Source organism: Brevibacterium sp. LS14 (assembly GCF_012027885.1).
GTDB classification, from domain to species: domain Bacteria; phylum Actinomycetota; class Actinomycetes; order Actinomycetales; family Brevibacteriaceae; genus Brevibacterium; species Brevibacterium casei.
Genome location: NZ_SJXG01000008.1, coordinates 1 through 42,453, shown reverse-complemented (window position 1 = coordinate 42,453; position 42,453 = coordinate 1). Strand labels below are relative to the sequence as shown.

Below are 42,453 nucleotides of genomic sequence, written 5' to 3'. Positions count from 1 at the left end.
CCTCACCCACTACATCGCCCGATCTCTACTCGAGGCCGGCGGATTCAGACCCCGACTACACCCTCAACTGCGATGAGCCGCATATGGTCGCTGTAATGTTCCGAAAGAAGATGAGGCCATTGCGGCCGGGGAATGGTCTGACTGGTCAACTCGGGTACCGCCCCCAGGGTGTTGTCATGCTGTCAGGTGTCTGTGGAGAGTCTCGTGTCAGTGCGGTCGACTACCGTTGGTATCTGTACCCGCGACAGGCTGACTCGGAGGATGCGATGCAAGAGATCGAACCGTATGCGATCGAGGCGATCACGATCGACCGCGACTTCAAAGACATTGACCGTTTCACCGCCGATCAGGAGTATTGCGTGCATGTGAAAACGTCGCGTGCGTTTTACAATGTTGAGCAGCGCCAGCTTTGGGCGGCCTTCAATGGGTTGGCGAAAGACGGGGATCTGATGAACGGCCTACGGTTCACGTCGAAGGGCCTGCAGTTCTGGTCAACGGGTGACATGCGCACTGTGGAATTCGTCAAGCGAGTCCACGCCGCGGCTGACGAGCTCGCTGAGGCCACTGCTAAGGCTTTCTCCAACGCGGAGAGGCGCTTGGGGCGGCTGGAGGGCGACCTGCAACAGTATGTGACTGAGTGACTTCCCGCGGTCGCTTGGCAGGGCGATCCGCAAAGGACAGGCCGAGGGATGATCGCGGGAAAGGGGACTCAGCCCAATAGAGGCAATAGGTACGTTTCTAGAAATGATGACGTCGACATCATTTCTAAGTCCAGCCCCTCCGACTTCGTGTCCGGCAAGACCGAGTTAAGCAGCCCTCACGGCACTGGCATCTACGCGATCACCGACAACGTGACTGACGAGGAGTTCAACGACGCTCTCGACCAGGCGCGGGGAGAGGACAATGTTACGAACGGTGGACGGCCTACAATGCGACTCATGACATCAGTCGATTACGAGTTCATTGATCCGCGTGCGCAGGTCGCAATTATGCCCGGAGGAGGTTCAGCCCATCTAACTCCCGACGGTTTCACTCCGTGGACCTGGGAGGGCAAACTACGTGACCACCCTGAAAGAATCGTTCGGCTGTACTTCCGCGGAATACTCGTCTGTCTAGCCCATATTGAGCGCGAGATCATCTACGGTGACAATCATCCGGCCGCTCCAAAGATTGGGCCTGCGCTCGTCTTAGTGCAGATTGAAACCCACGCTGGGCATCGGCGAGAAGGGCATGCTGCTCGCATGTTTCAAGAGCTCCAGGCCGCATATCCGGGTAAGCCGATTGTCGGGTTCTCTGAGAACGACGAAGCGTGGGACCAATTTCGATTGACGGAACTCTACCCGGGAATCGACGATAATCATCGGAAGATGCTCATCTACACCCCATCATTCCCCAGGCCGGAAGATTCTATAGATACGGACATGCTCAACTAATACCTCTCACTCGAGCCGAGATCGAGTTCTCGAACACAATAGTTGGCGACGGGGTACTTGCCGTCCAGCGGGCGCGCTACCTTCGTCAATGCGACCGGCCGTCAAGCTTGTTACCACGGTGTTGCCTTCGAGTCTGATGCGCCAGCTTCTGATTCGATTGAGCGCCTCGCGACAAACGCGGCCAGGTTAGGGCTGCCCGTGGAGGTGTAGGCGCATCCGGCGGCGACGGGGATACCGCATTTGGACGGCGGTCCTCTGTAGCTAACGGTCGAAGGTCCGCTCTTTTTAGTCGGGAATGCCACTGATGGCAATCGTCTACTCTCCGCACGCGCGTGGCGTTCAAGTTCTACAGAGTCAAACTTGAAGCAGCGGAAGCCTGCGCCTATGGACCCCCGACTCACAAGGTCGGGGGTCTCCTCAGTCCGCAAACAGTCCGCAAAAAGTCCGATATAGGGTGGTTTTCGGCAACCATCGTCAACTGCCTGTCGACATGAGATCCGCGCCAATTCAAGGAGCTCAACAGTTTCCGTCATCTGCCGACCACCGATCAGCTGTTCACCAACTACCGCTGAACCACCGACACCCCACAGCGCCCGGCTCGCCCTCGTCGAGCCGGGCGCTGCCGTATATCCGGCCCACATCGGTCGACGCGGCAGATGACGGAATCCGTCGTCCCGTGACCTTCCGCGACCGACTGCGACCGGTGTGTGTCGGACCGTGACACCGATCATCGGCTTCCCCACCGCCTCGGCGAGGGGCTTGGCACGATGACGGCATGTCAACGACACTCACCCACGCCGACCCCACACTCGATTCGACCTTCCGGGACGTCGCCCAGCGACCCCCGATCGGTCCCTCCCTCACCGGCAGGCCACGGCTGCGCACATCCGCCTCGGCGCCGGAGAACGCCCTCGAGACCGACCTCGACGCCGAGCGCCCGCGCCGGCTCGCGCTCTCCTTCGAAGTCATCCCACCCCGCTCACAGGCCCAGGCGGCGACCCTGCCCGCGCTGCTCGCCGAACTCGACACCCTCGCACCCGACTATCTCGCGGTGACGAGCTCGGCGAAGAGCGGCTGGCTGCACGGCACCGCCGACTTCATCCGCCTCGTCACCGCCACCACGCACCTGCGCCCGCTCGCCCATCTCGCCTGCACCGCGGGCACCCGCGCCGAGCTGACCACGTGGATCCACCACCTCCTCGGCGTCGGGGTGCGCGGATTCCTCGCGATCCGCGGGGACTTCCCCGACGGTGCGACCGCGGTGCCCGACGGCCATCTCCCCCACGCCGACGCCCTCGTCCACCTGCTGCGCGAGATCGAATCCGCGAACACCGCCCGGCTCGCTGCGGGACGGCTCGGGATCGGGGTCGCCGCGTACCCGTCCGGGCATCCCGAATCCTCCGGTTCCGACGAGGACCTCGACGTGCTCGCGGCCAAGCAGCGCCTCGGCGCAGATTTCGCCATCACCCAGCTCTTCTTCGACCCGCGCGCGTACGCGGACCTGCGGCGCCGGGCGGAACTCGCGGGGATCACGATCCCCCTCATCCCCGGCGTCCTCCCCGTCACCGATCCGCGACGACTGCACACGATGAGCCGCCTCTCCGGTCTGGCCGTGCCCGATGACCTGCTCCGCCGCTTCGACGGCGCGGCGGATCCCGCGACCACTCGCCGCATCGGCCTCGAGATGACCGCCGAGCACATCGCCGCGATCCTCGCCGGCGGCGCCGACGGACTCCACATCTACACGTTCAACGACCAGGCGACCACGCTCGACCTCCTCGAGATGCTCGACCGCCTGGGCATCCGCCTCGACTCGGCACCCGCCCCGGTGCCCGCGTCCGCCCCGCAACCGTCCTGACCGCCGCACAACCACGTCACCACCACCGAAGGAGAGACATGACCACCCCGTTCCCTGCCGCCACGATCACCGGCTACCCGCGCATCGGACGCCGCCGCGAACTCAAGACCGCACTCGAATCCCTCTGGGCCGGGCGCATCGACACCGGCGAGTTCGCACAGACGACCCGCTCCCTGCGGGTGCAGACCTACCACCGGCTGCGCGAACTCGGCCTCACCGAGGACTACGCGATCCCCGCGACCCACAGCCACTACGACCACGTCCTCGACACCGCGCTCACCGTCGGGCTCATCCCCTCGGCGACGACGGGCACGGACTTCGACCTCGGTGAGTACTTCGCCCTGGCCCGTGGCACGGCCGACCGCTCCCCGCTGGAGATGACGAAGTGGTTCGACACGAACTACCACTACCTCGTGCCCGAGCTCGAGGACGCGACGACGTTCAAGGCCCACCCCCAGCACCTGCTCACCCTCGTCTCCGAGGCGCGGACCGCCGGGCATCGCGTCCGGCCCGTCCTCGTCGGCCCTCTCACCCTCCTCACCCTGGCGAAGACGGCGCCCGGGACGGCGACCTCGCCGCTCGAGCGCCTCGACGAGCTCACCGCGGTCTACCTCGACGTCCTCAGCATCCTCTCCGCCGCCGGCGTCGAGTGGATCCAGCTCGACGAACCCGCCCTCGTCACCGACTCCGGGGAGTACTCCGATGAAGAGCTCGCCGAGGCGGCCGCCCGGACCTATGCGACGCTGACCTCGGCCCTCCCCCACTCCCGGCTCCTCGTCACCGCCCCGTACGGATCGCTGCGGGCGGGCCTGCCCGCGCTGGCGGACTCCGGGATCGGGGCGCTCGGCGTCGACCTCTCCCCGGCCGCCCGCACGCTCGATCCCGGGTACGTCGATCGCCTCGCCGAGGCGGTGCCGTCGTCCGTGCGCCTCGTCGCCGGCATCGTCGACGGCCGCAACGTGTGGGCGAACGACCTCACGGCGAGCCTGGAGACCCTGCGGTCGCTGCCGCAGCCCGAGGTGAGCGTGTCGACGTCGACGTCGCTGCTCCATGTCCCCCATACCGTCGCCGACGAACCCGCGCTTCCGGTCGATGTCGCGACCTGGCTCTCATTCGCCGAGGAGAAGGTCACCGAGGTCGAGGCGCTGGCCGCGGCGCTGTCCGAGGGAAGGCAGAGCCGTGAGAGTGCGTTCGCCCGCGCCGACCGGGCGCAGCGCACGAGGGCCGAATCGACGACGGTGCACAACCCTGCGGTGGCAGACCGCACCGCGGCGCTGCGCGACCATGATGGCAGGCGCGGCGCGTACGCCGACCGGCTCGCCGCGCAGGCGAGCCTCGACCTGCCGGTGCTGCCGACGACGACGATCGGGTCGTTCCCGCAGACGCGTGAGGTCCGGCGTGCCCGCGCCGACCATCGTGCCGGACGGATCGACGACGCCGGGTACGAGGCGATCATGCGCGCCGAGATCGACCGCGTCGTCGCCCTCCAGGAGGGCATCGGCCTCGATGTCGTCGTCCACGGCGAACCCGAGCGCAACGACATGGTCCAGTACTTCGCCGAGCACCTCGACGGCTTCGCGACGACGGAGAACGGCTGGGTCCAGTCGTACGGATCCCGGTGCGTCCGGCCGCCGATCCTCTACGGCGACGTCTCGCGTCCCACCCCGATCACCGTCGGCTGGTCGACGTATGCCGCCTCGCGCACCGAACTCCCGGTCAAGGGCATGCTCACCGGCCCGGTGACGATCCTCGCGTGGTCGTTCGCCCGGGAGGACATCAGCCTCGCCGAGTCCGCCGATCAGATCGCCCTGGCACTCGCCGACGAGGTCGCCGACCTCGAGGAGGCGGGCATCGGGATCATCCAGATCGACGAACCCGCGCTGCGCGAGCTCCTCCCGCTGCGCCGCGTCGACCGGCCCGCCTACCTCGACTGGTCCGTGCGGGCGTTCCGCCTCGTCGCGGCGAATGCGGCACTGGCGACGCAGATCCACACGCACCTGTGCTATTCGGAGTTCGGAGAGATCATCGAGGCGATCGACGCCCTCGACGCCGACGTCACGAGCATCGAGGCGGCACGGTCCCGGATGGAGGTGCTCGCCGACATCTCCGAGGCGGACTTCGACCGCGGCATCGGTCCGGGCGTCTATGACATCCACTCGCCGCGGGTGCCGAGCGTCGCGGAGCTCACCGAACTCGTCGACTCGGCCCTGCAGAGCGTCGATGCGAGCCGCCTGTGGATCAATCCCGACTGCGGACTCAAGACCCGTGGCTACGCCGAGGTCGAGGCGGCCCTGGCGAACCTCGTCACCGCCCGGGATGCGGCGCTGGCGAGGATCGGTGCGGCTCAGCCGACTGCCGTGTAGGTCTGTTTCAGGGCGTGGGTCGCGATTCCGGCAGCTGCCAGCAGCCGGTCGCGGCCCACTCCCTGGTTCGACTGGGCTGAGAGACCGTGCCAGACGGCTTGGACGGCGTCGGCCAGCGCTGTCGGGGAGGAGCCGGCGACGAGCTCTCCGGCAGCCAGCCCCCGGGCGAATCGCTCTTCGAGCAGACGCGCGCCCTCTTCCTGCATGGCGGCGATGTGTCCGGCAGCCTCGATGGTCTCGGCCGAATCCGTCATGATCGCACTGGTGACCATGCACCCCGGATGCTCCGCGGGGTCCTGGGTGAATTCGATGACCGACTCGCGCAGCAGCTCGTCGACGACCTCGCCGATGGAATCGGCAGCGACGGCGCTGCGGTAGATCTCGGCGTACCGGTCCGCGTAGACCTCCACCGCCTCGGCGAAGAGACCCGCCTTGCTGCCGAACGCCGAGTAGAGGCTCGAGCTTGAGATCCCGATCGCCGCGGTCAGGGCCCGCGTCGACGTTCCGCTGTAGCCGCGCCGCCAGAACAGGCGAGCAGCCTCGAGCAGTGCGTGCTCTCGATCGAATTCAGGTGGCCGTCCGCGGATCATCCTTGAATTCTAGAGCAGATGCTTCATAATCAATTTATGGAGCAGATGATTCAGAAAGAGATGCGGCTGCCTGACGGCGGACGCATCGTCGTCGACGTCTACGCCGATCGGCCCCACACACGGGCGTCGGCGAGGACGCTCGTCGTCCTCCCCGGGGTGATGAGCGATTCCCATGCGTGGCGGAGGTTCGCCGCGGCGCTGCGGTCGTGGCCGGTCGTCGCGGTGATCAATCGTCGCGGGCGACCGCCGTCGACGCCTCTGCCCTCGCCGCATTCGATCGCCGCTGAGGTGGCCGACCTCGACGCGGTCCTCGATGAGTTCGGGGCCCGGCGGGTCTTCGCGTGGAGCTTCGGCGGACTCGTCGCCCTCCACAGCGCGAACGAGCGCAGCCTCGACCACCTCATCGCCTACGAGCCCGTGATGGCACCGTTCGGTGCCCCGGCCCTGCCGTCACTCGAGCGCGCCCACGCTGCCGCCGACTGGGATGCATCCGTCGAGATCGTCAACCGCGACATCTCGGGATTCGACGATGAGCACATCGCCCGACTGCGCGCTGATCCTCGCGCATGGGAGAGACTCCGCACCCTTGCTCGCCCCCTCTCCCCCGAAGTCCTCGCAATCGGCACCGCCCCAGTGCCGGAGGAATTCGCCCAGCGGGCCGAGAGGATCGATCTCATCGTCGGCGGGGACAACCTCGGCGAGGCACCCTACGGGACGACGGTGAACGATGTGCTCGCCCGCACGCCGCGTTCTCGAGTCCATGCCCTGCCCAGTCAGGGGCACATGGCCCATCTCGAGAACCCGGACGGGCTCGCAGCCCTCGTCGACCGGCTCGCCTGAGCCTCAGCCGGCCTGGGATTCTCCCGTGTCCCCGGCGAGGGCGATGGGGATGTAGTAGAGGCCCTTGGAGTCCTCTTCGACGGTGGCGCGGAGGCGATCGTCGACGGCGACGAAGTCGCTGACCTTGATCGTGCCCTTCTCACCGCTGAGCTCCCGGACGGCGAACGCGGGGATGAGTCCCTGGCGGCCGGCGGCATCGACGGCGAGGGCGTACTTCGGTCCGGTCGCGCGGACGCGGACATCGATGGCCGCACGCTCGACGACTGCGGCGATGAGGTCCGGCTCCGGTTCGGGATTCGTCAGGGCCGAGAGTTCAACGGCCAGGGTGTCGGCCATCTCGTCGACGGTGGCGAGCATATTCGCCATCGCGCGGGCGAACTCGCCGTGGAGCTCACTGGGCTTCATCGCCGCGCCGGGCTTGTACATGTCCTCATGCGTGAGCTCGCCCCACGCGTCCTGGAGTCGGGTCTTCACCTGGATCTCGGCGAACACCGGCTCGCCGTGATCGCCGGGGATGCGCAGCGTGACATGGCAGGCCCGGTAGCCGCTGGGCTTGGGCCGGTCGACGTAGTTCTTCTCCTCGATGAGGACGAACGACCCCAGCTGTTCGGGGTCCCGCAGGGAGTCGAACATCATCTTCTGATCACGCGGGGATTTGCAGAGGACCTTGACGCCGACGATGTCCCTGATCTGGTCCTCGACGTCTTCCGCCGAGGTGACCGTGATGTCCGGTTCGGCGGCGACCTTCTCAGCGAGCTTGGCCAGGGTCCGTGCCGGATCCTTGATCCGGTGACCGTCGACGTCGAGGCGGGAGATGTCCTTGTCCTTGAGCAGGCCCCGCTGCTGCTCCTTGAGCCAGGCCTTGATCCGCGTCGCCGTCGCTTCCCACACGTCGTACCGCTGGGCGTAGGCGGCATCGACGTGTCGACGGAGGTCGGAATCGGCGTTCACGATGAGAGGTTCGGTGACAACGGTTCAGTGCCCGGAGACCGGCGCCGAGGCGGTCGCGGCGTGGTCGCGGGCGGCGGCGAGCATCCGCTCACGGGTGGCGATCTTCACCCGTTCACGGCCCTCGAGCGCTCCGGCGGCCCGTTCGGCGGCATCGAGGCGGTGGTAGCCCTGCCAGTCGACGAACTCGACGCCCTTGGACTCCAGCAGTTCGACGATCGAGTCCTCGGCGGGAGCGACCGGCTCGGCCAGCACACCGGCGGCGCGGTCGGCGAGGATGTGAGTGATCGTCTCGAGGGCATCGCCCTTCGTGTGACCGATCAGGCCGACCGGGCCCCGCTTGATCCACCCGGTGCTGTAGACGCCGGCAACGACATCGGACTCGGCCGCCTCGCTCTGATCCACGGCGTCGACGACGCGACCCTCATGGTTCGGGATCACCCCGCGGCGGGGATCGAAGGGCAGCTGCGGCAGTGCTGAGCCGGCATAGCCGACGGCGCGGTAGACCGCCTGTACCGGCCAGTCCACGAACTCGCCCGTACCCCGGACGTTGCCCGTCCCGTCGAGCTCCTGACGCTCGGTGCGCAGACCTTCGACCTTCCCATCGCCGAGGATCTCTGCGGGGGCATGGAGGAAGTGCAGATGCAGCCGACGCTTGGCTCCGGTGGGCTCGCGCATCGTGAAATCGGTCAGCGTCTTCGCCACCTGCTTGACCTGATTCGATGACTCGATCGCCTCCATCGACCCTTCATCGAACTCGAAGTCCTCCGGGTAGACGATGACATCGACGTCGGCGACATGGCCCAGCTCCCGCAGCTCGAGCGGGGTGAACTTCGCCTGCGCCGGCCCCCTGCGACCGAAGACATGGACGTCGGTGACCTTCGAGGACTTCAGACCCTCATACACATGATCCGGGATCTCCGTGACATGCATGTCATCGGCCTGCTTGGCAAGCACGCGAGCGACGTCGAGTGCGACGTTGCCGTTGCCGATGACCGCGACCTGCTCAGCCTCGAGCGGCCAGTCCTGGCTCACATCGGGGTGCGCGTCGTACCAGTTGACGAAGTCCGCGGCACCGTAGGAACCGGGGAGGTCGACGCCGGGGATGTCCAGCGAGGCATCGACGAAGCAGCCGGTGGAGAAGATCACGGCATCGTAGCGATCGGTGAGCTCGTCCAGGGTGATGTCGACTCCGTAGTCGACGTTGGAGAACATCCGGATGTCTCCCCGGTCGAGGACCTTGATCAGGGCGTTGATGATGCCCTTGATCCTGGGGTGATCCGGAGCCACCCCGTACCGGACCAGACCGAACGGGGTCGGGAGTCGCTCGAAGAGATCGATGCTGACCTCGAAATCACGCTCAGCCTTCGTCAACAGATCAGCCGCATAGATCCCAGCGGGACCGGCACCGACTATAGCCACACGGAAAGGACGGGTCATTCTCACACCTCTCTAGACAATCGAGGTCAATTCTATCGCCGATGTAGGTATCCCTAACACAGACGTGACGAAACTCGCACCGGCCCGTCAGTCCCAATGAGCGCTCTGCGTCCCGCGTGGCAGACCACTCCCACAGTTTGCTGGGAGAACCCTAGACTCTCCTTGTGAACACTGTTGCCGCCCCTGACGAGAGCGCGTTCCGTCGCCTCGGCCTCATCTACGGAACGTCCGCCTACCTGCTCTGGGGTCTCCTCCCCCTGCTCTTCGCCGCGGCGGCACCGACCGGCGCTCTCGAACTCGTCGCGCACCGCGTGATCTGGGCGCTCGTGTTCTGCACGATCCTCCTCGTATTCGCCCGCGGCTTCGCGCGCACCTGGCAGGTCGTGCGGTCAGGTCGGACGTTCTGGCTGCTCGCCCTGGCGGCCGTGCTCATCGCAATCAACTGGACGACGTTCATCTACGGCATCGACACCGGCCACCTCGTCGAGATCTCCCTCGGCTACTACCTCAACCCGCTCATCTCGATCGGCCTCGGCGTCGTCTTCCTGGGTGAGCGGCTGCGGCCCCTGCAGTGGGCTGCCGTGGGCTTCGGTCTCGTCGCCGTCATCGTCGTCGGCCTCGGACTCGGCCGCTTCCCCTACCTCGCGTTCTCCGTGGCGCTCTCGTTCGGGTTCTACGGGCTGGTGAAGAACAAGGTCGGCGCGAAGGTCGGGGCGCTCGAGGGGATGACGGTCGAGACCGCGATCCTCGCGGTGCCCAGCCTCGCCTGGCTGGCTTGGCTGGGCTCGCAGGGGGCGCAGACGTTCACCGGGTTCGGACCGCTCCACGTCATCATCGTCCTCGCGACTGGACCGGTGACGGCCATTCCGCTCATCCTCTTCGGCGCTGCCGCCAGGCGGATCCCCCTGTCGTGGATCGGGATGCTCCAGTACATCGCCCCGACGCTCCAGTTCATCATCGGCGTCACCGTCCTCGGCGAGGCGATGTCGACGACCCGGTGGATCGGGTTCCTCATCATCTGGATCGCCGTCATCCTCCTGTGCACGGACATGGTCCGCCACAGCCGAAGGCCGCTGACGTCGGAGTGATCAGCGCGAGCGCGAGACCACGGAATCGGCGAACTCGAACAGGGACTCCTTGACGATGCCCTCCGGCAGCGGCGCGAGAGCCTCCTTCGCCGATTCCGCCCAGCGCACCGCCTCGGCGCGGGCGGCCTCGGTGACCGGATGCGCGGCCAGCGCGGCCCGTGCCTTCTCGAGGGCGGCATCCGAGCTGAGGTCGGCGTCGAGGAGTTCGACGACCCGAGCCGCCTCGGCGTCCCCACCGGCAGCCGCGGCACGGACGTAGAGCACGGGCAGAGTGGGCACGCGTTCGCGCAGGTCGGTGCCCGGGGTCTTCCCGGACTGGCTGCCCGTCGTCGTGAGGTCGATGATGTCATCGGCGAGCTGGAAGGCCACACCGACGCGCTCACCGAAGATCCGCACGGGATCGACGAGCGCCGGATCGGCGCCGGAGAACATCGCCCCGAACTGCGCCGAGGCGGCGATGAGCGACCCCGTCTTGTCGGCGAGGACGTCGATGTAGTGCCCGATCGGATCCTCATCGGGAGTGGGCCCGGCGAACTCGGCGAGCTGGCCGAGGACGAGGCGCTCGAACGTCTCCGACTCGATCTTCACAGCCTCCGGACCGAGGCCCGCGGTGACGAGCGAGGCCTTCGAGAAGAGGAGGTCTCCGGTGAGGATGGCCACGGAGTTGCCCCACACCTCGTGAGCGGCGGGTGCGCCCCGGCGCACGGGAGCGTCGTCCATGACGTCGTCGTGGTAGAGGGAGGCGAGGTGGATGAGCTCGACGGCGACCGCTGCCTCGATGACCTCGTCGCAGTGAGGTTCGCCGAGGCGGGCGGTGAGCAGCACGAGATTCGGACGGGCCCGTTTCCCGCCGGCGGCGAGCAGGTGCTTCGACGCGGTGTCGGGAAGCTTCCTGGTCTGATCCGTGACCTCGTAGAGGCGGCGTTCGACGGTTTCGAGCTGAGTCGAGATGTCGGCCGCGAGCTGGGCGTCGGCGCCGATGAACGTCACCGGGGAGGCTAGGTGGCTCATGTCCTCGTCATTCATAGTCACTGGGTCAGGCATTGCTCGTGGCCGGGACGATCCGGGTGAGTCTTGCGATCACCCGATCGATGAGATCGGCCTCGGACATCGTGGGGTCGCGGTAGAGGTTCGCCAGCAGTCGAACGACGAACTCCATCACAACATCAACACCCATACCGTACTTGATTCCGAAGTGCATCAGCGACGGGTGGCCGATGATCGCAGAGAATACTCGGCCCAGGGTGAAGTAACGCCCGAGCGAATCCCCGACGAGCGCAGGGTATTCGGCGAGCCTCTCCCGTATGATCGACTCCGGATACCGGGCGTAGGTGGAGATCACCTCGGCGGCCAGGCGGGCGGACTCGAGGGCGTAGTCGATGCCCTCACCGTTGAACGGGTTGACCATGCCCCCGGAGTCGCCGATGAGGAGGAGGCCGCGATGGAAGTGCGGGGTGCGGTTGAACGCCATCGGCAGTGCCGCGGACTTGATCGGACCGATCTCCGTCGACGCGTCGATCCCCCACTCCTCGCCCATGTCGGCGATCCACTCCCGCATCACGGCCCGCAGGTCGACGGAGCCGAACTGGGGTGAGGAGTCGAGGAGTCCGGCGCCGATGTTGATCGTCCCGTCGCCCATGGGGAAGAGCCAGCCGTAGCCGGGCAGCACCTCGGACTCGCCGGCCGGGTTCGTCGAGCGCATCTCGACCCAACTCTCGATGTACTCGTCGGCATGCCTCGGCGAGGAATGGTAGGCGCGCACGGCCACCCCCATCGGGCGGTCGTCGCGCTTCTCCAGACCCATGGCCACGGCGAGACGGGAGGAGACGCCATCGGCGGCGACGACGATCGGGGCGCGGAAGTGCGCGTCGGGGCCGACCCGGCGACCCCGGTGGTCGGTGCCGGTGGCGTGGACTCCGCGGACCCAGCCGTCCTCGCCGATGTCGGGACCCAGCGCTTTGACCTGTTCGAAGAGTCTGGCCCCGCTGCGCTGCGCATGCCGGGCGAAGGCTTCGTCCATGCCCATCCGGGGTCGGGTCAGACCGTAGTTCGGGGTGCCGTCGATGTCGGGCCAGTCGATCTCGAGGCGGTGGCCGCCGCCGATGAGGCGCAGTCCCCGATTGCGATGCCAGCCCTCGGATTCGGGAGTCTCGAGACCGAGGTACCCGACCTCCTTGACCGCGCGCGGGGTGAGGGCGTCGCCGCAGATCTTGTCGCGCGGGAAACCGGACTTCTCGAGGATGACGACGTCATGGCCGGCCTGGGCGAGGTACGCTCCGAGCGCCGATCCGGCGGGACCGGCCCCGACGATGACGACGTCGGCGTCGAACTCGTTCACGGCTTGAGCGCGTGGTGGACCGCGACGATGCCGCCGGAGAGGTTCCGGTACTTCACCTGGTCGAATCCGGCGTCCCGGATCTGGACGGCGAACGCGTCCTGGTCGGGCCATGCGCGGATCGACTCGGCGAGGTAGACGTAGGCCTCGGGGTTCGAGGACACGGCGGTCGCGACGGCGGGCAGGGCCCGCATGAGGTACTCCTTGTACACAACGCTGAAGGGCGCAAACGTCGGCGTCGAGAACTCGCAGACGACGAGGCGGCCCCCGGGCTTGAGGACCCGGCGCATCTCGTCAAGGGCACGGTCGACGTCGTGGACGTTGCGGATGCCGAAGGAGATCGTCACGACGTCGAAGGTCTCGTCATCGAAGGGCAGATCGAGGGCGTCGGCATAGACGAAGTCGATCTTCGGGTGCCGGCGGCGGCCCTCGGCGAGCATGCCCTCGGAGATGTCACCGGCGACTACCTCGGCGCCGTGATGGGTGAACGCCATCGACGACGTGCCGGTGCCTGCGGCGAGGTCGAGGACCTTCTCTCCGGGGCCGGCGGCCACGGCATAGGCGACGGTGCGACGCCAGGACCGCGCCTGCCCGAGGGAGAGGATGTCGTTGGTGAGGTCGTATCGGGAGGCGACATCGTCGAACATCGAGGCGACGTCAGCAGGCTGCTTGTCCAGCTGGGCACGGTTCATGGCCTCATTGTCTCAACACGATGTGGCTGCGGGCGAATCCGCGGTCACACTCGGCCGTGTGCGACTCGACACAGCCGACGACGGGGCCGGCGGACAGGGCGGGGACCCCCAGGGTCCCCTGATGCCGCCTCGGTTAGAGTGAGCGTGACATGACTACGACGCTCTCCTCCTCCGACATCACCGCGGACACCCCCCGGCTCACCGTCCGCTCCCGCTTCGTCGACGACGTCGACCCCGGTCCCGGATTCCCCTTCGAATCCGGACTGCCCACCACCGTCGAGCAGACGCTGGCGCTGCTGCCCACCTCGGCGTTCTCCTGCTGGGTCCGCGACACCTCGGGGCTCATCGGATTCGGACGGACCCTGCGCATCCGCGCCCGCGGCCGGAACCGGTTCACCGAGCTCTCGGACGCGTGGAAGGCGATCACCGCGGCCGCCGTCATCGAAGACGAGGTCGACCACCTCGGGTCGGGGCTGATGTGCTTCGCGACCGTCACCTACTCCCAGGACTCCGAGGTCGACTCCCTCCTCCACATCCCCGAATTCGTCCTCGGCCGCCGAGGCGGTCGCGTGTGGATGACGACGATCGCCGCGGAGGGCGCGACCCCGGTTCCCCCGGTGCTCAGGGAGGAGGCGCTGCGTCCCGTCACCTCGGCGAGCGAGTCCCCCGGTGACCTCGACGAGGACACGTGGGCGGACCTTGTGGCCACCGTCTCGGCGATGCTCACCCCCGTCGGCTCCCCCGCCGAGGTGGATCCCGCCTCCGATGATGCGACCCTGCGCAAGGTCGTCCTCGCCCGCGACGAGGTCGTCACCACGGATGACGAGATCGACGTCCGGTCGGTCCTCGGCGCGCTCAACCGCAGCTACCCGAGCTGCTGGACCTTCGATATCGCCGGTCTCATCGGTGCGACCCCCGAACTGCTCATCGGCGTCGAGCACGGGCGGGTGACCTCACGCGTGCTCGCGGGCACGTACCGGGTGGAGGAGGATCCGACCGCGGAGATGGCGCAGGCCCGCAAGCTGCTCAGCGCGCACAAGGACAGCACCGAGCACGCGTTCGCGATCGCCTCCCTCCAGCGCAGCCTCGGGTCTGTGGCCGCCGACGTCTCCGTCGACGACCGCCCCCACCTCCTGCCCTTGGCCAACGTCATCCACTCCGCCTCCGACGCGACCGGCCACCTGCCCGAGGACTCCGGCCTCAACGCCCTCGACGTCGCCGCCGCCGTCCACCCGACGGCCGCGGTCGGCGGGTACCCGCAGGCGAGCGCCGTGGCCCTCGTCGACGAGCTCGAACCCCTCGACCGGGGCCGCTACTCGGGTCCCGTGGGCTGGATGGACGACCGCGGCAACGGTCAGTTCGGCATCGCCCTGCGGTGCGGACAGCTCGAGGACCGCAACCGGATCCGACTCTTCGCCGGTGCCGGGATCATGCCCGATTCCGATCCCGTCGCCGAGGTGGCCGAGACCGAGGCGAAGTTCGCCCCCATGCGGAGGGCGCTCGGTCTCATCTGAGGCGGACTTCGATGATGCGCCTCGCCTCGTCGCCGGCGCTGCGCGCACCGGAGAGGGCCGCCTCGAAAGCGCTGAGGTCGCTCACCTGAGTGTGCTCCCACCCGTAGGCCGCGGCGAGGTCGCCGAATCCCCTGCCGTGGGGCACGGTGAAGTACCGCTCGAGGTAGGGCGCGACATGCGGCTGGGAATGCTCGAGCCCGGAGAAGATCGCGCCGCCGTCGTCGTTGAGGACGACGATCGTCACCGCACCAGCCTCCTCCGCGCTGGGGGTGAGCAGGCCGCCGACGTCGTGGAGCATCGCGACGTCCCCGATGAGGAGGACGACGGGCTCCCCGAGTCCGAGGGAGAGCCCGGTCGCGGTTGAGACGAGACCGTCGATGCCGGCCAGACCGCGCGAGGCGTGGACGCGGGCGCGGACGTCGACGGCCTCACTGAGGTAGCGGATGGTGTTCGAGCTCGCGGCGAAGAGGGTGATGTCCTGTGCGGCGAGGTGTTCGGTGATCGCGCGTGCGGTCTGCGCGGACTGCGCGTCCCGGACGGCCCCGACGGCGGCGTTGCCCGCCTCGACCCAGTCGCGCACCCAAGCACCGCCGTCGCGCTGCTCGCCGGTGACGGTGAGGAGGTGCGCATCGATGTCGTCGGGGACGCGCTTGACGGACACCGAGGTGTCGGCGAGCAGTGCTGCCACGGGCCTTGTCAGGGTCGGTTTGCCGTGGACGATGACGGTGCGGATCGCGCCTGCCAGCTCCGGGTGGTCGGTGAGCACCCGGGCATGGGCGGGGACGAAGGTCGCCGAGTCCCGGGCGCCGAACGCGAGCGGGCTCGAGGGTTCGGCGAGCACCGGAAGCGAGTGCTCTTCGGCGAGCGCCCGCAGCGTATCGGCTGCGTGCCCACCGGCGTCACCGGCGACGATGACGGTGCCCTCGGTGAGGGTGACATCGACGGTCGGGCTCCCGGCCGACGGGTCCGCCTGCGACAGGGCGTCCGCGCGCGCGACGCTTGAGTCCCCGTGTCCGGGATCAGCACCGGCGAATCCAGCGATCTCGGAGGTCCACGCCTCGAGTTCGTCGGCGGTGGGCACGAGCGGGGTGTCGAACTGGACGTTGAGCTGGACGGGACCCGGGAGGGACGGTGTGGACCCACCCTCTGCGGTGCCCATCGATCGGGCGACCGCCTCGGCGACGGCATCCTCCACATCAGCGGTGGTGACCGCGTCACCGGCGGGGACGTCGAACCGGGCGCGGACGTCGCTGAGGACGTGGGCCTGATCGTCGATCGTCTGGTTCGCCCCGGTCCCGCGCAGGCGGGACGGACGGTCGGCGGTGAGCGCGATGAGCGGCAGATGACCGTAGGCGGCTTCGAGCACAGCGGGGTGGAGGTTCGCAACCGCCGAACCCGAGGTCGTCACGAGCGCGACCGGGGACTCGCTGCCGCGCACCCGCAGACCGCGGGCGAGACCGAGGGCGAGGAACCCGGCATCACGCTCATCGAGGCGGATGTGCGTGCGGATCACCCCCGCCTCGGCGAGGGGGGCGAGCGCGTAGACGAGGGGCGCCGACCGCGATCCGGGCGCGAGGACGACCTCCCTGACTCCGGAGGCGACCAGACTGCGGGCGATCTGCTGCGCCACTGCGGAAGAATTCGACATCACCCGATATTCAACCACTTGCCCACCTGAGGTTCACATTGGCCCACTACGCTCGACCTATGCGCCGATCGATCCTCATCGCGGTTGGAGCACGCGCCGTCCGATCCCTCACGGCGGCCCGCTCGTACCGCGGCCGCTTCCCCGCCCGTGACCAGAACAGCGCATTCCTCGGCCCCGAACCGCGGGGCAAGGACGCACGCAAGTGGCATATCCGCGACAAACGCAAGCTCTCGCCGAGGCTGAGGGAGTTCTTCCTCTACTCCCCCGCCCTCGGCCGCACCGTCGGGGTCCGCGTCCTCCTGCCCGGGATCCCCGCCGAGGTCAGCCCCGTCATCCACCTCTTCCACGGCGGCGGGGACGACTTCCGGTCGTGGACGGACTTCGGGGGCGCCGAAGAGCTCACCGCCGACTCCCCCTACCTCGTCGTCATGCCCGACGGGGGCGCCGGGACGTATTCGCGGGTCGCGGTCGGCAGCGAGGTCCACGACTGGCCGACCTTCCACACCAAGGAGATCCCCGAGTTCCTCGCCAAGACCTATTCGGTCGAGACCGACCGACACTCCCAGCTGCTCGCGGGGCTGTCGATGGGCGGGTACGGGGCGATGAAGTACGCGGCCTGGCATCCCGACCGCTATGGGGCGGCCGCGGCGTTCTCCTCCCCGCTCGACCCGCTCTCCGCGGTTCCCGCCTTCGACATCATCGCGATGCGCGAGGGCGCCCGGTCGATGACGCTCTTCGGCGACCGGGAGGCCGACCGCAGCGAATGGATCGCGAACTCGCCGTACGGTCTCGCCGAGAACCTCCGCGACATCGACCTGTGGTTCTCCGCAGGCTCCGGCAGCCTCGAGGAGTCGAAGGACCGCGACCTCCTCGAGACCATGGTCAACCAGCAGGGTGAACGGTTCTCCGCCCGGCTCAACGCGCTCGGCATCCGACACTCGTGGTTCCCGCGGACGACGGGCCTGCACAACTGGACGAGCTGGCAGCGGGAGCTCGGGGCGTGGCTGACGACGCTCGAGAGGCACCGCAACTACGAGAGCTCGCGACCGTCCCGGCGCCGGGAGGACTCCCGCATCGCCGACGGCGGCGAATTCTCCTACCTCACCGGCCATGCGCTCTTCGACATCCACGGCTGGCGGGTCGAGATCTCCCGGCGGCGAGCGCAGATCATCCGCTTCGGGTCCGTGAGCGCCGCCGGCTTCTCCCTCACCGGGACCGGAAGCTTCCGCGTGCGCACCCCCGGCCTGTTCCAGCCGGGCGGGAAGTACGACATCACCGTGACCGGTCCCACCGGGGTCAACGAGTACCCCCAGCGGGCCGACAAGAAGGGGCGGCTGACGTTCACCGGGCGGCTCGCCGCAGCCATGCACGACCCCATCATCCCTGGTCGGCGCACACAGCACTTCACGACGCTCGGTCAGGAGGAGGTGACGACCGTGCGTATCGCCTCCGCGGAGGAACCGGAGACGCCGATCCGAGAGGAGCACGACCACACGACAGGGCACCCTGCAGAAGGTGTGTCGGATGTGCACGACGATGTGCCCGAATCGGCACACCCGCGCGGAACGGACCCGTCAGCACTCGATTACAGTTGATCCCAGCCGCCACCCAGCGGACTACCAGGCACCCGCCTGAAAGCCGGGCGTGACGCCCCGCCGCTCCCCCGATCCAGCCGCACCTGACGGCTGTACCCAGACTCGAGAGGTCGACCAATGAAACGCCTTCTGCCCGCCATCACCCTCACCGCCGTCCTCGCCCTGGCCGGATGCACCGGCGGCGGCTCCTCGGACTCCGCCGACTCCGGCCAGGACTCCGGCTCGCAGCCTGCGGCCGAGGAGACCCAGGCCGCGAAGCAGCTCGACGAGGCAGCCCTGACGAACATCATCGAGACCACCGATTTCGACGGCAAGACCTTCAAGCCGATGGACGCCTCCGCCGTCTCCAGCGGCGAGGCCGCGAAGGCCCTCGAACAGGCCGAATTCGAGCCCGCCGAGTGCAAGGACCTCGCCATGGCCGGCCTCAACGCCGCGCAGGCGAGTGCGGGGACCACCGTCGTCGGCGTCGCCTCCGACAACACGATGAGCGTCGGCCTCTCGAGCTTCCCCGACGAGAAGGCCACGACCGATCAGTTCTCGACTTCGAGCAAGATGGCCGAGACCTGCGGGGATGTGACGATGACGATGCAGGGCATGGAGATGCAGATGACCTCGGAGACCTTCGACGCGAAGGTCGCCGGAGCCGACGAGGCCGTGGGCACCCGCACCTCGATGGAGACCGGCGGAGCTCCGGCGATGTCGACGCAGAGTGTCGTCGCCCGTGTCGGCAACACGGTCGTCACCGCCGCCAACCTCTCGCCGCAGGGCGACGAGCAGGACGCGGTCAAGGTCGCCGAGGCCGCCGTCGAGGCCGTCAAGAACGCCGGCTGAGTTCAGCCCTCACTCGGTGGGCGAGCGCAGGACGTCCCAGCACGCCTGAGCCCGCCGCAGCCACCACTCCGATCGCCCCGGACCCGCATCCAGTGCCCTCAGGCGCTGCGGGTCCGGGGCGATCCGCGTCACGGGGATCCGACCGTCCGTGGGCACGAGGCCATCGGCGACGACATCCTCGGCGAAGAGACGAGCCGTGCCGAGACCGCACGCGGGCATCTCACCGAGGACCTCCCTGCTCGCCGCGGTGACCGGCAGGCTCGCGGCCAGCTGCGCACCGGCGGCCAGACCCACGGAGGATTCGAGCGCCGAGGACACCACCGCCGGCAGCCCACTCTCCGCGACGATCCTCCGGGCCGCAGCCACCCCACCCAGCGGTTGGACCTTGACGATGACGACCTCGGCGGCACCGAGCCCGGCCACCCGCAGGGGGTCCTCGGCCTTACGGATCGACTCGTCGGCGGCCAGGCGCACCGGCAGGCCCCGGGCGGCCAACTCCTCCCGCAGCCGCGCGAGGTCCTCGACCCCGGGCACGGGCTGTTCGAAGTACTGGAGACCGAACCCGGCGAAGGCCTCGGCGGCGTCGAGCGCCTCGGCGAGGGTGTACTTCGCGTTCGCATCGAGGCGCAGCTCGACGTCGGGGCGGAGTCGGCGCAGCTCGCGCAGGCGGGCGAGGTCCTCCGGCAGGGAGGCGATCCCGTTCTCCGCGACCTTCGCCTTGACCGTGCCCACCGCACCGAAGCGGGCGAGGATCGACTCGACCTCGGCGACGGGACGGGCGGGAAGGGTCGCGTTGACAGGGACGGACGTACGGGCGGTGGGACGGCCGGGTTCGGTCGAGGCCGGAGTCGGGGCCGTCGAGGTGGAACCCGGGCGCGCCTGCCCCGGGAGGGGGCGGTCCTGCCCTGACTCCGGTGGGAGGAGACCCGCGAACTCGAGTGCCGCCTGCAGCCACCGGGAGGACTCGAGGGGCCCGTACTCGAGGAACGGGGAGAACTCCGCCCAGCCTGCGGGGCCTTCGAGGAGCATGACCTCACGCTCGGTGATGCCCCGGAACCGCGTGATCATGGGCAGCCGGAGGACGTGGACGCGGGGCAGGAGGTCGGCGATGGAGGCGGGGAGATCCCGGGCGGTGGCGGTCATGGGGCCACCCTACCCATAGGGTGCGGGACCGCCCCATAGGACCCGTGACCGGCATGCACACCCTGACCTCGGCGCCACCTCGGCGCGCGTTAGGCTGGGGACCATGACCGTCTCCGAGATCTTCGATCCGACCCGCTGGCGCGAGGTCGCAGGCTTCGACTTCACCGACATCACCTACCACCGGGCGATCGACGCCGACGGTGACGACGTCGGTGCCGTGCGCATCGCCTTCGACCGTCCCGAGGTCCGCAACGCCTTCCGCCCGCACACCGTCGACGAGCTCTACCGCGCTCTCGACCACGCCCGCCAGACCTCCGACGTCGGGGCGGTGCTGCTCACCGGCAACGGACCGAGTGAAAAGGACGGCGGGTGGGCGTTCTGCTCCGGCGGTGACCAGCGCATCCGCGGCCGCTCCGGCTACCAGTACGCTTCGGGCGAGACCCGCGAGAGCGTCGATCCGGCACGGGCCGGTCGCCTCCACATCCTCGAGGTCCAGCGCCTCATCCGCACGATGCCCAAGGTCGTCATCGCCGTCGTCCCCGGCTGGGCGGCCGGCGGCGGACACAGCCTCCACGTCGTCTGCGATATGACGATCGCCTCGCGGCAGCACGCGAAGTTCAAGCAGACCGACGCCGATGTCGGCTCCTACGACGCCGGGTACGGCTCGGCGTACCTGGCGAAGATGGTCGGCCAGAAGAAGGCGCGCGAGATCTTCTTCCTCGGCCGCACGTACTCCGCGCAGGAGATGGCCGACATGGGCGCCGTCAACGAAGTCGTCGACCACGCCGAGCTCGAAGACGCGGCCCTGACGATGGCCGAAGAGATCCTCGGCAAGTCCCCGAACGCCCAGCGCATGCTCAAGTTCGCCTTCAACCTCGTCGACGACGGCCTCATGGGCCAGCAGGTCTTCGCCGGGGAGGCGACCCGACTCGGCTACATGACCGACGAGGCCGTCGAAGGCCGTGACGCATTCCTCGAGAAGCGCGACCCCGACTGGTCGCCGTACCCCTGGTACTACTGAGGACAGGTCAAAGGCCCTGGTCAGAGATGATTTAGTGCGACTGAGTCCGCCCACAGTCCGCACAATCGATCCTGGCGGACTCCATGAGAGATTCAGCGGCCGTTCGCGTGCGATCCTCGCCCTGCGGCCAAAGATGTGCATAGGTGTCCAGTGTGACGCTGGCCGACTCGTGGCCAAGCGCACGCTGCACAGTGACCACATCGCATCCGGAGGCAATTAGCCCCGACGCATAGAAATGACGGAGGTCACGGATACTGAACTGAGTTAGTCGCGCAGACGTTCGAGTTGCCTTCCATCTCCAATTGACGCCATTGTCGTATAGCGGGCCGTCACGGTAGGGGAACAGCCATCTAGCTGGCCCTTCTCCAGCCGCATGACTGGCTACGTGCTGAGCCAGTTCAGTCATCAGCGCGCCAGGCAGATAGACGGTCCTCTCGGAGCCATACTTCGGCGGGCACACCTTGAATGTTGACCCGTCGCGTTGGATTTGCCGCTCAACACGAAGCGTGCGGCGCAGGAAGTCAATGTCTCCCACTTGGACGCCCGAAGCCTCACCTTTGCGGAGCCCTGCGAAGGCACACAGCTGAACGTAGGCTCGAAATCCCTTCCGCGTAGATACTCGTCCGCTATCCGCGTGGGCAATCAACAGCCCCACTTCCTCAGGCGTAGGTATCCCCATGCTGGCTTCGGGCCGACGTGTCCGCGGTAGCGCAACCCCCTCACAGGGGTCTTCAGCAATGAACCGGTCGGCTATGGCAGCGCGAAAAACTGAACGAACGACAATGAAACGTGTCCTTATAGTGGTCGCAGCCAACTTGCTGTCCATTTTCTTCACCCACGCTTCGACGTGTGACCGTCGAATCGATTTGAGCGGGAGGTCTTTGAAACCCGTAGACCCCACGGCCAGGTCCGCATTTTCTCTCGTGGACTCTACCCATACTTGCCGCTTCGACCACTCGGCATAAAACCGGTCAAGGCTCACTCTCCCAGCACGCGGGTCAACGTAGACGCCCGTAATGACTGACGCCGTGACCTCGTCCAGCCATCGCTGCGCCTCAATCTTTCGCTCGAAGTGCCGCGCGTGCTCTCGTCCACCCTCGTCGCGATAGCGTGCTCGCCACTTCCCGTTCGGTCGCCTCTTGATGCTGGCCACGGCTTAGTGCCCAATCGTGAGGTTAGGGAGCAGCTTCGCAATACGGAAGCCAGCCGCGAAGGCCACCCAGTCCCAACGTCCACCACGCACCACGGGCTCTTCGTTCTCGATCTGGTCGAGAATTTCTGGCTGCATTCCGAGCGACTGCAAGCCAGCACGAGCAGCAGACCGTTCGTTTCCGAACGCGACCTCCAGGAGATCCGCTAGACCCCGAGGCCAAGAAGCAGGCTCAGTCCTTGCGCGACTGAGGACTTCAAGGGCCGTAGCTTGCCTTTGCCGCCGCTCGGCTTCCGCTGTGGCTTCCGAGGCCGCACGAGCGGCTGTCGCGGCTTCTGCGGAGGCTCGTGACATTAATGCCGTCAGTTCGTCGCCGGAATCAGTCAGTTCGAGTAAGTCCAGATGCAAGGAAAGGACGCGTGCAAGCGCAACAGCCTCGGCGATCTTTACCGAGCGAGTTCCCACTTCCGCCTTCGCCAGGCTCGTGCTTGAGAGGGAGAGACCCTCGGCGGCCATGGCTGTAGCTACTTCTTCCTGGGTTAGACCAATCGCTTCACGTCGTCGGCGGATTACTTCGCCGAAGCGCTGGTCAGTGGTCTGATCGCCATTTCTTATTGCCATGCACTCACAGTAATACACTGCCGCATTGTTTCGCAAGTCGCTGGTTGCGATTTTCGATTGATGTGCTTATTGTGTTGATATGAGCCGAACAGTTTCGACACCACACGTAAACGTTGAGTGCGCCACTCGCTTCGCACCTGGATTCAACCAGCCCGAACGTCAGATCCTTACTCTCCAAGATGGCCCAGCCTTCCTGACAGTCACTGAGGTATCTGAACTTCTTCGAATTCCGCAGGGAACACTCCGCTATTGGCGTCACGCCGGGATTGGTCCACGCTCCGTGCGATTCGGACGCCGAGTCGTGTATAGGAGCGACGACATTCGAATGTACATCGAGTCAGAAAGTTCACGAACGAGTCGCGGCGAAGATCCCACCGAGACAGCATGAGGGGCGCGTCGAAAGATAGACGCGCCCCTCAGAAACTCGCACACGGCAGTCGTTGCAGCGGCTGCCGAAGTTGCCAGAACTCTTATCCAGTGCCTTAGCGTGAAAGAGACTTCAATGCATAGTCTACCGACGGCGACCAGCGGAGCCAAGGACCGAGTTGCACCAGCTCGCCAGCTCGACTGGAAACGCGCCGTCACCAATCTCAAAGCAGAAAAGCTCCATATCGTAACTCGGTCGCACCACAGCAGTCCAGCAATGATGAAGTTAGTCGGACTACTCATGGCCACCTACGCCGACCCAGACGGTAGTAGCGTGCGCCCCGGAAGCGCGCGGCTGCAGAGTCACACTGGCTGTAAGCCCGAGGCAATTCGCAGAGCAATCCGAGCCCTGGAGGAATTCGGACTACTTGTCTGCGTTTCGCCGGGTCGCCCTGGATGGAACGCCGTCTATTGGTTGTCGCTACCGGCAGATCTCTCCGAGGAGCTTTTCTCGCGGTGGGGCAATCTGCTCCTGGAACGAGCAAAGGATCGTGAAATCTCTAATCCGGGCCGCCCCCTCCCAGAGGATGGGTCCCCTCTCACAGGAGGGGAAGCGCCCCTCCGCGGGGAGGGCTCCAGACCTCCCACAGGAGTGGCGTACACCCTCCCGCAGGAGGGTCCACCAGACCAAGACCAGATCAATGACCAGACCACCCACCACAGTGCGCGCAAACACGCGGGCAGCGCGAGCAGGGACGTGGCTGAGGTTGCATCCGCCGCTAGCTGCACACAGGCCGAAGCTACCGGGATGATTGACATTGCCACCGCAGACCCAAAGACGACTCGCTCTGCAAGCGGCAGACTCCTGAGCGACCCCGCCTACAGGGCGCTTGTCCTTCGCGAAGTCCGAGACAGGGCTGGACAACAAGCACGGGAAGAGCGCGGAGAGATCACGCGACTCATTAACGCACTCCCCCGCGAGGTTGCTGAATGCCCGCACGGCCAACACGACGGCTTGGCTCCCAACCGGAACGACGAACCGTTGTGCCCCCATTGCCGACGTACACCCGGGGTCGAAGCTCTCACTCTGGCCGGTGCAATGCAACTGGGGAGGGGGGCAGGTGCTGCATAGCCATCACCTTATCCGGACCCTTCACCATCTTTTCGCTACTCATGGCTATTGTGGTGTCGTTACCTTGTGGCCACGGAAGTGACGATCAGAGGTAACAGCTGCTCGCTGGCACCGTCGTCGACATCGGATCAGACAGCGGTGGCAGTTCTCGGCCCCGAATCTCGTCGGCCTGCCCCCAGGGACCGTTTCCCGAACCCGAAGTTGGACCGTCACTCTCCGGCAACGGCTACCAGCTATCGTTGACAATGAGGCCGACCCGGTCCACGCGCTCTTCGGGTCGGCCTCCCCGCATCTCCTCCGCCAAGACATTGTCAAGGCCATTTTCAAAGAACTCACTACAAGTTTTTGGTGCCCCACTGTCTCCAAGTTTCAACTGGCCAAGCAGAGTGTTCTTTCCGCTTGTGATTCAAACTGTTATAGTACATCTCATCTTTTTGCTTATATTTCTGGCACTAGCATGATCTTCGACGGTCACGTTCAAACAGAAACAGGAGTACATGTGCCAGACAAGCGATCGAAGGAGACGCGGCTTCGCCAAGCGAAGCTCGCAGCGGCGGCACGATACCGCCCGAACGAAGTGCATGACCGTCAGGTGGCTCTACGAGTCAGCGGAGCAGTAGACGAAATCGACCGCATTCCGGCCCGACCCTCCGAGTCCGACATGGTTTGGCTGGAAAAGAGAATTCGCAAGCTCAAGGAAATGAAGTCATGAGAATCGGCCTCTTTCATGAGGAATCTGGTGGGCACAAGTGGCAGGTCGCAGCAGTCATTCTGCTGGGCGGCGCTCTTTTCGCGCTGGGCTGGGCGTTGTCCCAGTCCGGGCTCCTGGAGATTGCAGCTACGGGCCTGGCCTTCTTTGCCACATCCTTTGCTAGGAGTATGTGGGCGACCTCGTCGTGGGCGCCCAAGGAGTTTGCCAAGTCCGCAGGACTGATCTCACAACTCCGCGCAGACTGGAATGAGTGGATCAGTACGCGAGGCACACTAGCGAAGGCGCTCATGGCACTGGCCATGACCGTCGTGTTCATGGTCATCCGAGCAGTCGTCAGCGGAGCCCTGCAAGTGATTGCGAGCCCCTGGATCGCTTTGGCCATCGGTCTGGCGGGTGCTGCGGTGATAGCGTCCCCCAGCCTGATACGAGGGGCAATCACCGCGTTCAGAGAGAGACGTGAAGGAGACCAAGTCTCGGACGAGGTTGTCGACCATGACCGCCCGTGAAAGACGCGCACAGACCGCCGTAGAGGCTCACGTATGGCCTCCAATGCTCGCAGTAGACCCCGGGGGGACGAACACTGGCTTGTGCCTCCGAGTAGGGACGGACGCAATCGAGGCCGTCACCGTCGAGCGCGGCGAGGACACCGGGACACACACGCTCCAAACGGACTACACACGAACCGTGCTAATGATCATGGGCGAACTTCTAGACCGGAATCGGGATCGGCTCAACGAAGAAGCGGAACTGCGCAGAGTCCACCCCACGGCCATTCGGCGCTCAGTCGAAACCCTTGTGCCACCCACAGCACGCTCGGTGAAGGGGAGACAGAAGGCCGTTTCGCCCTCCGTCTTGGCTGACCTGCCGGGTGCCGGAACTGTCCTCGGCTCAGTGATAGGGAAATGGCCGAACGCCGTGGTTGTCGCCCCATTGGGTAAGCCCGGATGGGATGCGGTGGGTGCGGAGCACGCACCCAGCGTGCTCAAACACAAGACACCAAAGGCCTGGATGGCGGGGGGCCAACACCGGGAGCACCAGCGCTCTGCGTGGGCTATCGCGGGAGCGGCCCATGCCGAGTCCATGCCGGAACTTAAGACACAGGTGGATGCGGTCGTTGCGTGGTCGGTCAAACAATCACCAGCCCGCGACGCGGAAGGCCTGGTGGCCCTCCTGCGCGAAGGAATCCAACAGACAGGGAGCTGGGACCTCCTCGACCGGCTCCCGGGCATGGCGTACGCCGTGGTGGCCACAGCCACGAGGAACCCACGCACCGGGGAGGACGCCAAACAGGACGTGGAAGCCCTCCTTGACGAGACGAAGGATGCAGCATGAACACGAAGGACAAGCCGCGCGCCCGTCCGATCATCGGTCGGATCGTCGCGACCCGTGGCGAGAAGTACTGGGACTGGGACGCGGAGCCTCACATCACAGTGCGCGGACAAGGGATCGGCAAAACCAACCTGGCACGCGGCCTCGCACGGCAGTGGGCGGGGAAAGCTTTCGTTCTGGGACAAACTTACGAGTGGGATGTCGATGAGCACCACGTCGAACCGCGCTTTGACCGCGCGCTCTCGATCCTGGAGGCCATGATGGACGGGGCCACGGAGCCGACGCTGGTTGTGGTGGACGGTCTCGATGGGCAGGTAGTGGAGGACGCCTCCACGGAGGACGTTGAGCGTCTCCATGAAGTGCTCGATCGGCTGTCCGTCGCAAAGAATGTCCACCTCCTCCTCATCACTCAGAGCGAGCGAATCAAGTTGGCTGAGGCCATCCAGATGATTGCGGACGACTGGCTCAGACCGTTCGCCGGTCACCTCCGTCTGCGGCAGGACGAAGACGAGTGCGAGGTCAGCGTCCCGTTCGTTGCTCCACCAGGGTGGGGAATCCGGCGCAACCCGGTGCGACGGCTATGAGACGTCGTGGCAAAGGTCTGGGCCGTGCGGTGGCGACGGGGGCTGCCATCGCGGCAGGACCCAAGGGTCTCCGACGTCTCCTGGGGATTCTCTCCGTCGTCGTCCTCCTGGGGATCCTCGCCGTCGTCGTCCTGGTGATGATCGCGGGGAAAACCGGGTCAAGTGGGAACGGTGCGCTCCCTTGTGCCCCCGAGGAGGTGAAAGTTCGTTATAGCCCCGATGACGCGCCCAAATGGGCGCATGAAGCTGTGGAGACCGCTCTGGAGGACTCGGGCAGGAAGCCGCGCACCATCACAGAGACCGGGGAGAGGCGCGATCTGATGGTTGTGGTGTGGCCCACGAGCGAGGGAGCCTCACCGAAGCTCTCTGGGAAAACTCTGCGCTTGGAGAAACGCTCCAGCGCGGACGAGGTGCAGTCCTCGCTGGAGTCGAAGCTCACGCAGTGTAACGACGCTGGCCAGGCGGGCGAGAACAAGAATGCGCAGGAAGCGGAGGACGCGATAGAGGCTCCGGAGAAGCCGATAGTCAGGTGGTATTCCCCAATCGTCGGGATCGGCGCTCTGGTAGCCCTGTGGTGGACGTGCGGACCTGTCCTCGTTCGTCTCTTAGGCAAGGGAACCAGGTGTCAACCGGGCAAGGAGGGCGACGATGAAGAAAATGACCAGGCGGGTGTATCGCTAGACCCGGTGCCGGCGCCGGTCAAGGAGGCGGGGCACCAAAAATGAAGCACGAAAACCCGGAAGAACTCCACGAGGGAGCTGCTGAATGATGACTGGAAGTGCGCTGGTCGGACCGATGTTGGCATCAGTTCTCCTGATCAGCGGGTGGTTTGTGGCCGGGTCGAGAGATGAGCACAAACTGCCCCGTCGTGGTCTTGTCGGCCTCGGACAGTGGATGAGCATGGCAGGCTTCGTGCTGGGTCTCATGGCCATCCCAACAGCGCTTGGTGCGACACGGTACGCCATCGCTCTTACCCTTCTCCTAATGGTCGGTGTTGCACTCGTGCGTGGTGCTGGCAGGAACTCGGTGGGTTGGACCTCAACCGGCGAGGTCGTCACCTCGGCGGTACTGCTTTCCTGGAGGACTCCCCGACGCATCTTGTCGAGCCTCTTATCCGTACTCGTGGGAGTCGGCGTGGCCGTATGGCTCGCTGGGAACAGTTGGCCGCTAGCGGGGCTCCTCGGTGGCCTCATAGCCCTCGCTCCAGCGAGATGGTGGATGAGGGCCGGGTATGCCCGAGAGAAGGCTCGCACAGGCATGGAGAAAGCTATGGCAGGGGTTCTGTCCGGGGGCAAGGAGTGGGACGGACGCTCGGCGGCCTTGCGTGGCGCACCTGCCAAGGTCAGCTTCCGCAATGACACTGAACCGGGCTCCGTGACGTACCCATTGCCACCCTCGTGGCGCGAGAATGAGACAGAAGCCCTGGAGGAAGACATGCGGGCGCGGCTCGCGACCTGGGGCTATTGGCTGACGAAAGTGGATGCTTCGAAGCGTGAGGCGACCGCAGAGAACGTCGAACCCCTACCGAACATGATCGCCTACAAGGGCGAGACAGCGTCGGACCGCGGCGAGGTCATATTGGGCTTAGCACGTTTGAGCCGTAGGGCATCTCGTGCACTCGGCGGAACGTACGGACAGGTCGTGAAATTCTTGTGGGATGCTCGCATCGCACCTCACGGCATGGTCGTCGGTACGACGGGCGGCGGGAAGTCCTCCACGTTCCGGGTCATCATCTCTTCATGGTGCCGCCACCCAAAAAAGCGCGTAATCCTCCTCGACCCGAAGGATGTCGAGTTTGAGCTGTTCCGAGGGCGACGAAACGTCCTCACTGTCGCGCAAACAGTGGAGGAGATGACTAACGCGCTTCGACAGATCAACGCCGAATACGACCGAAGGAAAGCACTTTGTAAGGAATATGGTGTGACAGCCGTGTGGAAGCTGCCAAAGGAAATGCAGCCAACGTCATGGCTCGTCATTATTGACGAAGTTATGGATTTCCTCGATAAGAGCCCTGTGAACTCGGATGAAGCGAAGGCATTGAATGACCTTCGTGCGGAGGCTAGCGATATCATCAACCGCGTTTTCATGAAGGCACGCGTCATGGATATCCACGGTCTGCTGGCAGGGCAACGTCTCGACAAGAGCGTGTTGACCGGGCGCATCCAGAACAACGCACCATTGCGTGTCTTGACGAGTGTGACTGAAGCCGGATCATCGGAACGGTACATGATCGGCCTGCAGGAGATCGAACCAGAATCTGCGGTGGCTGGGCGCGGAGTTCTGAAGAGCGTGCGGTTCCCCGAGTCGGAGGTGCAGCTGACGTTCCTTGACGAGGACGAACTGGACCGCTGGTTGCCAATGGATGATTGTGCGGAAAGAGAGTGGGAGATGATGACGAAAGGCCCCTCGCCGGCTTCAACTGAAGAATCCATCCAAACAGCTGAACTGTCGTGTCCCGGCCCATCAGAGCCGCGCACAGGGACTGTAACTTCGAGTACGGAGCCCACCTCCATTACGTGCGTTGCATCTTCCAGTGAAGAGTCTCCAACTTCCCCCGGCGAAGCATCCCCCTCCCGGGACCCGCATCCTAGCGATGAGCTGCCCCCTGGCGGCAACAGCATTGATCCGATGAAGTACCTGTAAGTGGATGGTTGTGGGTGCCCCCCACCCCCTCCTTTCACGGGAATGGCATACCCTCTGTAGACATACCCCTTGAAGGTACTTTCCGTCTGATGGAGCGCGCTACTCCAAGGGAGTGTATTCCTGCGATGGGGTACCTCTGTGGTGCGTGCGAAGGATTCTTTGTGTTCAATGTGAGCAGTGCATCCATTGGATCCATCGGGTGCTTGCGGGGAGTGCGTTTCCGCTTGATGTACGTACTCCGGATTCCATGCCAGAATACTTCCCAGAATGAGGTCGTTAGCCTAAGAAACTTCCCTCTCGGCAAGCCTCGCTGTTGCTTCTTAGGCTAACGCCTCTGTCAAGTACCCGCAATATTCCGGGTATCCGCATCTCGGAAGAGGCTCACCCGAATCCCCTGGATCCCAAGGACGCAATGCATCCGTCGAGTACAAAGAATCCTCATGACCACAATGGATCCCACGAGTACACACCCCGGAAGACACTCCATCGCAGGAACCGCCTCCGGGAAGTAATTCCGAGGTACGCGTTCCGCACCGGGGGTGGGGATGATGTCGAAGTAGCGGCGTCGTTTTCCTCCCCCTCCCCCACGAATGGATGCCTCAAGACCGTGCTCCTGGATATGCTGACACCTAACAGCAGGACAGGAGGAGAGTGATATGCCCCAGTTTGGTCCGCTGCAGCCTGGTACGCGCCCAGCATGGTCCGCAATATTCGCCGCCCCGGCCCGCGCAGCCTCCCACCGCGGGTGCCCCCACTCGAGACCCTGTCGAATCGCGTGTCCCTTACCGTGACTTCACAGTCAGCCCTTCCGACACCCCCACTGCTGTCGCCCGCATCGAGATGATGAACCAGGACCGCGCGAAGGTCGGCCTTCTGCCCATCCAGGTGGACGTCAACCGTCAGCGCCAGCAGGACCCCTCGGACCCGATCTTCGTGCACGAGACCGCGACCGTTCGCGTCCAAGGAGCCTCGCAGGAGGAACTCGACCGCATCAACATCGGAAACGTCCGCTCGGAACCGGAACGCAAGGCCAAGGCTGGGGACGTCATGGCGGCGGCAGTCGTCGCCCACCGCCTCAACGGGAAGGTCTACGTCGGACGCGGGCAGGGCGAGAACTCCGTCCCCGACCAGGTGAACCGCTATGTCGCAGAAGGCCCCAACGGCCCTCTCCGAGAGCGCCTCGCTCCCACGCAGGCGGACAAGGACGAAGCGGGTCGCGTTCGCATTTGGGTCCGCTCGCAACAGCCCACCGACGACTACCAGGCCGCTCTCCGACATGCGCTGACCACCGAGTACATGTCCGTACGCGAGGCTGGCACTGCCGCGAGCGCCATGAACGGCTTCACTCGCTACCAGAACCGCCTCGAAGAGGCCCGACAGAAGGCTCTGGCCAAAAACGCCGCCCAGCAGTCGCCTGATGGGCCTGCCGTGCATTCCCCGCGCCCCGCAGGATCGCGCTGGCTGGGGCAGAAAGATCAGAAAGTCTCGATCACGGCTCGTGTCGAGGTAGCCCACGAGGTTTACAACGACTACGCGGACCTTCCCCGTGTTCTCTACATCATCAGGACGCCGCAGGGTGATCTCGTGCGCTGGTTCGCCTCTGAGGATCAGGGTATGGAGCCAGGGGATGCCGTGACCGTGCAGGGCACCATCAAGAATCACTCCACCTTCAACGGCGAGCGGCAGACCGAGATGTGGTACTGCCTAGCTCCGGTGATCCATCCTCCGGTGACTCACCCGCCTCCCCCACAACCAGGCCACAAGTAGACCTCGCCCTAAGGGCACAAGCGAGGTCTCAGGCCCAACCACCAATGCCACTAATGGAGTCGTCTGTCGCAAATCTAGTGCCCCGTCGTTACTGAGGTTGCGAGCCTGGGGAGCTAGGCACCCACATGAACACTGCTCTAAAGAATGGACTCGAATCTCGTGACCATAGAGTCAAACACTGCCCAGTTTGATAACCATGTGACAACGCACCCACTGGCAGTTCGTCACGCAGTTCCCGCATTACTCCCCAAGAGCCAGTGAAGCCCGAAGCACGGGCTCCTTTTCCGGCCACCGTTTAGGGGCATTGAATGGTCTCGATTCTCAAGACCTTCCAGACAACTCCAATACCTCTGTTACCAGCAATGGAGATAACGTCACCAATGGAGCCCTGTGCTGCAAATTTGCCGCCCTTCCCCTCCCCGTCGCCACTGGGAGCAAGACGTTTACCATGGGTCTCAGTGCCCACATATGGTCTCGAATCCCGTGACCATATCTATGCAGCCATCCGTTCGCACCCAATACCGGCAATGGTTGCAATGCAGACATTGGCGTCGCGTGTCTCATTTTTAGTGCCCCCACTATCTGGACTACTCACCATACGATCTCGGCCGGCCGAACGCCCGGCCCTCCCCACTGGGCCGACCATCCATGCCCGGCGTCCTCCACCGATGACAGTAATTCGTCAACTTCCCCTGATTCGTTGAATCCGCTCATGCAAGCATGTTGATTCCGATTAGATAAGTTCTTCACACCAGACACCTCTATTAGAGGTAATAGCCCCATTGGGGGTAACACCACCGTTAGAGACATTAATCAACTCCAATCCCTTCCCTTGACAATTCATGACTACACGCTGAATACTGGACAGCGCGAAGGCCTCTTGAGGCGGTTCCCCCGGCGATCCGGGCGAACCGAACTCCCGAGGCCTTCGTCGCATTCACGACCTTCAAAGTTTTGAACACACAAAACCGTCGCCATTCCTCTCCCCACGCGAACCTGTCAAGGGTTTTCAACCACGAATTTTGGTGCCCTAAGGCCCAGTGATTCTCTCGGGAAAACCCACTTGCCCCCTTTTATTGCTACAGTGCCGAAATCGTCTTTCTGAGAAAAACAACGCTTATGGTTGCTCCATCACCGAGCATCAGCAGAGACGGAGAGTGGAACATAGCATGTGCCGAGGACACGACACCCACGACCATCAAATCCGTTGCACATGCTGCGATCCTGCTCATCGCCGCGAGAGTCGTCACACGCGCCAGATGCGCCAACGCGGCATGCCAGACGACGCGAAAGTCGACACGGAGTGGGCAAGAGGCACGATCCAGCAGCGTAAGCCTTCGGCCCGACACCGCTCTGAAGCCATCTACGACCCTGCCCCGGCAGTGCGTGCCGAGCGCGCACAGTACGGGAATCTGTGCGAGGAAGAGCAAGGAATCCTGGCAGCAGATGAGTCCCCCAGTGTGAGGCAAGCGCTCGCGCGGAACCCGCGGCTCACGCCACGAGTACGGGAAGCCCTCGCCTCAGACGAACATCCAAGAGTGCGCGCCGCCGCCAGAGGACGCTGGTGGGTCCCCGCTGGGCGGATGTCTGCCGCCCGAAGCGCGCTCCGCCGCCGCGCACTAGCGCTGGCGGAGAGCGGCGCGGATGCGGTCCTGGACGGGTCGGAGGCCGCCGCGACAAGAGTCGAGACAGCCCTCGCAGCGGTACCCGATGTCCTGGACGAGGCTGTCGGCCTCACGCCGACCGAATACAAGGTCACGAATCTCGTGACCACCCGTGAACACATACAAGGATGAAACATGGCATATCTGATTGATCCGGCCCAGCCCGAAGTACAGGAAGTCGCTGAGGAAGTTGGCGGCTACCCCTACGTAGCAAAAGTGAAGTCAACCACGCCCGATGGAATCTGCGAGGTCGAAGTCACGGTCGTCGGCCCCGGAGACCGCGATAACGGTTTTCCAATCCGCGGACGAAAACTCATCTACATCAGCGCAGAAATAGCAGAAGCGCATCAAGTTGACCGTGAAGAGTCCCACGTCCGGGCGAGTGCGCTCATGCCGAGAGCTGAAGAGGAGTGAGCACCGAGCACTACGCCTACCGCGTTCAGTGGTCCCAGAAGGATCAGGAGCACGTCGGGACCGTCACCGAGTTCCCGTCGCTCTCCTGGCTGGATCCAGACCCTTGCGCCGCCTTCGACGGCGTCCGCAACCTGGTGGGCGAGGTCCTGGAAGACATGGATCAAGCAGGAGACGAGCAGCCCCCTAAACGTGTCCGCTAGACGTCCGTTCACCGGACACTTGGCAGACCCACCGCCAGATTCCACAGAAGGCGTCCGGAAGACCCGTCCGCTAAAACGTCCGGTGAGGGCACGTTAAACGGACTGATGAACAAGAGAGTAGATGATGAAGATCGGGTACGCACGATGCTCAACCATTCAGCAAGATCAAGATCTCACTGCCCAAAGGACGGCGCTTGCCAAACTCGGCGTCGAAGCTGACCGGGTCTACACGGACGTAGGGAAGACAGGCACGAACCGGGACCGCCCAGGGCTCCGCGAAGCATTGGCGGCACTCCGGGAGGGCGACATCCTCGTGGTGACCAAGCTGGACAGGTTGGCCAGGTCAGTGCGGGACGCCGCGGACATCGCAGCCGAGGTGGAGACCCGCGGCGCGAAGCTTTCGCTCGGAGGCTCTGTCCACGACCCGAGCAACCCCATGGGAAAGCTCCTTTTCACTGTCCTCAGCATGGTGTCCGAGTTCGAGGCCGACCTCATACGACAGCGGACCAGGGAAGGTATGGCCGTCGCCCGGGCCCGGGGACACCTCCGCGGTAAGACGCCGAAGCTCTCCCCCGCACAGGACCGACACGTGGCAGCGCTCGTAGCCGCGGGTGAGCCGGTAGGAGAAGTGGCACGCTTAATGAACATCGGTCGCGCCACCGTTTACCGTGCCGTGGAGCGCGCGAAGGCGAAGGAGTCGGCAGGGTGATCGACCAGGAGTTCAACGACCTAATGTTCAAACGAGCAGAGACCCTGGACACACTACTTGCGGTCTCCCGTGGGGTAGCCGACGCCGAGGACTACGGCGACATGGTGGGAGCCGTCCGACTGGTGGAAATCGCCGCCGAGCAAGCTCGACGTGCGATCATCGCGGAAGCCCGGGCCGCGGGGTATCAGTGGGAGGACGTCGCCACCGCGCTCGGGGTGACAGCGCAGGAAGCTCGGGTCAAGTTCGAATAACACGGCACCGCCTGTTCCGGACGCTCACTAGGTGGGAGCCTCGCGAAAGATGGCAGCGTCCATAGGTCGCCGCATGGCGGTCTGGCGCCGGCAATTCGTGGCCAGGATACGATCCAAAAGCGCAGGGCATTGGAAGAGACGTCGCGGACGTCGATAGCGGACATGTGATCTGAGGCTCACGATTACGGCTTCCCGCTTCTCGACATGAGTGCTTCACTACCGATCATCTTCGGGCATAATGTTGATGTAGTTCCCGTTTGCAGCACGCGGGCCGTCAACGAGGAGGTGCCCGTGTTCGTATCGCGTATTCGTCTGAAACGGTTCCGTGGCTTCGAAGCAGCCGAACTGCGCTTCGATAGTCACGTTGCCATCGTTGGCGAACCGAGGGCAGGCAGGTCCGATCTACTCCTGGCATTACGGCGCGTACTGCATCCGAGAAGCACCAGTGCGCGACTCGATCCGCTCGATATTCACCAGCCCGCGACAGATGAGCTGACCGAAGTCGAAGTCTCCCTCACAGATCTCGGGAACGATCTTGAGCAACTATTTGACGCGCGACTGGAATTGCTGAACTCGGATACGGGCCTCCCCGCAACCAAAGGTGAAGAATTTCAGGCCAAGTTGGGTGTCCGACTGTGCTATCGCGCCCGGTATGACAATGAAACTGACACCGGTGAGCATTGGGTGGACTGGGCACGAGACAGCGACCCTGACATCGACTCATATTCTCGTGCACGTCGTATTGAGCGTGAGGCACTTCCAGTCGCCTGGATTCAGAGCGACTCGCCTCTTCAGGTTCGAGCAGAGGGCGCCTTCCGCGCGTTAATGGAGGGCGCACGCCCAGATGCCGTACGGTCGGCCCTTGACGGGCTAGTCCACGATGTCGCCGACGCCACGGCGACCTTCAGCCAGAGTGAAGCTGTCGCTGAGACCGTCACGGATGTCCTCGATGCCGGGGGAACAGCGCTCCTTGGCGTTGATGACCCGAATAGCGTTCGCTTCGTCGCTGAGGACGGATCGCTGGCCGGACTGCTGCGTGCACTACGCCCGGCCCTTGAACTCGACGATGCCGGGACATTGCCTTTGACCAGTCACGGATCGACAGCTTCCGCAATTCTAGCCAGCGCGGAAGCGATAGCTGCAGCCAAGCGACTGGGAGAAGAGGGTTTGGTGGTGTTTGCCGATGACTTCGGCGACACGCTTGATGCCTCAGGCGCGGAACACGTAGCGATACAGCTGAGAAGTGCGTCAAGGCAAACCTGGATCAGCACCCGACGCGCGGACCCGCTCAGGGCGTTCATGCCCGAAGAAGTGATCCGGTTCACTCGCAGCCACGGCTTGCGCCAGCACCATCGCTTATCTCCATCCACCGATAAGAAGGCCCGGCGCGCTCATCGTGACCTTCTGCCCCATCTGTTGGCAGGTTGCACGAGTAAGACTGTAGTCCTCGTTGAGGGTCCGCACGATGTCGAAGGATTGCAAGCGGTCGCGCGCCGCATCGTATGGCTGGGCCGCGCCGAAGGCGACCTTTCGAGCCGCGGTATGCGGCTGCTAAGCGCTCCGGGCGAGACGGGAGGCAAGGATAGGCTTGCAGACTTGGCCCGTCTCGCAATCGAACTCGGCTTCCACGTTCGAGCCATAGTGGATAATGACTCTCCAGGATCAGATGGCGATCTTTACGACGAACTAGAAGCCTTGACCGAACAGCTCGTCGTTCTACCAGATCGAACCGCTATCGAGCGCGCGCTCGTGTACGGGTTGAGCGCACCCGCCCTACGAGAAGCGATTCGAGGCCTAGTGACTGGGTACGATCTAGTGCCAGCCGATTGGGGATTGCCGGACCTGGGAAATCTGGAACGCATCGACGAAAGTGCTCTAGTCGACGCTGTCCTGAGAAAGAAACTGCTGAAAAAGAGCCCCGGACTCCATGCGCCGTGGGTTCAGTCTCTCCCCAGCGGTGAACTACCGCCGATTGCCGAAGCGGTGCTCTGCACACTGCACAGCGGTTTGCCTGGCCGAATTGAGCTGCGTGATCCATGATGACGTTCGAGCCGGGACCTGAACAGCGGGGAGTCATCGAGTCCACCTTGCCCTTACTGGTTGTTCTAGGTGGAGCCGGTACAGGCAAGACCACGACCGCGTGCGCCGCCGCTCGTGCTCACCTGGAGCGACAAGAGACACCAGACCGTGTGTTGTTCTTGTCTTTCTCACGGGCTTCAGTGAGTCGCGTACTTCAGCGGGCTCGTGGACTTGTCGGGTCGTGGAGCTCTCACATAGAGGTGACCACCTTCCATGCCCTCGCGTGGTCCATCGTTCGCCGTTTCGGTCCGATCCTGGGGCACGAGAACCCTGTGCTAAGACCACCTGCCTACCACCGGTTGGTGCACGAACCAGGGTCACTTGAATACGACCATTTGATCCCCATGGCTCTAAGAGCGTTAGGAAACTCCGCCGCCGTGCGTCAGCACGTCGAGAACCGCTGGGGATTGGTCATAGTCGATGAATTCCAAGATACAGACAGGCTTCAATCTCGCCTAGTCGATGCCGTCAGTCCTCGATCACGACGTATTCTCCTTGGCGACCCAAATCAGTGCATCTATACATTCCGGAGTGCTGAAGGAGTGCGCCCTGAGCGGATTGACGAAGCTGCTCGTGAAGCAGGTCCCGAGGGAGTTATTCGTTTGCCGTCGACATCTCATCGGGACACGACCGGTCTGATTCCTGCTATCGCCGAGGCAATCATGCGACGTGAATTCGATAGCGAGGCGATCCAAAACGGGTTAGACACCGATCGTCTCATAGTTGAAAGTCAGATCGACCAAGAAGACGAAGCGGAAGTTGTAGCCGAGCGCGTGCGCGCCCTGACAGACGATGGCCTAAGCATTGGGATCTATTGCCACCACAATGACATGCTGGCTTCCCTGTCAGACGGGCTCAACGTACGGGGGATCGACCACGACATCGCCGGACTCTCGGATGCCGTGAGCCTCGCACTCCTAGCCCAAATGGAAATGTGCAGGTATGCCCAGGGACAGGGCCAATGGAATGATGTTCTTCAGGCTCTCGCTGTATTCATTGCAAGTGCGCAGAAGGGCTCGAATGTTCCGCCCCTAGCCCAAGACATCTTGGAAGGGAGAGGCTCGCAGACTCTTCAAGCACGACTCACAGAGATCGAGCGCTCCCTACGAGCCATGCCCCTGGACGAGGCCACCCTGATCGCTGGGCGTGCTCACACGGTCATCGGGCTCCCGAGCAAAGCTCGCGCTTGGCACTATGCCAGTCGACTTCTGGGCCCGATGGTCGCCAGGGCGAAACGGACACGAGGGGCAAGTGGTATTGCGCACGCTCTGGCTCGCGAGGTCGAGCAAACGGCATCTGGTCTGTTAACCGATGTGACGGACGCCCCAGGCGACGTCCAGTTAATGAACCTGCATCAAACCAAGGGCCGGGAGGCGGACGCAACCATCGTAATTCTCCGCTCCACAGACTTTTTCGGCAATCGCGAGCAGAGCCCATTCATAAACACGAGTCGTCTACTCTATGTCGTCTTCTCCCGCGCCCGGCACCGAATCATACTGCTTCTCGTCGGTCAAGGTCTTCCACCCCAGGTTGCTCCCTTGACCGGGCTCGCTAGCGCCTAACACTTGCCCTACCCTCATCCAATGGATGGATGGTTCAAGGCATAGACCACGGAATCCAGAATCATTACTTCCAGGAATTCCTCATCGATGGTTGCTCGATTGACGACGGAAAAGTGAGGCTGCTGGTACTACTAAGGCAACCTTGAGCTTGAGCTGGGTCAGTCCGCTTCCAGGGAAGGCAAGGAATCGACGATGCGCATCGTCTCCAAGCTCACAGTTGTAATCTTCCCGATCAAATCGATGATGTACCGAGGTTGGTTGTGTTCGCGAGCCCAGTCGTTGGGATCGTTCACGATGCCTGATGCCTTATCGGTCTTCACCTGGTAGCGCTCGAGAATCCAGTCTAGGCCCGATCTGGAACCCAGCATGTACCGTTGCGCTTCCTCGGGAATTCCTTCGATAGTGATGTACGGGTTGTACTTGATGATCGTCTTATCCCAAGCACCGGACCTGCCTCCGTACTTCATTTTCGACACAGCAAACCGTTCAAACTCTTCGGTTGGTGCAACCGTTGTAACATTCTCTGACAACGGGTAGGGCTCCATCTCCTCATAACTGAGGTGCAACGCCGAGAGTTCACGACCGGCCTGCACGAATACCTCAAAATTTGCACGGCCTTTGACTTGTGGGATGCGGGGCAGTGTCTTCTTCAGCTCGGCGGCATAGGTGATTCGGTAATCCGAGGAGTGCAACAGGCCATAAACGTAAAAGAATATATCGTCCTTTGACACCTGGTCACCATAGGCCCGCCTGTATTCACTGAGTGCCCAATCTGTGATGTTGTCTTCGCGAGTCGGTGTGGTCAGCAGCGCATCCCCAGCAGGAGCGATATACCGGTAGCGAGCGAAAAACTGCCCCCCGCTTCCAGCTCCAGTTAAGTGCAAATTGGGAACTATATCTGTCATCAGGACCGAAAACGGAACTGCTGAGCTTGCACCAACGTTATAAAAGCCGAAATTTTCATATTCGCGATTAGGGAATACTTCCTTCAGACGGTAGCGACGCTCGTTAAGATCTGCCGAAAAGTATACGTGCTCTGCCTGAAACGGCCGGTACATTGATGGACGTATATTTTCGACGTCAAACTCTGCCGTCTTACCCCTCTGCAGTCTTTGCTTGAGACCATCTGCCCACGAAATCTTTCTAGAATCCGAATCAATAAAATTCCCGACTGGCGAAGGTTTACCTGAGACCTTCCACCGCTCAACTTCGCTATTGTAAAACTCGATCATCGCGTTCGCGTTGGTTGCCAGCTCTTCCATCGACGAGTTATATACCCAAGCGTCACGACTCGTACTCAAACCACCTGTAGACAGTGCGAAAATAATTTGTGAGGACCTGCTCCTTTTATCTGCGATGAGGGGGAGCTTTTCATAGTTGGGATCACGCTGATTGATCCAGTCCCCGTACTGATTCGGCGTCACCGTTTGCCACTCTAAGGTTGAAAGGGAGTTCTTCTCCAGCGTTGAGAGCTTCGTTGAGCGGTCGAGGTAGTCTCCGACATCTTTATAGTGCAGAACGCACTGGTCAGGCGCTCCTGGCCGCTTCACCAAAACCATCACCGCAACTGTATTCCGTGACCCCGAGTCGAAGATCTTTCCACCCTCCTTACGGCTCAGTTCACCAGCCGTACGTTGGTTCCCTCGGAGGTTGTAGATGTAGATGTCGTGGAACTCGTCGGTGAGAGTCTTCCGCAGACCATCAGCTGTGTTTCCGTCGATATACCCACCGTTAGAGACGTAGCAGACGACGCCACCGCTGTCGGAGTCAAGAACTCGATTGGATGCCCATCGAATTGCGCGAATGTATGAGTCATACAAGGAGTTCTTGTTCGTCGCTGATGACCTTGCCGCATACGTTGACCGGATCGATTCGTCCAGTGTCGGATACGCCTGGTTGGCGTTGTTGTCGTTGCCACTGGTTTGACCCACTGAGTAGGGCGGATTCCCCAAGATCACTCGGATATCGAGGCCGTTCTGGGCGATGACACGGTCGTTGTTGCCAGTGAACATGGCGTCGTCGAGCGTGCCCCCGTCCTCCGTCATCTGGAACGTATCGGTCAGCACAATCCCTTCGAACGGTCTGTACCCAACCTGGTCCGGGTCTATTCCACTTTCTGCGGCTGCTTCTCGTTGGAGACCATGGAACGTGGCTTCTATATTGATCGCGGCAATATAGTAGGCCATGAGCAAGATTTCGTTGGCATGAAGCTCATTCGCGTACTTCCGTGCAAGGTCAGCCGGTTCGATCAGGCCAGATTGGAGGAGCCGGGTAATGAACGTACCTGTACCAGTGAACGGATCGAGCACATGGACGCCTTCGCCAGAGATCGTGGTGCCGAAGTGTTCCTTGAGCACGTCGTTGACTGACCGGAGGATGAAGTCCACGACCTCGACCGGGGTGTAGACAATGCCGAGAGACTCAGCGGTCTTGGGGAATGCGAGCTTGAAGAAACGTTCATACAGTTCCGTGATGATCTTCTGCTTGCCCTGTGCTGATTCGATCCCTTCAGCGCGCACCCTGACAGACCGGTAGAACTCATCGAGCTTCCCCGTCTCCGTATCGAGGTTGTACTCCTCCAGCACGGCGAGCATGGTGTCCATCACCCTCGAAACCGGGTTATGGGCAGTGAAGTCATAGTCATCGAACAGTGCGTCAAAGACCGGTTTCGTAATCATGTGTTGTACCAGCATGTCGACGGCGTCGGTTTCGGTGATCCCGTCGTTGAGATTTGCCCGAAGTGCTGAGACGAACTCGGTGAAACGACCTTCAACAACTGAGTTTTCAGGATCGTCGATGATGGAAAGCAGACGGACGGTCTGCCTGTCGGCGATGTCCTTGACATCAGCAGCCCAGTCCTCCCAATATCTACGGTCACCCACCTTCCTGACCATGCGCGCGAAGATAGCGTTCTCCCACGCCGCAGCATTGACCATAGAAAACAACGCCTCAGCACCGTCCTGCCCCGACGACCGGTCAGAATCCGCGTCTTCGTCGTCGGTGCCGACACCGATGACATCAACCGTCTTGTTCGCACCCTTGTCCAAGTCGATCTTATTGATCATCGCTTCAAAACGGTCATCATGTGCACGCAACGCTTGCAACACGTCCCACACGACTTTGTACTTCTTGTTGTCATTCAACGCCGTCTCAGGGTCCTGGTCAGCTGGCACCGCGATGGGCAGCACAATGTACCCATATTCCTTGCCCGGTGCTTTACGCATCACACGCCCAACAGCCTGAACAACGTCCACTTGAGAGTTCCGAGGGTTGAGGAACAGAACTCCGTCAAGGCTAGGAACGTCCACGCCTTCGGTCAGACACTTCGCGTTCGTGAGAATCCGGCACGTATTCGCGCCAACTTCTTCCTGGAGCCAATCCAATCGCTTGGAACGTTCGAGGACGTTGAAGGTGCCGTCAACGTGCTCGGCTTCCATCCGTAGCTTTGACTGTTCATCAGTACGGTTAACAAGGAGCTCGCGTCCGATCTTCTCGAACTGATCCGCCAGAGCCTTTGATTCCTTGATATTCCGAGCGAACGCTACGGCACGGTTCATTGGAGAATCATCATTGATCGCCAACCGTTGGCCGTGTACACCGCGTTTCGACAGACCATTCCAACACCCGACGATCCTGGCGACGTCGTCAAGATTGAGGTCACCATCTTCGGACAGCAACCGTTGGAACGACGTCGCAACCGAAGTCTCGTCAACGGCCAAAATCAGGACTTTGTAATCAGATAAGTGTCCGAGTTCCACCGCGCGACCGAACCCGAGGTGATGGAACTCCGGACCATAGGTGGATTCGTCGTCCATCGAATACACCGCCACACCGTCCTGTGCAGCCTTTGCCGGCTCATCGCAGTTGAGGGTGTAGTCGGGGTCTGAATCCGCCGGCCTCGAGTAGAGATCGGGCGATGTAGTGGGTGAGG

At 63.7% G+C, this 42,453-nt stretch carries 33 protein-coding genes; 22 read left to right on the top strand and 11 right to left on the bottom strand.

Features of this window, described 5'->3' with window-relative positions; translation table 11 throughout:
- Positions 1-266 precede the first annotated feature (266 nt).
- The 4 genes from EZE58_RS01200 (at position 267) to metE (ending at position 5,654) form a co-directional block, all read left to right on the top strand.
- Positions 267-641, top strand: coding sequence for a hypothetical protein (locus EZE58_RS01200; protein WP_167559643.1), 375 nt, complete (start codon positions 267-269; stop codon positions 639-641).
- A gap of 297 nt (positions 642-938) precedes the next feature.
- Positions 939-1,433: a hypothetical protein gene (locus EZE58_RS01195; protein WP_167559641.1), complete on the top strand. Its 495-nt coding sequence runs from the start codon at positions 939-941 to the stop codon at positions 1,431-1,433.
- 775 nt (positions 1,434-2,208) lie between these two features.
- A complete protein-coding gene (locus tag EZE58_RS01190) occupies positions 2,209-3,291 on the top strand; it encodes a methylenetetrahydrofolate reductase (RefSeq protein ID WP_205772010.1) in 1,083 nt (360 codons plus the stop codon).
- 38 nt (positions 3,292-3,329) lie between these two features.
- Complete coding sequence (metE, locus tag EZE58_RS01185; RefSeq protein WP_009379065.1) at positions 3,330-5,654, top strand: 5-methyltetrahydropteroyltriglutamate--homocysteine S-methyltransferase; 2,325 nt, start codon at positions 3,330-3,332, stop codon at positions 5,652-5,654.
- Here metE and EZE58_RS01180 read toward each other — a convergent pair.
- Positions 5,636-6,244, bottom strand: a complete 609-nt coding sequence (locus EZE58_RS01180; RefSeq protein ID WP_009379063.1) for a TetR/AcrR family transcriptional regulator — start codon at positions 6,242-6,244, stop codon at positions 5,636-5,638. The genes metE and EZE58_RS01180 overlap by 19 nt on opposite strands.
- A gap of 45 nt (positions 6,245-6,289) precedes the next feature.
- On the opposite strand from EZE58_RS01180, the gene EZE58_RS01175 reads away from it, so the two are divergent.
- Positions 6,290-7,084 (top strand): alpha/beta hydrolase, encoded by a 795-nt coding sequence (locus tag EZE58_RS01175; protein WP_205618377.1) that lies wholly within the window; start codon positions 6,290-6,292, stop codon positions 7,082-7,084.
- 3 nt (positions 7,085-7,087) lie between these two features.
- Here the strand turns inward: EZE58_RS01175 and EZE58_RS01170 are convergent, their stop codons facing one another.
- Both EZE58_RS01170 and EZE58_RS01165 read right to left on the bottom strand, forming a co-directional pair.
- Entirely contained in the window at positions 7,088-8,035 is a 948-nt protein-coding gene (locus EZE58_RS01170) for a RelA/SpoT domain-containing protein (protein ID WP_119296358.1), read from the bottom strand.
- 24 nt (positions 8,036-8,059) lie between these two features.
- Complete coding sequence (locus tag EZE58_RS01165) at positions 8,060-9,472, bottom strand: FAD-dependent oxidoreductase (protein WP_040342010.1); 1,413 nt, start codon at positions 9,470-9,472, stop codon at positions 8,060-8,062.
- A 164-nt stretch (positions 9,473-9,636) separates the two neighbouring features.
- Here EZE58_RS01165 and rarD point away from each other — a divergent pair, with 164 nt between their 5' ends.
- Entirely contained in the window at positions 9,637-10,560 is a 924-nt protein-coding gene (gene rarD, locus EZE58_RS01160; protein ID WP_009379055.1) for an EamA family transporter RarD, read from the top strand.
- Here rarD and EZE58_RS01155 read toward each other — a convergent pair whose 3' ends face one another.
- Genes EZE58_RS01155 through EZE58_RS01145 form a run of 3 tightly spaced genes read right to left on the bottom strand, consistent with a single transcriptional unit; the run spans position 10,561 to position 13,587 of the window.
- Entirely contained in the window at positions 10,561-11,571 is a 1,011-nt protein-coding gene (locus EZE58_RS01155; RefSeq protein WP_144588037.1) for a polyprenyl synthetase family protein, read from the bottom strand. It lies immediately after the preceding gene.
- A 25-nt stretch (positions 11,572-11,596) separates the two neighbouring features.
- Positions 11,597-12,898, bottom strand: coding sequence for a geranylgeranyl reductase family protein (locus EZE58_RS01150; RefSeq protein ID WP_144588039.1), 1,302 nt, complete (start codon positions 12,896-12,898; stop codon positions 11,597-11,599).
- Entirely contained in the window at positions 12,895-13,587 is a 693-nt protein-coding gene (locus EZE58_RS01145) for a demethylmenaquinone methyltransferase (RefSeq protein ID WP_009379052.1), read from the bottom strand. Before EZE58_RS01145 ends, EZE58_RS01150 begins: the two co-directional genes overlap by 4 nt.
- A gap of 149 nt (positions 13,588-13,736) precedes the next feature.
- On the opposite strand from EZE58_RS01145, the gene EZE58_RS01140 reads away from it, so the two are divergent.
- A complete protein-coding gene (locus tag EZE58_RS01140) occupies positions 13,737-15,101 on the top strand; it encodes an isochorismate synthase (protein WP_095376751.1) in 1,365 nt (454 codons plus the stop codon).
- Here the strand turns inward: EZE58_RS01140 and menD are convergent.
- Positions 15,094-16,749, bottom strand: coding sequence for a 2-succinyl-5-enolpyruvyl-6-hydroxy-3-cyclohexene-1-carboxylic-acid synthase (gene menD / locus EZE58_RS01135; RefSeq protein ID WP_205772007.1), 1,656 nt, complete (start codon positions 16,747-16,749; stop codon positions 15,094-15,096). The two genes, EZE58_RS01140 and menD, sit on opposite strands and share 8 nt — an antisense overlap.
- A 59-nt stretch (positions 16,750-16,808) precedes the next feature.
- On the opposite strand from menD, the gene EZE58_RS01130 reads away from it, so the two are divergent.
- Entirely contained in the window at positions 16,809-18,344 is a 1,536-nt protein-coding gene (locus tag EZE58_RS01130) for an alpha/beta hydrolase family protein (RefSeq protein WP_009379044.1), read from the top strand.
- A gap of 117 nt (positions 18,345-18,461) precedes the next feature.
- Entirely contained in the window at positions 18,462-19,175 is a 714-nt protein-coding gene (locus tag EZE58_RS01125) for a sensor domain-containing protein (protein WP_095376753.1), read from the top strand.
- Positions 19,176-19,184: 9 nt separating this feature from the next.
- On the opposite strand, the gene EZE58_RS01120 is transcribed toward EZE58_RS01125, so the two are convergent.
- Positions 19,185-20,318 (bottom strand): o-succinylbenzoate synthase, encoded by a 1,134-nt coding sequence (locus EZE58_RS01120; protein ID WP_095376754.1) that lies wholly within the window; start codon positions 20,316-20,318, stop codon positions 19,185-19,187.
- Positions 20,319-20,421: 103 nt separating this feature from the next.
- On the opposite strand from EZE58_RS01120, the gene EZE58_RS01115 reads away from it, so the two are divergent.
- The gene (locus tag EZE58_RS01115) at positions 20,422-21,339 is read left to right on the top strand and encodes a 1,4-dihydroxy-2-naphthoyl-CoA synthase (RefSeq protein ID WP_095376755.1); all 918 of its coding nucleotides are present in this window, start codon (positions 20,422-20,424) and stop codon (positions 21,337-21,339) included.
- A 31-nt stretch (positions 21,340-21,370) separates the two neighbouring features.
- Here EZE58_RS01115 and EZE58_RS01110 read toward each other — a convergent pair whose 3' ends face one another.
- Both EZE58_RS01110 and EZE58_RS01105 read right to left on the bottom strand, forming a co-directional pair.
- On the bottom strand, positions 21,371-22,018 hold the full coding sequence (locus EZE58_RS01110) for a site-specific integrase (protein WP_240941038.1): 648 nt from the start codon (positions 22,016-22,018) through the stop codon (positions 21,371-21,373).
- 477 nt (positions 22,019-22,495) lie between these two features.
- Positions 22,496-23,110 (bottom strand): helix-turn-helix transcriptional regulator, encoded by a 615-nt coding sequence (locus EZE58_RS01105; protein ID WP_167559637.1) that lies wholly within the window; start codon positions 23,108-23,110, stop codon positions 22,496-22,498.
- Positions 23,111-25,065: 1,955 nt separating this feature from the next.
- Here EZE58_RS01105 and EZE58_RS01095 point away from each other — a divergent pair.
- The 12 genes from EZE58_RS01095 (at position 25,066) to EZE58_RS01040 (ending at position 36,921) form a co-directional block, all read left to right on the top strand.
- Entirely contained in the window at positions 25,066-25,320 is a 255-nt protein-coding gene (locus tag EZE58_RS01095) for a hypothetical protein (RefSeq protein ID WP_167559633.1), read from the top strand.
- Positions 25,317-25,826: a hypothetical protein gene (locus tag EZE58_RS01090; RefSeq protein WP_167559631.1), complete on the top strand. Its 510-nt coding sequence runs from the start codon at positions 25,317-25,319 to the stop codon at positions 25,824-25,826. Before EZE58_RS01095 ends, EZE58_RS01090 begins: the two co-directional genes overlap by 4 nt.
- Positions 25,813-26,652: a hypothetical protein gene (locus EZE58_RS01085; protein WP_167559630.1), complete on the top strand. Its 840-nt coding sequence runs from the start codon at positions 25,813-25,815 to the stop codon at positions 26,650-26,652. Before EZE58_RS01090 ends, EZE58_RS01085 begins: the two co-directional genes overlap by 14 nt.
- Positions 26,649-27,233: a hypothetical protein gene (locus EZE58_RS01080; RefSeq protein WP_167559629.1), complete on the top strand. Its 585-nt coding sequence runs from the start codon at positions 26,649-26,651 to the stop codon at positions 27,231-27,233. Before EZE58_RS01085 ends, EZE58_RS01080 begins: the two co-directional genes overlap by 4 nt.
- Positions 27,234-27,262: 29 nt before the next feature.
- On the top strand, positions 27,263-27,958 hold the full coding sequence (locus tag EZE58_RS01075; protein ID WP_167559627.1) for a hypothetical protein: 696 nt from the start codon (positions 27,263-27,265) through the stop codon (positions 27,956-27,958).
- A 544-nt stretch (positions 27,959-28,502) separates the two neighbouring features.
- On the top strand, positions 28,503-29,876 hold the full coding sequence (locus EZE58_RS01070) for an FtsK/SpoIIIE domain-containing protein (RefSeq protein WP_167559625.1): 1,374 nt from the start codon (positions 28,503-28,505) through the stop codon (positions 29,874-29,876).
- Positions 29,877-30,716: 840 nt separating this feature from the next.
- A complete protein-coding gene (locus EZE58_RS01065; protein WP_167559623.1) occupies positions 30,717-31,643 on the top strand; it encodes a hypothetical protein in 927 nt (308 codons plus the stop codon).
- A 1,799-nt stretch (positions 31,644-33,442) separates the two neighbouring features.
- A complete protein-coding gene (locus EZE58_RS01060; RefSeq protein ID WP_167559622.1) occupies positions 33,443-33,721 on the top strand; it encodes a hypothetical protein in 279 nt (92 codons plus the stop codon).
- Positions 33,718-33,921, top strand: coding sequence for an antitoxin HicB (locus EZE58_RS01055; RefSeq protein WP_167559620.1), 204 nt, complete (start codon positions 33,718-33,720; stop codon positions 33,919-33,921). Before EZE58_RS01060 ends, EZE58_RS01055 begins: the two co-directional genes overlap by 4 nt.
- Positions 33,922-34,042: 121 nt before the next feature.
- Positions 34,043-34,630 (top strand): recombinase family protein, encoded by a 588-nt coding sequence (locus EZE58_RS01050; RefSeq protein WP_205772006.1) that lies wholly within the window; start codon positions 34,043-34,045, stop codon positions 34,628-34,630.
- Entirely contained in the window at positions 34,627-34,881 is a 255-nt protein-coding gene (locus tag EZE58_RS01045; RefSeq protein WP_167559618.1) for an RNA polymerase subunit sigma-70, read from the top strand. The genes EZE58_RS01050 and EZE58_RS01045 overlap by 4 nt, the downstream gene beginning before the upstream one ends.
- Positions 34,882-35,172: 291 nt before the next feature.
- Positions 35,173-36,921: a DUF2813 domain-containing protein gene (locus EZE58_RS01040; protein WP_167559616.1), complete on the top strand. Its 1,749-nt coding sequence runs from the start codon at positions 35,173-35,175 to the stop codon at positions 36,919-36,921.
- A gap of 1,759 nt (positions 36,922-38,680) precedes the next feature.
- Here EZE58_RS01040 and EZE58_RS01030 read toward each other — a convergent pair.
- Positions 38,681-42,337, bottom strand: coding sequence for a DEAD/DEAH box helicase (locus tag EZE58_RS01030; RefSeq protein ID WP_205772005.1), 3,657 nt, complete (start codon positions 42,335-42,337; stop codon positions 38,681-38,683).
- Positions 42,338-42,453 lie beyond the last annotated feature (116 nt).

Bases quoted from the DNA above. Each gene is read 5' to 3' on its own strand.
- EZE58_RS01175 (WP_205618377.1), top strand. From the start codon at position 6,290: ATGATTCAGAAAGAGATGCGGCTGCCTGACGGCGGACGCATCGTCGTC.
- EZE58_RS01125 (WP_095376753.1), top strand. From the start codon at position 18,462: ATGAAACGCCTTCTGCCCGCCATCACCCTCACCGCCGTCCTCGCCCTG.
- EZE58_RS01105 (WP_167559637.1), bottom strand. From the start codon at position 23,110: ATGGCAATAAGAAATGGCGATCAGACCACTGACCAGCGCTTCGGCGAA.
- EZE58_RS01195 (WP_167559641.1), top strand. From the start codon at position 939: ATGACATCAGTCGATTACGAGTTCATTGATCCGCGTGCGCAGGTCGCA.
- EZE58_RS01110 (WP_240941038.1), bottom strand. From the start codon at position 22,018: ATGGGGATACCTACGCCTGAGGAAGTGGGGCTGTTGATTGCCCACGCG.
- EZE58_RS01115 (WP_095376755.1), top strand. From the start codon at position 20,422: ATGACCGTCTCCGAGATCTTCGATCCGACCCGCTGGCGCGAGGTCGCA.
- EZE58_RS01145 (WP_009379052.1), bottom strand. From the start codon at position 13,587: ATGAACCGTGCCCAGCTGGACAAGCAGCCTGCTGACGTCGCCTCGATG.
- EZE58_RS01060 (WP_167559622.1), top strand. From the start codon at position 33,443: ATGGCATATCTGATTGATCCGGCCCAGCCCGAAGTACAGGAAGTCGCT.
- EZE58_RS01050 (WP_205772006.1), top strand. From the start codon at position 34,043: ATGATGAAGATCGGGTACGCACGATGCTCAACCATTCAGCAAGATCAA.
- EZE58_RS01155 (WP_144588037.1), bottom strand. From the start codon at position 11,571: ATGAGCCACCTAGCCTCCCCGGTGACGTTCATCGGCGCCGACGCCCAG.
- EZE58_RS01065 (WP_167559623.1), top strand. From the start codon at position 30,717: ATGATGAACCAGGACCGCGCGAAGGTCGGCCTTCTGCCCATCCAGGTG.
- menD (WP_205772007.1), bottom strand. From the start codon at position 16,749: ATGTCGAATTCTTCCGCAGTGGCGCAGCAGATCGCCCGCAGTCTGGTC.
- EZE58_RS01030 (WP_205772005.1), bottom strand. From the start codon at position 42,337: ATGGACGACGAATCCACCTATGGTCCGGAGTTCCATCACCTCGGGTTC.
- EZE58_RS01085 (WP_167559630.1), top strand. From the start codon at position 25,813: ATGACCGCCCGTGAAAGACGCGCACAGACCGCCGTAGAGGCTCACGTA.
- EZE58_RS01090 (WP_167559631.1), top strand. From the start codon at position 25,317: ATGAGAATCGGCCTCTTTCATGAGGAATCTGGTGGGCACAAGTGGCAG.
- EZE58_RS01080 (WP_167559629.1), top strand. From the start codon at position 26,649: ATGAACACGAAGGACAAGCCGCGCGCCCGTCCGATCATCGGTCGGATC.
- EZE58_RS01120 (WP_095376754.1), bottom strand. From the start codon at position 20,318: ATGACCGCCACCGCCCGGGATCTCCCCGCCTCCATCGCCGACCTCCTG.
- EZE58_RS01070 (WP_167559625.1), top strand. From the start codon at position 28,503: ATGGCAGGGGTTCTGTCCGGGGGCAAGGAGTGGGACGGACGCTCGGCG.
- EZE58_RS01190 (WP_205772010.1), top strand. From the start codon at position 2,209: ATGTCAACGACACTCACCCACGCCGACCCCACACTCGATTCGACCTTC.
- EZE58_RS01095 (WP_167559633.1), top strand. From the start codon at position 25,066: ATGATCTTCGACGGTCACGTTCAAACAGAAACAGGAGTACATGTGCCA.
- EZE58_RS01130 (WP_009379044.1), top strand. From the start codon at position 16,809: ATGCGCCGATCGATCCTCATCGCGGTTGGAGCACGCGCCGTCCGATCC.
- EZE58_RS01180 (WP_009379063.1), bottom strand. From the start codon at position 6,244: ATGATCCGCGGACGGCCACCTGAATTCGATCGAGAGCACGCACTGCTC.
- EZE58_RS01140 (WP_095376751.1), top strand. From the start codon at position 13,737: ATGACTACGACGCTCTCCTCCTCCGACATCACCGCGGACACCCCCCGG.
- metE (WP_009379065.1), top strand. From the start codon at position 3,330: ATGACCACCCCGTTCCCTGCCGCCACGATCACCGGCTACCCGCGCATC.
- EZE58_RS01165 (WP_040342010.1), bottom strand. From the start codon at position 9,472: ATGACCCGTCCTTTCCGTGTGGCTATAGTCGGTGCCGGTCCCGCTGGG.
- EZE58_RS01200 (WP_167559643.1), top strand. From the start codon at position 267: ATGCAAGAGATCGAACCGTATGCGATCGAGGCGATCACGATCGACCGC.